This window comes from Sphingomonas sp. GM_Shp_1 (assembly GCF_026540895.1).
Taxonomy (GTDB): Bacteria; Pseudomonadota; Alphaproteobacteria; order Sphingomonadales; family Sphingomonadaceae; genus Sphingomonas.
Genome location: NZ_JALNUR010000026.1, coordinates 1 through 44,768 on the forward strand (window position 1 = coordinate 1; position 44,768 = coordinate 44,768).

Annotated in this window: 35 protein-coding genes and 1 pseudogene; 12 read left to right on the forward strand and 24 right to left on the reverse strand. The window is 66.4% G+C overall.

Going from position 1 to position 44,768, the window contains the following annotated elements; all coding sequences use genetic code 11:
- Window positions 1–306 (reverse strand): CoA-transferase (locus OXQ33_RS12935; RefSeq protein WP_276040159.1); only part of this gene is annotated, 306 nt, incomplete at its 3' end.
- A 148-nt stretch (window positions 307–454) separates the two neighbouring features.
- Between OXQ33_RS12935 and OXQ33_RS12940 the strand changes: the two genes are divergently transcribed.
- A complete protein-coding gene (locus tag OXQ33_RS12940; protein ID WP_267435109.1) occupies window positions 455–1,360 on the forward strand; it encodes a helix-turn-helix domain-containing protein in 906 nt (301 codons plus the stop codon).
- A 265-nt stretch (window positions 1,361–1,625) separates the two neighbouring features.
- Here OXQ33_RS12940 and OXQ33_RS12945 read toward each other — a convergent pair whose 3' ends face one another.
- The 6 genes from OXQ33_RS12945 to OXQ33_RS12970 all read right to left on the reverse strand — a co-directional run bounded on the left by OXQ33_RS12945 (window position 1,626) and on the right by OXQ33_RS12970 (window position 14,490).
- Window positions 1,626–3,074: an amidohydrolase gene (locus OXQ33_RS12945; protein ID WP_267435140.1), complete on the reverse strand. Its 1,449-nt coding sequence runs from the start codon at window positions 3,072–3,074 to the stop codon at window positions 1,626–1,628.
- Between the two features lie 36 nt (window positions 3,075–3,110).
- Window positions 3,111–6,137: a TonB-dependent receptor gene (locus tag OXQ33_RS12950; protein ID WP_267435110.1), complete on the reverse strand. Its 3,027-nt coding sequence runs from the start codon at window positions 6,135–6,137 to the stop codon at window positions 3,111–3,113.
- Window positions 6,138–6,304: 167 nt separating this feature from the next.
- Entirely contained in the window at window positions 6,305–9,094 is a 2,790-nt protein-coding gene (locus tag OXQ33_RS12955) for a M14 metallopeptidase family protein (RefSeq protein ID WP_267435111.1), read from the reverse strand.
- A 92-nt stretch (window positions 9,095–9,186) separates the two neighbouring features.
- Window positions 9,187–10,560: a putative 2OG-Fe(II) oxygenase gene (locus OXQ33_RS17510; protein WP_267435112.1), complete on the reverse strand. Its 1,374-nt coding sequence runs from the start codon at window positions 10,558–10,560 to the stop codon at window positions 9,187–9,189.
- Window positions 10,557–11,885 carry an amidohydrolase gene (locus OXQ33_RS12965; RefSeq protein ID WP_267435113.1) on the reverse strand — a complete coding sequence of 443 codons (1,329 nt, stop codon included), beginning with the start codon at window positions 11,883–11,885 and terminating at the stop codon, window positions 10,557–10,559. Before OXQ33_RS12965 ends, OXQ33_RS17510 begins: the two co-directional genes overlap by 4 nt.
- 94 nt (window positions 11,886–11,979) lie before the next feature.
- Window positions 11,980–14,490: a TonB-dependent receptor gene (locus OXQ33_RS12970; protein ID WP_267435114.1), complete on the reverse strand. Its 2,511-nt coding sequence runs from the start codon at window positions 14,488–14,490 to the stop codon at window positions 11,980–11,982.
- 203 nt (window positions 14,491–14,693) lie between these two features.
- Between OXQ33_RS12970 and OXQ33_RS12975 the strand changes: the two genes are divergently transcribed.
- Both OXQ33_RS12975 and OXQ33_RS12980 read left to right on the forward strand, forming a co-directional pair.
- Entirely contained in the window at window positions 14,694–15,209 is a 516-nt protein-coding gene (locus tag OXQ33_RS12975) for a sigma-70 family RNA polymerase sigma factor (RefSeq protein ID WP_267435115.1), read from the forward strand.
- Window positions 15,209–16,195 carry a FecR domain-containing protein gene (locus OXQ33_RS12980; protein ID WP_267435116.1) on the forward strand — a complete coding sequence of 329 codons (987 nt, stop codon included), beginning with the start codon at window positions 15,209–15,211 and terminating at the stop codon, window positions 16,193–16,195. Before OXQ33_RS12975 ends, OXQ33_RS12980 begins: the two co-directional genes overlap by 1 nt.
- A gap of 195 nt (window positions 16,196–16,390) precedes the next feature.
- Here the strand turns inward: OXQ33_RS12980 and OXQ33_RS12985 are convergent, their stop codons facing one another.
- The 10 genes from OXQ33_RS12985 to OXQ33_RS13030 all read right to left on the reverse strand — a co-directional run bounded on the left by OXQ33_RS12985 (window position 16,391) and on the right by OXQ33_RS13030 (window position 26,015).
- Entirely contained in the window at window positions 16,391–18,097 is a 1,707-nt protein-coding gene (locus tag OXQ33_RS12985) for a hypothetical protein (protein ID WP_267435117.1), read from the reverse strand.
- Between the two features lie 44 nt (window positions 18,098–18,141).
- Window positions 18,142–19,230: a chemotaxis response regulator protein-glutamate methylesterase gene (locus tag OXQ33_RS12990; RefSeq protein ID WP_267435118.1), complete on the reverse strand. Its 1,089-nt coding sequence runs from the start codon at window positions 19,228–19,230 to the stop codon at window positions 18,142–18,144.
- A 1-nt stretch (window position 19,231) separates the two neighbouring features.
- On the reverse strand, window positions 19,232–20,101 hold the full coding sequence (locus OXQ33_RS12995) for a CheR family methyltransferase (protein ID WP_267435119.1): 870 nt from the start codon (window positions 20,099–20,101) through the stop codon (window positions 19,232–19,234).
- Between the two features lie 104 nt (window positions 20,102–20,205).
- A complete protein-coding gene (locus tag OXQ33_RS13000; protein WP_267435120.1) occupies window positions 20,206–20,685 on the reverse strand; it encodes a chemotaxis protein CheW in 480 nt (159 codons plus the stop codon).
- Window positions 20,682–22,499 (reverse strand): methyl-accepting chemotaxis protein, encoded by a 1,818-nt coding sequence (locus OXQ33_RS13005; RefSeq protein WP_267435121.1) that lies wholly within the window; start codon window positions 22,497–22,499, stop codon window positions 20,682–20,684. The genes OXQ33_RS13000 and OXQ33_RS13005 overlap by 4 nt, the downstream gene beginning before the upstream one ends.
- Before the next feature lie 25 nt (window positions 22,500–22,524).
- On the reverse strand, window positions 22,525–23,046 hold the full coding sequence (locus OXQ33_RS13010; RefSeq protein WP_267435122.1) for a chemotaxis protein CheW: 522 nt from the start codon (window positions 23,044–23,046) through the stop codon (window positions 22,525–22,527).
- Window positions 23,033–25,027: a chemotaxis protein CheA gene (locus tag OXQ33_RS13015; RefSeq protein WP_267435123.1), complete on the reverse strand. Its 1,995-nt coding sequence runs from the start codon at window positions 25,025–25,027 to the stop codon at window positions 23,033–23,035. Before OXQ33_RS13015 ends, OXQ33_RS13010 begins: the two co-directional genes overlap by 14 nt.
- Complete coding sequence (locus OXQ33_RS13020; protein ID WP_267435124.1) at window positions 25,024–25,392, reverse strand: response regulator; 369 nt, start codon at window positions 25,390–25,392, stop codon at window positions 25,024–25,026. The genes OXQ33_RS13015 and OXQ33_RS13020 overlap by 4 nt, the downstream gene beginning before the upstream one ends.
- Entirely contained in the window at window positions 25,389–25,703 is a 315-nt protein-coding gene (locus tag OXQ33_RS13025) for an STAS domain-containing protein (RefSeq protein WP_267435125.1), read from the reverse strand. Before OXQ33_RS13025 ends, OXQ33_RS13020 begins: the two co-directional genes overlap by 4 nt.
- A gap of 141 nt (window positions 25,704–25,844) precedes the next feature.
- Window positions 25,845–26,015, reverse strand: a complete 171-nt coding sequence (locus OXQ33_RS13030; RefSeq protein ID WP_267435126.1) for a hypothetical protein — start codon at window positions 26,013–26,015, stop codon at window positions 25,845–25,847.
- 140 nt (window positions 26,016–26,155) lie between these two features.
- On the opposite strand from OXQ33_RS13030, the gene OXQ33_RS13035 reads away from it, so the two are divergent.
- Window positions 26,156–28,096, forward strand: coding sequence for a metallophosphoesterase (locus tag OXQ33_RS13035; protein WP_267435127.1), 1,941 nt, complete (start codon window positions 26,156–26,158; stop codon window positions 28,094–28,096).
- Between the two features lie 482 nt (window positions 28,097–28,578).
- Here the strand turns inward: OXQ33_RS13035 and OXQ33_RS13040 are convergent, their stop codons facing one another.
- On the reverse strand, window positions 28,579–29,634 hold the full coding sequence (locus tag OXQ33_RS13040; RefSeq protein WP_267435128.1) for a GAF domain-containing protein: 1,056 nt from the start codon (window positions 29,632–29,634) through the stop codon (window positions 28,579–28,581).
- A gap of 179 nt (window positions 29,635–29,813) precedes the next feature.
- Here OXQ33_RS13040 and adh point away from each other — a divergent pair, with 179 nt between their 5' ends.
- Both adh and OXQ33_RS13050 read left to right on the forward strand, forming a co-directional pair.
- A complete protein-coding gene (gene adh / locus OXQ33_RS13045; protein WP_267435129.1) occupies window positions 29,814–31,325 on the forward strand; it encodes an aldehyde dehydrogenase in 1,512 nt (503 codons plus the stop codon).
- Window positions 31,326–31,411: 86 nt separating this feature from the next.
- On the forward strand, window positions 31,412–32,446 hold the full coding sequence (locus OXQ33_RS13050; RefSeq protein ID WP_267435130.1) for a zinc-dependent alcohol dehydrogenase: 1,035 nt from the start codon (window positions 31,412–31,414) through the stop codon (window positions 32,444–32,446).
- Here the strand turns inward: OXQ33_RS13050 and OXQ33_RS13055 are convergent.
- Window positions 32,429–33,673: an MFS transporter gene (locus OXQ33_RS13055; protein ID WP_267435131.1), complete on the reverse strand. Its 1,245-nt coding sequence runs from the start codon at window positions 33,671–33,673 to the stop codon at window positions 32,429–32,431. The genes OXQ33_RS13050 and OXQ33_RS13055 overlap by 18 nt on opposite strands.
- Between OXQ33_RS13055 and OXQ33_RS13060 the strand changes: the two genes are divergently transcribed.
- The 3 genes from OXQ33_RS13060 (at window position 33,672) to OXQ33_RS13070 (ending at window position 38,363) form a co-directional block, all read left to right on the forward strand.
- Window positions 33,672–34,379, forward strand: a complete 708-nt coding sequence (locus tag OXQ33_RS13060; RefSeq protein WP_267435132.1) for a TetR/AcrR family transcriptional regulator — start codon at window positions 33,672–33,674, stop codon at window positions 34,377–34,379. The genes OXQ33_RS13055 and OXQ33_RS13060 overlap by 2 nt on opposite strands.
- A 319-nt stretch (window positions 34,380–34,698) precedes the next feature.
- Window positions 34,699–37,098, forward strand: coding sequence for a TonB-dependent receptor (locus OXQ33_RS13065; RefSeq protein WP_267435133.1), 2,400 nt, complete (start codon window positions 34,699–34,701; stop codon window positions 37,096–37,098).
- A complete protein-coding gene (locus OXQ33_RS13070; RefSeq protein ID WP_267435134.1) occupies window positions 37,098–38,363 on the forward strand; it encodes an aminotransferase class V-fold PLP-dependent enzyme in 1,266 nt (421 codons plus the stop codon). The genes OXQ33_RS13065 and OXQ33_RS13070 overlap by 1 nt, the downstream gene beginning before the upstream one ends.
- A gap of 422 nt (window positions 38,364–38,785) precedes the next feature.
- Here OXQ33_RS13070 and OXQ33_RS13075 read toward each other — a convergent pair whose 3' ends face one another.
- The 4 genes and pseudogenes from OXQ33_RS13075 to OXQ33_RS13090 form a co-directional block, all read right to left on the reverse strand.
- Window positions 38,786–38,938 carry a hypothetical protein gene (locus OXQ33_RS13075; protein WP_267435135.1) on the reverse strand — a complete coding sequence of 51 codons (153 nt, stop codon included), beginning with the start codon at window positions 38,936–38,938 and terminating at the stop codon, window positions 38,786–38,788.
- Between the two features lie 110 nt (window positions 38,939–39,048).
- A complete protein-coding gene (locus OXQ33_RS13080) occupies window positions 39,049–40,236 on the reverse strand; it encodes a hypothetical protein (protein WP_267435142.1) in 1,188 nt (395 codons plus the stop codon).
- An 11-nt stretch (window positions 40,237–40,247) separates the two neighbouring features.
- Window positions 40,248–41,054, reverse strand: a complete 807-nt coding sequence (locus OXQ33_RS13085; RefSeq protein WP_267435141.1) for a zinc-binding dehydrogenase — start codon at window positions 41,052–41,054, stop codon at window positions 40,248–40,250.
- 103 nt (window positions 41,055–41,157) lie between these two features.
- Window positions 41,158–42,069 (reverse strand): annotated as a pseudogene (locus tag OXQ33_RS13090) (DUF935 family protein); the annotation flags it as partial.
- A gap of 109 nt (window positions 42,070–42,178) precedes the next feature.
- Here OXQ33_RS13090 and OXQ33_RS13095 point away from each other — a divergent pair.
- The gene (locus OXQ33_RS13095) at window positions 42,179–42,730 is read left to right on the forward strand and encodes a hypothetical protein (protein ID WP_267435136.1); all 552 of its coding nucleotides are present in this window, start codon (window positions 42,179–42,181) and stop codon (window positions 42,728–42,730) included.
- A 6-nt stretch (window positions 42,731–42,736) separates the two neighbouring features.
- Window positions 42,737–43,699 carry a hypothetical protein gene (locus OXQ33_RS13100; protein WP_267435137.1) on the forward strand — a complete coding sequence of 321 codons (963 nt, stop codon included), beginning with the start codon at window positions 42,737–42,739 and terminating at the stop codon, window positions 43,697–43,699.
- Here the strand turns inward: OXQ33_RS13100 and OXQ33_RS13105 are convergent.
- Window positions 43,654–44,172, reverse strand: a complete 519-nt coding sequence (locus OXQ33_RS13105; RefSeq protein WP_267435138.1) for a hypothetical protein — start codon at window positions 44,170–44,172, stop codon at window positions 43,654–43,656. The genes OXQ33_RS13100 and OXQ33_RS13105 overlap by 46 nt on opposite strands.
- Between OXQ33_RS13105 and OXQ33_RS13110 the strand changes: the two genes are divergently transcribed.
- Entirely contained in the window at window positions 44,171–44,650 is a 480-nt protein-coding gene (locus tag OXQ33_RS13110) for a hypothetical protein (protein WP_267435139.1), read from the forward strand. The two genes, OXQ33_RS13105 and OXQ33_RS13110, sit on opposite strands and share 2 nt — an antisense overlap.
- Window positions 44,651–44,768: the final 118 nt, after the last annotated feature.

A 44,768-nucleotide genomic window follows, 5' to 3' on the forward strand; every position in this document is an offset into this window, starting at 1 on the left:
TTGCGGGTTCAGCTCCAGCGCCAGCTCGCCGGACAGATATTGCTGCTCGAACAGCTTGTTCTCGCCGACATAGGAGGAGATCATCTTGGCGACCTGCCGGCTCTCCAGCAGCATCCACAGGCCGAAGCCGTCCGCCCCGGCATTGTTCGAGATGACGGTCAGCCCCGTCACCCCGCTCGCCCGGATTTCGGGGATCAGGCTCTCGGGATTGCCGGACAGGCCGAAGCCGCCCGACATGATCGTCATCCCGTCGAACAACAGCCCCTCCAGCGCCGCCGCCGGCGTGTCGTACAGCTTGCTTCGCATCCTTCTCTCCACGACCCTCGGCTTCTGACGCGGACCCGCGCGAGCCGAGTTTCTGACCCGGAACCTAGCGAGCCATGCCCGCTGGCGGCCATGATCGATCCAACGAGAGATTTGGACTATTCAACGGATCCGCGGCAAGGAGCCGGTCATGGCCACCACCTCCGTTCCGACCTTCTATCTCTATGGCGAGCCGCAGCGGGCGGTCGATCATGGCTTCGTCCATGCCGAATCGCTCGATCATCGCAACCGCCCGAACGAATGGCTGATCCACCCGCACGCCCATGCCGATCTGTCGCAGATCTTCGTGATCGAACAGGGCAGCGGGCGGATGGTGGCGGAGGATCGCCGCTTCGCCTGCGAAGCGCCCGCGCTGGTATTGGTCCCAGCCAAGGCGGTCCACGGCTTCCTGTGGAACCCGGATGTCAGCGGATCGGTGCTGACCTTGTCGAACGACATGCTCGCCGAGCTGTACCGCGCCGACCCTGCCCTGCGACAGGTGTTTCAGTCACCATGCACGCTCGCCCTGAGCGCGGAGGACACGGCGCTGGCGAGCGGCGCCACGCAATGGCTGATCCGCGAACTGTCATGGACCGCGCCCGGACACCGCGCGGCGATACAGGCGCAGTTGCTGTCGATCCTCGTCATCGCCTTGCGCCGGTTGCAGCAACAGGACCACATCGCCGAGCCGCCGACCGCTGCCGACCGGCTCGTGGCGCGGCTGCGCGAACGGATCGAGGCGCGCTTCCGCCTGCGTGAGCCAGCGGCGGACCACGCCGCCGCGCTGGGCGTCAGCCTGACCACCTTGCGCAGCGCCACCGCCCGCGCGGCCGGCCTTCCGCCCATGGCGCTGCTCGACGAACGCGCGCTCTTGGAAGCCAAACGCGCGCTGCTCTATTCGTCGCAGGGGGTGGCGGAGATCGCCTATGCGCTGGGCTTCACCGACCCCGCCTATTTCTCGCGCTTCTTCGCGCGCCGCACCGGCATGAGCCCCCGCATCTTTCGCGAACGCCGCGGAATGGTCCAGGCCACGGAGAGCCGTGTCGAACAGACATAGGCGATGCCGAATGATCCAAACGCAGCCGCAACTGGTCCACGATCCATTCCCTCCGCCGGAGTTCGCGACCGCCTCCGGAACATCAACTCCGTAAGGCCGGACCACGCCATCCGGGCGGCAGCCCCCTCGATTTCCGGTTCATCCACCGTCAGCATCGGTCCCCTGCCCCGCCTGCCATGTTGGTTCGACGGAGCAGGGATCGTCTTTGGACACCGATTGACACTCATGACGGTCGCGAGTTCCGAGAGCCCCCCGATTTCCGGGGTTATTCCGACGCGGTCTTTCTGTAATCCAGCGGCGGCTTGCGATTGCCCAGCATGGCCTCATAGGTGAAGTTCGGCCCCCGACGCTTCTCGAACTCCGCCTTGGCAGCCGCGATTTCGGCCGGGTTTCGGAAGAGTTCGGCCGCCGTCAGCGCGAGTGTCTTGGTGGCGACGATGGCGCCCTTGACGCCGATGCTCGATCCCGCCGCCGCGACGTTCTGCCAGCTATGCCCCGCCGATCCCGGTACGAAGGTCGCGGTCGACAGCCCCACGGTCGGCGTCACCCAGCTGACGTCCGACACGTCCGTGGACCCGCCGATCGCCTTTGTCTCGAGCCGAGCGGGTTCGATCTGGCCGACGCTGGCGAGGGCGGGAGCGCCCGCCGGCATCGATTTCTGCAACTGGGTGGCGAAGGCGATCTCTTCGGGCGTCCAGGTGATCCCGCCCACGGCGTGTAGTCCGCGATCCATCGCCTTCATCAACACCTCGTTCGGCAACAGGCTGTAGACGCCACCGATCTGTTCGAAGTCGACCGTCGTCTCGGTGCCCATCGCGGCGCCCTGCGCGGCCTTCTTGACCCGCTCCATCACCGATTTGACGATCTCCGGATCCTGGTCGCGGACATAATAATAGACTTCGGCCTCGTCGGGCACGACGTTGGGCGCCTTGCCCCCGTTGGTGATGACATAGTGGATCCGCGTATGGTCGGGAACATGCTCGCGCATCATGTTGACCATGGCGTCCATCGCCTCGACGCCGTCCAGCGCCGACCGTCCCTTTTCGGGTGCGCCCGAGGCGTGCGACGACTTGCCGTGGAAGCGGAACTTGCCGGAAATATTGGCGAGCGACGGCGCCTGCGACGCGGAGTTCACATTGCCCGGGTGCCAGTGCAGCACGGTGTCGACGTCGTTGAACAGGCCTTCGCGGACCATATAGACCTTGCCCGACCCACCTTCCTCAGCCGGCGTGCCATAGACGCGGATTTCGCCCTGCACGCCGTTCTTAACCATCCAGTCCTTGACGGCGATCGCGGCATAGGTGGACGCGGTGCCGAACAGATTGTGGCCGCAACCATGACCGGCATCCCCACCCAAGGGGGTCCGTACCGGCAACGCCGCCTGCGATAGCCCGGGAAGCGCGTCATATTCGGCAAGCACGCCGATGACCGGTCCTGCTCCGTTTCGGAAGCTCGCGACGAAGGCGGTCGGCTCGCCAGCCACCCCCGCCTTCACCGTGAACCCCGCAGCCTTCAGCCGGGCTTGCAGCAGCGCCGAGCTTTTCGTCTCCAGATAGCCCATCTCGGCATATTTCCAGATTTGCAGCGCAGTGTCCGAGATCGGCGTGGCATTGGCATCGACCGCGGCGATCAGCGCGGTACGATCGGTGGGCGCCAATTCCTGCGCCGTTACGGGCATGGCGGCGGTCGTCATCAGTGCCGCCCAGAGCATCATGGTCTTCATCGTCTATCTCCCTCAAGTCCGCGCGGATCAGAACTTCTTGGTGATTCCCATGAAGAAGTAGCGACCGATCACGTCGTAATTCTGCGCGTCGTAATTGCCCTGGGTGTCGCCGACCTGCGGCGGCTTCGTGTTGAACAGGTTGGTGACGCCCATCCGGAACTCGGTGGTATCGCCCGCCTCGAACCGCGCGTTCAGGTCGTACACGCTGTATGCGGCGACGCCGCGCGTGCTGCTCGCGGGGTTCACGACCTTCGCCGAGGCGATCATGCCGTCGATATACCGCCACCGCAGCCCGAGGCTGGCCCCGCCCAGCGAGTAGGTGAACGACGTCACCGACTTCCATTCGGGATGGGCGAGACCTGCCGTCGTTTCGACGCCGGTCCCGATACTGCCGGCATAATCATAGCTCGGCGCGCCCGGCAGTGCCTGGATCGTGAACGACGCCAGATAGCTGACCGCGGTATTCAGCGCGACCGTCCCCGCGTCGCTTCCCAGCCCGATGTCCGAAAGATTGACCTTCCAGTCGAACTGGGCGTCGATACCCCGCACCTTGAAGGTGCCGAGGTTGAGCAGCGGTTGCAGCGGGTTCACCGGCACGCCGTTCGACGTATTGCGCGAAATCAGCGAGCAGTAATAATTGCTGGCGGCATATTGCGGGTTGTTGCCGCCCGCGTTGAAGCAGAACTGGAATGCCTGAGCGATCGAAAGCGGGCCGACCGCCTGCTTGATGTCGATGCGATAATAGTCGACCGACAGCGACATGTTGCGGAATAGCGGCGACGAGAAGGGCGACTGGATGACGCCGCCCGCCGAATAGGTGTCGGCGATTTCCTCCTGAAGGTCGGGGTTGCCGCCGGTCAGCGCGAACACCTGCGCCGTACCGAGCTGATAGCTGTCGATGATCGCGGTCGGCACGCCCTGTTGCAGGCACAGCGCACGGACCTGCGCGCCGTTCGCGCCGACGCGGTAGGACGATCGCACGTCGCACGGATCGCCGTTCGCGGTGGTCGCGGCGGGGCTGCCGATCGCGACGCTGCCCGTCGAGATCGGGGCGTAGAGTTCGCCCACGCTCGGCGCGCGGATCGCGCGATTATACCCGCCGCGCAGCCGCAGCGCGTCCAACACCTGCCAGTTCGCATCGGCCTTGTAGGCGTGCACGCCGCCGACCGAATTATAGTTGGAGTAGCGATAGCCGAGATCGAGATCGAACTGCTGGATCAGCGGGATGTCGTGCAGCAACGGCACGAGCAATTCACCGTAGACCTCACCCACCCTGACCGTTCCGCCGGCCGCGCGCAGCACGCTATAGCCCAGGATATCGCTGGTCCCGTCGGGCAGCGAGAGTTGCGCATCCGGCTGGAACGCATAGGAATTGCTGCGATAGTCGGCACCCAGTGCGAAGCGGAGGCTCCCCGCCGGCAACTCGGCCAGGCCGCCTTGGATATTTCCTTCGATCGTCTTTTGCTGGAGTTCGTTGGTGTTGAGTGTGCGCCGTGAGATATAGCTGACGCATTCCTGCGAAGGCGTCACGTTACCGAACGGGTTGAACCCGCCCGCGCACAATTCGGTGCCGCCGGTCGGGCTGTTGAGCAGGCGCGAGATGGCGCCCGCGCTGGCGCCGCCGGTTTGCGCGTTCTGGAACTTCGCCTTGCTGGTGTTCGCGTAGATGTCCCAGGTCCAGTCGCGAATGCCGATCTTGCCCGACAGGCCGGCGGTCAACTGATATACGTCGTACTCATAGGACTGGACGCGCGGCCCCAGGATGTTGAGCGCCTTGTAGAAGGTGACCGCCGAATTGGGGTTTGGCCGCGACGCCAGGATCGAACGGAAGGCCGGGGAGATGAACGGGTTCGTCGTCGGCACCGTCAGGCCATAGACGTTCGAGGCCAGGGTCGGGTTGGTGATGCCGACCGAATTATAGGTGGTGTAGCTGAACTGGCCGAACGCCTTGATGTTGTCGGTGACGTCGTAGTCGACCTTGCCGAACACCGAATAGCGATCGAGATCGGCCTGCAGCGATCCGCCATTATAGCCGAAATTGACCTGCTGGCTGTTGGTGCCGCTATTGACGATATAGGCTTCGTCGGTCTGGGGATCGCGATAATTGAGCACGGGGACGCCCGCCGTGCTGAACAGCGTCTGGTCGGTGTTGAAGCCGATCTGCCCGGTATAGCGCCCGGCGGCATTGCCGGTCAGCGCCGGCGTTCCATATTGTCCCACGAACACCGAATTGACCGCGGCAAGCGTCGGCAGGTTGGCACCGAACAGCGCGGTGCCCTGCGGGATCGTGCTCAGCCCCGGCGTGGTGGTGCGGAAGGTATAATAGTCGCGCTTGATCTGCTGCGCAGGGTCACGGCGGGTATAATCGAACGACAGCACGGCGTTGCCGCGATCATCGGCGAAGGTCGAACCGGCGGTGGCGGTGATGCGATAGGTGTTGCCGTCGCCATAGTCGCTAACGCCGGTCTGGCCGTTCAGGGTGACGCCCTTGAAATTACGGCGCAGCCGGAAATTGACCACGCCGGCGGTCGCGTCCGACCCATAGGTGGTCGATGCCCCGCCGGTGATGACCTCGATATTCTCGATCAGGGCTTCCGGAATGGTGTTCAGATCGACCGAGCCATCGGGATTGGATGGCTGCATCCGGCGACCGTCCAGCAGGATCAGCGTGCGCTTCGCCCCCAGGCCGCGCAGGCTGGCATTGGCCTGGCCGCCGTTCAGACCGGTGCTGGTGCTGCCGGTATTGCCCTGCCCGAACGCGCCGGTGAACTGCGGCATCTGCGACAATGCGCTCTCGACGGTGACCCGACCGGTATTTTCCAGCGTGTCGCTCGACAGGGAGACGATCGGGCTGTTCGCGACATAGTCGGACCGGGCGATGCGCGATCCGGTGACGGTGACTTCCCCAAGCGATTCATTCTCGGACTGTTCAGCCTGTACGCTGGCCGGTGGCGCGGTCGGCACACTGCTCTGCGCATGCGCCGTGCCGGCGGCGAGTGCAATGGAAGCGCAGCTCCCGCCGAGAAACGCTCGCGTGATACCCCGTACAACCATGTCGAACTTCCCCCTTGAATTAACCGCATCGTTGGCGGCCTCAAGGATGATGACGCGGCCCGATCGCCGCACCTCACGTGCAGAACGAAAAAAGTTCCAATGAAAAGGGAGCGATTGTTTCCAACCGCTCCCCAAATGCCATCCTGGCGTACTATTATATCATGAGGTCAACGCATGGCGGTCACCGACGGACCGTATAACAGGCCGTTGAACAACAGCTTGAACGTCGCATAGGGCTGCGCGCGCTGGGTGATTTCGGGGCCCATCGCGAACAGCTTGCCCTTGCCCAGATCGGCATCGACGATCGCAACCGTGCCGTCGAGGCGCTCTTGCCCGACCGCCCAGCCGCTGCGCAACGGGGCCGCCCCCTCGAACCACGCGACCTTCTTCGCCGCGCTGCCGGACAGCGTGAACGGTTGGCTTTCGTCGAAGAAGATGTCGACCGTGGGCGTCATGCCGTACGCCAGCGGCTGGCGGGTATCGACCCGAGCGGACAGCAGTGCGCCGGGAATGTAGAACTGCTTCTTGTCGAGCGCGGCGAGCGACCCATCGGCCTTCTTCGTGACCAGCGCGGGCTGTATCTGCGGATCGAGCAGGGTCGCCAGCCGGTTCGCGCTGCCGACCGTCACCACCGTTCCCCCGGCCTTTGCGAACGCCGCGACTGCCGGCAGCGTCTTTTCGGGCGTCACCTCGCCCAGCCAGCCGCGATACTCGGCCGGGATGCTTTTCGCGGCGGGCATCGTGAACCGATAGCCACCCGGATACGGCCCGCCCTGCGTCGTGGGCACGGTGCCGTCGGCAAACAGCAGCACGTCATATTTGGCGTTCAGGTTTCCGGCGTCGAGTTCTTGCGGATACACCACGCTGAACGGGAACTCATATTGTTCGAGCAGCCAGCGGGTCCAACCGGCGGGAATCACCCCGCCATAGCGATCGACCAGGCCGATACGCACCGGTTTCAACGCCAGCCTGGTAGCAGCGGGCGCACGATCCACGGCATAGGCGTCGATCCCGAGCTGCCTGGTCGACGACGCCATGATCGCCGCAGCGGCCGCCGACGCCGGGACCCAGATCGCACCCTCCGCCAGATCCTTGCCGCCCGCCCTGGTCGCGGCCCCGATCCAGGCCACCGGCACGCCCGCTTTCAACAGGCGATTGGTGAGAATGAAGCTGTTGTTCGCCTCATGCCCGACGATCCAGCCCGCCTTGCCCGATCCGATCAGGCGGCCGGGGTTCACGGTCAACAGGTCTGGCACGGGTTCGAAGCTGCCGGAGAAATTGTCGAGCACGCGATCGAAGCGGATGCCCATCTGATAGGCGAGCGTATAGCCGGTGACGTCATATGGCGCCTTGGGCGGGCCGCCGGGGAATTCGGGGTCGTGCGGATGATCCTGCGGTTCGAACATGTCGATCACGTGCGGGCGGTACGCCTGCGCGGTCTTCACCACATAGGTCCCCGCCGGATAGCGCTTGCCGCCGGCGGTGAACGGTGCGGTGGCACGATCGACATCGACGCCGTTCTTGATCAGTGCATTGAGGAACGCGATCGTGGTCGGCATGTCGCGCTGGTCGGGACCGAGCACATAGCCACGCGGGTCGCGCTTGGCCGGGTCCTGCAACACCGTGGCATAGAGCGAAGGCGCGACCATCCCCTCCTTGGCGCGGCTGTTATAGCCTACATAGCCCTCATCGACCTTGGCACCCTTGCCCGCCTCCTTCAGCGCATCGACGCGTTTCGGCGTGGTGGTCCAGCTATCCGTGCTGCCGCGAACGATCGCCTGATGGCCCATCCGCCAGATGTTCATCAGCAGCCGCTCGCGATTGCGCGACGCGTAGTCCATGACAGCGCGGTTCAGCGACCATTGATATTCCAGGCTGTCCTTCAGGTGCCACTCGCCCGGTGCGATCGGCAACGGCTCATCGCTGCGCGCGAGCTGGGTGTCGGCGATCAGCGGGATCTTTTCCGGCGTCGGACCGCCGATGATCTCGGTCAGCAGCCCGATCGAATTGTGGAAATAGGCGACGGAGCGCTCCATGCCGTTGTGCCAGGTGGAGTAAGGCGCGGCGCTGCGCATCCCCGACCCGCCCTTCTGCTCCGACACCAGCCGGCTGTGCATCGCGGAGCCGACCTCCTGCAATTCGGTCATCACGATCGGATTGTAATTATAGTTGAACGGGTCGCGAAACGGCGGCACGAACACCACCATGCCAGCAGGGCCAGTCTGGTGCTGGTTGAAGATGATCTGCGGAAACCAGGTCCGGAACAGCATCTTGTTGACCGCTTCGGTCTCCGGCATCTGCACCATGAAGCTGTCGCGGTTGTTATCGTGGCCGATGTATTTCTGGTAGAGGCGCGGAATGGTCCGGAACTCGCGGTCCTTGGGGTCGGGATTGCGCATGTACCAGTCCGCGACCAGCTCAAGCCCGTCGGGATTGTCCTGTGCGAACAATATGATCTCGTCGTTCAGCACGCGCATCGTTTCCGCATCCGTCCCGGTCAGCATGCGGTAGAGCACATGGATCTGGCTTTGCGTCGTCACCGTCTCGGTCGCGTGCATGCCGGCATCGATCCACACGATCGCCTTGCCCTCGTTCGCCAGCGCCTGCGCCTCGGCCTCGGTCTTCACCTCCGCCTTGGCGAGTTTGCGTGCGATGTCGCGGTAATGGTCGAGCTTCGCCAGGTTCGCAGGGGAACTGACGATCGCGACCCACATCGTGCGACCCTCCGCCGACTTGCCGATATCGACCAGCTTCATACGGTCCGACTGGCTCGCAAGCTTCTTCAGATAGGCTTCGTAGGCGTCGTAATCGGCGAGGAAATAGTCGCTGCCCGGTTCCTGGGCAAAGGCTTCGAACGGCGCGGTCACGGTGCCGACCTTCGGGGTGATCGGTTCGGCAGAGGCCGCACTTGCCAGCGCGAACGCACCGACGCCCAGAAAAAGCATGACCTTCGACATATGATATCGCCCCTTTGCCGCCGGACGTGACCGTCCCCGTGTTCATCAAGACGTAACTTCGGGTCGGTCCCTCAGTCGGCAGCGACGATAAATCAGCCCGGTATCAGATCGAACGCCACCGTCAGCCGCGGGGCGTCCCCGGAAAACGGCTCGGTGCCGTGCCAGAGATAGGAGGGGAACAGCACCAGCTGTCCGGGTACCGGCCGGACATGACGCGTCGGCGACAGCGCAGGCCGGGTCGGCACGCCGGGCCGTCCGAAGGCCAGCCAGCCCTGCGGTTGCTCCGCCACGGACGCCGGCAGATCGACATAGAAGGCGGACGACAACCAGCCGCGCGGATGCACGTGATCGGTGTGATAGCCACCGGGCCGCAGCAGCACCGACCATGCCCCCGCGAAGCGATATCCGCCGGTCTTGCGCCGCCGCACCGGATCGACCCCCGTCCCCAACTGCGCCAGATGCGCCCGGATCGGTGCGTCGAGCGCCGCGAACAGCGCGCGAAGGACCGGATGATCGACCTTGCTCAAATCCTCCTGCGTCTGGCTGCCCTGGCGAAGCGACTGGCCGAGCGGATGGGTTCGCCATGCGTGGCGCGCGCGCAGCGTCTCGGCGAGATCGTCCAGGAACGCCGCCAACGAGGGCCATCCCGGCGGCGCGTCGATGCGACGTGCGGAGACCAGTGCGGGATCGTCGCACAGCGCGGCATGACGTGGATCGCCGAGCAGTCGCCACGCGGTTGCAAGCAACGCGATCACCCCCTGATCGTCCGGTGCGGCGGTGCTGATCCGCATCGCCAATGTCGCCGCCTCGGACGGACGCCCTTCATGCAGCAAGGCCTCCACCACCGCCTTCGCCGCCTCAGCGGAGGACGGCGCAAGCCGCAAGGCCGCCGTCGCATGGGCAAGCTGGCCCTCGGCCTCCCCCAATGCAGCCCGGGCATTCGCCGCGAGCAGATGCAGCCCGGCATCCGCCGTGCGCGCGATCGCCCGGTCGAGCACCGCCGCCGCACGGGCGGGTTCGCCTGCGCTCATCAGCACGACCGCTTCGACCGACGCGAGTGCGGGTACGCGGTCCGCGTCGACCGCCGCCAGCGCCGCGCCGACATCCGCCGTCCGCATCCAGCGGAGTTGCGCCAGGTCGCGATGCGCCGCCACATAGTCCGCCCGCATCGCAATCGCGGACAGGAACGCCGCCTCCGCCGCATCGAGGTCCCCCGTCCCCTGCAACGCCCGCGCATGGACCAACCACGTCTCGGGCGCGGTCGATCCCTTGGCAAGGGCGCGGGCGGATGCCTCCACCGCCCCGGCGAATTCGCCGAGATCGCCGAGCGTCGAGGCGAGATTATGCTCCGCCACCGCGCTTTGGGGCCGTTCCGCGACGGCGCGGGCATATAGGGTCGCGGCGGTACGCAGATCGCCCGCCACCTTGGCCCGCCGCGCCTGCTCCATCGTCGCGGAAGCGGTCACTTCGGCGTCGTCACCATCAGCACCGCAAGCGTCAGGGTACGGATACCGGTACGGATCGCCTTGTCGTGATCGGGTGCGAAGAAGGGCGAATGGTTGCTCGGTACCGCTTGGCCCTTGGCCTTGAACGCGGCCAGTGTCGCCGCGTCATAGCCGCCGATCGTGAAATAGACCGAGGGCATGCCGGCATCGACGAACGCCGACCAGTCCTCGCTCGCCGACCAACCGGGCGCGGTTGCGGGCACATAGGTGACGCGGTCGCCGCCCGCCGCCTTCAGTTCCGCCGCCGCGCGTTCGGCCAGCGCATGGTCGTTGAACACGGCCGCGGTGCCGTACAACCATTTCACCTCGGGCACGGGCGCCATCGACATCGCCGCCGACGCCTCGGCGGTCCGCTTCACGCCGTCGAGCAGCAATTGCCGCACATCCTTATCGAACGACCGCAGGCTCAGCTTCAGCGTGGCGGTGTCGGGAATGATGTTGCCGACGGTTCCCGCCTGAAATGCGCCGACGGTGACCACGCCGAACGCATTCGCGTCCTTCTGGCGGCTGATCACCGTCTGCACGTCGGTGACGAAATGCGCGCCCATCACGATGGGATCGATCGTAGCACTCGGCATCGATCCATGTCCGCCGCGCCCCTTGAAGGTGATCTGCAAGCTGTCCGAATTGGAGCTGGTGACGCCGTCCTTGACCAGCACCGTCCCAGTCTCGCCCGACCCGACATGCGCGGCGAAACCGTAATCGGGCTTGGCGAACCTGGTGAACAGCCCGTCATCGAGCATCGCCTTGGCGCCTTTCAACTGCTCCTCGGCGGGCTGGGCGATGAACATCAACGTGCCCTTCCACTGCGACTTCATCGCCAGCAGCGCCTGGGCCGTCCCGATCCACGCCGCCATGTGCACGTCATGTCCACAGCTTTGCGCGACGAAGGTCGTCTTGCCTTCATATTCGGTCTGCGCGCGGCTCGCATAGGGAAGACCGGTCTTCTCCTCCATCGGCAGGCCGTCGAGTTCGGTGCGCACCATCACGGTCGGCCCGGGACCATTACGATAGATCGCAACGACCCCCGTCCCGCCCACCTTCTCGGTCACGGTGAAACCCATGGCCTTCATCTTGCTCGCCAAGAGCGCGGCGGTGCGCACCTCCTGCATCCCGATTTCGGGATGGGCATGGATATCACGGTACAGCGCGTCGAGCGCGGGATAGCTCTTCTCGATCTGGGCATCGATCGCCGCCCTGTTGGCGGCGGGGCCGGGCGCGGGCTCGGCGGACGCCGCGCCGACACTCGCCATCATCAGACATCCGGTAAGCAGCATCGTCTTCATGGAAAACACCCATCGTTCGAGACCGGGGCCACGCCCCCTTGCTATGCGAGACGCGATTGCGCCCTTTGTCCTCAACCCCACGACACGGCGCCTCTCATAAATCGCGATCGAGCGACAGCATCACCGTGCGCGGCGCGCTGCTATAGAGTTGGCGCTCGCCGAACGAACTCGACGTCAGCCGGTTCGCGCCGACCGCGTTCAGCACGTTGCGCACGCTGATCGCGGCGCGCCATCGTGCCAGCCGGATATCGGCGTTGGCGTCGATCATGAACCGGGCCGGAGTGACTTCGTAATAGGGACTGCGGTCGTTGAAGGCGGTCGGAACGCGGGTCGCGCCGACCGCGTCGATGCCGAACGTGGCGACCTTGCCGCCCGCCACCGTCATGCTGGTCTGCACCCCTGCCGCATAGCCGAGCCGTGGCACGTTGGGCAGCGGATCGCCGCGCCGTCCGGCGCCGTCCGTGGTACCGACCGGCTGGTCCTCGCCAAGCCGCGCATAGGTATAGTTGGCCGACCCGGTCAGCCTTATGGCACCGATCGCCAGGCTTGCCTTGGCCTCGATCCCATCGATCCGCACCGTGCCGATATTGGTGTTGTATCCGAACGCGCCGTTCGCGCTCCATGCCGCATAGATCACGTCGGACCAGTCGATATGATAGACCGCCCCCTCGATCGCGAGCCGCCCGCCCGCGCCCCTGGTCCTGACGCCCAGTTCGTAATTCCAGACATGGTCGGCGTCGTAGATGCGTTCCTGGTCGGTCAGGTCGGGCGTGATGTTGACCCCGCCGGGCCGGAACCCCTCCGATGCGATCGCATAGATCAGGGTCTCGCCCGGCAGGCGATAGGCGAGTTCCGCCTTCAGGTTGACGCCGTCATCGGCACGGGCATAGCGGCCGTTGCCGATCGCGCCGGTTCCCGTGATGATGTTGGGGATCGGGACCGACCCATCGGCACTGCGCCGATAGTGGAAGTACCGCAGCCCCCATGTCGCCGACAGCCGCGGCGCGATGCCCCAGCGCGTCTCCGCGAACAGCGCCTGCTGGTCGAGCGCGCTGTGCAGCAGCCGCAATCCGGTGATGTCGAGCGGTACGACGCGCTTCCCGGTTACGGCGTCGGCACGAACCGTATAGCTTTCCGCCGAATCGCGTCGCCGCTCGACGAACGCCCCGATGGTCCAGGCGGGCGCCCCGGGCCGGTCGGAGGACAGGCGGACCTCCGCAGTCGTGCTCTCGACGCGAAACGGCTGGTACAGCACGCCCGGCAACCGCGTTTGCAGATAGGCCTGAAACGCACGGCGCCGCTCAGGGGTGCAGCCGGTTTCGCCGACAAGCATCGCATATCGTCGGCAGCTCGCATCGCTGGTCGCCTGCTGCGCCAGTACCGCCGTGAAGTCAGCTTCCTTGACGATCGTCCAGCGATAGTGCGAGCCCGTCGCGACGACCGCAACGGCGTCGGTCGTCCAGTGCGCGGTGACACTGGCCAGGTCGAGCCGCTCGCTATTGGGCGTACGCACCGGCTGATCGTTGCGATAGCGGCCCAGGTCCGGGTACCAGAATCCCGCATCGTCGATCCGCGTATGCTGATGGAGCGCCAGCGCGTCGACGCGCACTGCCTGCGACGGTGTCCACGCCAGTCCCAGCCGGACGCCCTGTCGAAGCACGGCGCCGGTATCCTTCAACCCCAGCCGATCATTGTCCACATAGCCGCCGACCGTCCGACGATGCACGACGAACCGCGCCGCCAGGTTATCGCGGACGATCGGCGCGTTGACGACCGCGGCGACGTTTGCCCCCGTCCCTCCCCCCTGAACCGCCGACACGCCACCCTCGACATGGCCCATCCAGCGCGTCGCGTCGGGTTGGTTGAACAGCACCCGCAGCGTGCCGCCCATCGAACTGGCGCCGTAGAGCGTTCCCTGCGGCCCGCGCAGCAGCTCGATCCGGTCGATATCGACCAGGTCGATATCGGGCGTACTCGCGGCGGGATCGAAAGTGGTCCCCGACGGCCCGCTGATCGGGGTTTCCCCATAATAGACCCCGACCATGGATTCGCCGGTTCCGGTGACACCGCGAATGGCGATCCGCTGCTGCAACGGTGCCGTGGCGATCGGGACCAGCCCGGGCAACAGGGCGGCGGCGCTGCGCAGGTCGTACGCGCCCCGGGTTACCAGCTCGGCACCGCTGACCGCGCCCATGCTGATCTCGGTATCGCCGAGAAAGGTCGGGCGTTTGAGGGCGGTGACGACGATCTCGGCGGACGGCACCGGAACGTCCGGCGTCCGCCCCGCCGGTCCCGCCGCCAAGGTCGCGGCGGCCGATCGCGGCGCGGCTTCGCGAACGATGATGATCACGCCGGCGCGGACACGCTTTGCGACCAACCCGGTATCGGCGAGCAGGATCCGAAGCGCGCGCTCCGGTTCGATCGGCCCGTGCAGCGCCGCGCTGGTACGACCGCCGATCACCGCAGGATCGAACAGGATCTGCTGCCCCGTCTGCGTCGCCAGTCGGCGCAGCGCGACATCCAGCCGCCCGGCGGGGATGGCGAACATGACCCGGTCGTTCGGCGACGATGCCGCCTCGCCATGGGCGACGCAGGCCGCAAACATCGTGATCGTTCGTATAGCAAGGTCACGGGCATGCATCAGGACGCGCGGTTCGACCCCCCCGAAATACGCTGTTGCCCCTCCCATCCGCTCTGATGACGGTTTTGCGACACTGTACGCTTGACGGCCTGCTGGCAACATGATCGATTGCAGCGAATATATAAAGGGGGATGCCGGAGGCTCGGGCGGACAAGACGGGGCCGATCATGCGGAATTCCTATGCGCGCATATCCGGCGGTGACGGGGATGCGATCGACCTATCGGGCCATCTCAACGCGGTCCGCCGGTTCCTGACGAAACGTGCGCCGATCGGCGAGGTCGACGATCTGGTCCAGGAGGTTGCGCTGCGCATGCAGACCCGCCGCGCGACCGACGCGATCGACAATATCGACGGGTATCTGTTCCAGGTCGCGCAAAGCGTGCTCGCCGATCGCGGCCGCCGCGACACCGTGCGCCACCGTTCCGCGCACGACAGCCTCGAAGAAATTCATCATCCCGTTGAGGACCGCTCGCCCGAGCGCGTCCTACAAGGCAAGGAGCATCTCGCGCAGCTCATCGCCGCGATGAATGACATGCCTGAGCGCATGCGCCAGGCGTTCGTCCTTCATCGCTTCGAGGAAATGAGCTACGCTGCGATCGCCCGACACATGGGATTATCGGTGAGCGCGGTCGAAAAGCATATCATGAAAGCCATCAAGCACCTCGCAGGCTCGCTACGCTGATGGGTTCCGTATCGAGGGATCCGGACGCCGCCGCCGCGTCCTGGTATGCGCGACTGCATGCCGATGACGCGACACCGGCGGACCGGGTCGCGTTCGGGCAATGGTTATCGGCCGACGATGAGCATGATCGCGCCTGGCACGAACTGGTGTCCACCACCCGCATCCTGGACGACGCGCGGAGCGATCCGGCGCTGCTCGCGATGGTCGCGGCGGCCCGCGACGAAGCACGCCCCGCCCCCGCGCGTCGCTGGTGGCCGATGGCGGCGGCCGCGGCCGTGCTGCTGTCCATCGGTGGCACCGCCGCGCTGGTCGTCGACCGATATGCGGCGGGGCCGGCGACCCAGGTCGCGGATACACGCTATGCGACGCCCACCGGACGAGTGCGCCATATCACGCTGCCGGACGGAACGCTGATGACGCTCGATGCCGAGTCCGCAGTGCGCGTCGCGGCGCCGGGTGCGACGCGCCGAGTGGCGATCGATCGCGGCCAGGCATTTTTCAAAGTCGCCCATGATGCGCGCCATCCGTTCATCGTGTCGGCGGGCGGCAACAGCGTCACCGCGCTCGGCACCCAATTCGCGGTACGCACGGCGGCGGACCGGGTCGTCGTCAGTCTGGTCGAGGGATCGGTTCGCGTCGACAGCCGCACAATGGGCCGCGCGATGACGCTGGTGCCGGGCAATAGGCTGACGATCGACCGATCGGGTCTGCAACTGACCAGCGCGGGTGCCGATACCGCGACCGGATGGCGCAAGGGGGAACTGACGTTCGAGGCTACGCCCCTGAAAGAGGTCGTGGCCGAACTCAACCGCTATTCCACGCAACGCATCGAACTGACCGACAATCACCTCGCGAACCGCGTCTTCAGCGGCGTCCTGAAGACCGACGGCGGCGGTAATGCGCTTGCCGACGCGCTATCGGCTTACGGGATCGCTCGCGTCCTATATGCCGACAAGACACGATTGGCGCTCGCTCCCCAATCGTAAGAAGCAAACTGCGCGAACCAGCTTGTCAGGGCAACGCGACATCGATTGCTGCCGAAGACAGCCGAGCCAAACGACGATTTTGGACAAGGCGCGGTCGAAAGGCGGAAGTAGGCTCCAACCTCACGGCCGCTATTCGGCGCATCCGACACACAAGATCGAAAATTCATCCGGCACGCGGAGCCGTTTGGCGACGGATCAGAACAATCCGTCGTCGTCATCGTCCACGACTGCCAGGACGGGTACGGGCATTGCGGCAGCGAAGGCGGCGGGGACATGCGCGGCATGGACGTCGCGTTCCTGCGCCATCGTGTAGAGCGCCGCGATGCGGGGCAGCAGGTCGGACAGCACCGCGCTCGCCGCCGCGCTCTGGACCTCCGCCCCGGGCCGTGCGCCGAGCAGCGACGCCGCATCGCGCATCTTATCGCCCAATGCCACTTCCGCGCCGATCTCGTCGGCGACGGCGGACAGCAGCTCGATCAGTTCGCGCGCATCGTCACCGCCGACGCGAACGGCATGATCGGTACGCTGGCAACCGCTGCGGATGACCGTCAGCGCGTCGGCGAGCTTGTTGCCCAGGTCGCGCGCATTCGCCGCGGCCCGTTTCGCTCCCAGGGCGGCGTTGACTTCGGCCAGTTCCTCCAGCGGCGCGCGGATACCGCCCATCGCCTCGCCGAGCGACTGGGCATGCACGTCCACCTCGCGCGCGACGACCGACACCACCCGGCCAAGGTCGCCGTGGCGACGGCAGAGCAGCCGGGTATTGGTCGCGATATCCTGCACGTCCAACTGCACACGCTGGAGCAGCGCGAGGCGCCCGGTCAGCTCGTCCACCGTGTCGGTGATCATGTTGAGCATCGCCGTCGACTGGCGATCGGCGTCCTGCAACTGCGTGGTGATCGTCGCGACCTCGCTCACCGCCTTTTCGATCTGGATCAGGAAGGGGCGGCCGTTGCTGCCACGGTCCTTCTCGATCAGGTCGAGCAACGCGCCCGTATCGGGACGTAACGCCTTCAGCGCGTCCACCAACACCCGCGTGTCACGCTCGAAATCCTCGGCGCTCGCTTCCAGTTGCGCGGCCAGCATCGTCTGGACGACGGCCACCACTTCGTCCCGCTCGACGGGATCGAGCGCGTGGCCGCTGCCTTCGAGCATCTGCAGCGCGGAAACGACATGCTCCAGCCGCTGGTGGGTGCTGTCGCCTACCTGCAACGCGCCGAGCATGGTCGCCACCCGCCCCTGCACGGTGCGCGCGATGCCCGCGACCTGCCTTGCCATGTCGGCGACCGAGATCAGGTGGCGGTGCAGCGCGGAGGCATCCTCCATCAGCTGCCGTGGCACCTGCGGCACGACCTGGCGCGCCTCCTTGGTGACCAGGCGTCCGGCCTGCTGCACCGCGCCGACGCTGTCCTTCAGATCCTTCAACTTGGCGAGGAAGCCTTCCAGATGCTCCTCGCCCACCGCCAGGCGATGGCCCATGCTGTCGACGAAGCCGACGAACGCCGCCTCGCCCGACGCGGCGATCTTGATGTTGAGACCATAGATGTGCAGCACGCGCAGGGCCTGGCGCATTTCCATGACATGGTCGCGCAGCGTGCCCGACGCGCCGCTGACCCGCACCATATCGGTGTCGCGATCCTGCTGGACCCGCGGCAGGTCGTGCAATTCGGTCGCGACGTCCTTGAGGTTGGTCACCGCGATGCCCGCGACGCTTTCGTCGAGCGCGCCCGTGACGCTGTCGATCGCGGTGATGATCCGGTCGATCGTGTCGATCGCGGTGACGAGCGTCGTCCCGGCGCGCACGAAATGCGAGTCCATGCCCGCCGCCATATGCGCCAGCGTACGCTGAAGATCGGCGACGGTTTCGTCGAGGCCATCGGCGGCCGTGATGGAGGTATGCAGCATGGCCTGTCCTTGATCGAGAGAAAGGGTGGAGTGGGCTCGCACGTTCATCGCGCGGTCGCCTGCAACAATTCGCGCGCGATGGCGCCCAGCGGCACGGTCTTGTCGGCGGCGCCCCGAGCGATGGCTTCCTTCGGCATGCCGAACACGACCGAGGTCGCCTCGTCCTGTGCCAGGGTTCGCGCGCCCGCCTGCTTCATTTCGAGCAGCCCGCGTGCGCCGTCGTCGCCCATGCCGGTCATGATGATGCCGACCGCGTTCGATCCCGCATTGCGCGCGGCCGAGCGGAACAGCACGTCGACCGAGGGGCGATGCCGGGACACGAGCGGCCCGTCCTTGACCGACACGACATAGCGCGCGCCCTGCCGCTCCAGCATCGTGTGGCGAAGGCCGCCGGGCGCGATCAGGACATGGCCGCGCATCACGGTGTCGCCGTCCTCGGCCTCCTTGACGTCGACCTGGCACAGGCCGTTCAGCCGCTTGGCGAAGGCGCGCGTGAAGCTTTCGGGCATGTGCTGGACGATGACGATGCCGGGCGAATTGGGCGGCAGCGCCTCCAGCACTTCGCGCAGCGCCTCGGTCCCGCCGGTCGAGGCGCCGATGCACACCACCATTTCGGTCGTGCGGCTCATCGCGCGACCCGTCGGCGGCGGCAGCACGGCGTCGGCGGTCAGCTTGCGCGCAGGTGCGCTTGCCCGTTCGCTCGCCCGTTCACTGGCGCTGCGCGGACGCAGCCGCGCGCGCGCCGCGCCCTTTACCGTTTCGCGGATCATCAGCCTGGCTTCCGCCAGGTGATCGGCAACGCCCATGCGCGGTTTCAGGATCACGTCGACCGCCCCCGCCTCCAGCGCCTGGAGCAGCGTTTCCGACCCTTCCTCGACCAGCGACGAACACATCACGACCGGCACCGGCCGCTGGCTCATCAGCTTGCGCAGGAAAGTGACGCCGTCCATCCGCGGCATCTCGACGTCCAACGTGATGACGTCGGGCACCTCGTCCTGGATATAGCGTGCGGCGGCAAAGGGATCGGCGGCGGCGGCGATCACCTGAATGTCCGGATCCTCGCTGAGGATCGCGGTCATCGCCTGGCGAACGCTGGCACTGTCGTCGATGACGAGGACGCGGATCGGCTTCATGTCAGCAGCGCTCGAAGACGGTGTAGGAGACGGTCTTCACCGGCAGGTCCATGCCCGCGATCGTCTCCGAATGACCCAGGAACAGATAGCCGCCGGGCCGAAGGCAATCGCACAAGCGGCGCACCACCTTTTCCTGCGTCGGCTTGTCGAAATAGATCAGCACGTTGCGGCAGAAGATGATGTCCATCGGCTCCCCCACCGGATAGCGCGCGTCCATCAGGTTGAGGCGTGCGAAGCCGATGGCGGCGCGCAGGTCGGGCGTGATCCGCACCTTGCCCGCCCTGCGATCGCGCGAGGCCGCGACGTAGCGCTGGCGCAGCATCGACGGCACCGGATCGACCAGTGCTGCGTCGTAGATGCCCCGGCGCGCGGCCTCCAGCACCTCGGTATCGATATCGGTGGCCAGGATGCCGTACTCGCCGCCCCGCGCCTGGACGAACCGGTCGATGACCATCGCCATCGTATAGGGTTCGGCGCCGGTCGAACAGGCCGCGCTCCACGCACGGATGCGGCGTTGGCCGGTCGCGGCGATCGTGGGCAGCGCGACCTTTTCCAGGAACTCGAAATGGCCGGGTTCGCGGAAAAAGTCCGTCTTGTTCGTCGTCACCGCATTGACCAGATGATCGATCTCGTCGTTCGCGTTGGCATCGGCGAACAACAGGTCGCAATAGGCATTGAGCGTCGTCGTGCCCGTGTCGCGCAGCCGGCGGCGCAAGCGCCCTTCCAGCATCGTGGCCTTGGTGCGTGGCATCTTGATGCCGGTTTCGTCGTAGATCAGCGCGGCGAGGCGCGCGAATCGATCGGCGCTGAGGTGGTCGAGATCACCCGGGCCATGCGTTATGGCGACGGGGGCTTTTGCGACGGCAGCCATGAGGTGCGTTCCATCGACGGGGGCGAGAAGGCCGGGCCGTCGTCAACGAGGATAGAGGGGCGCAGCGGCGACAGAGTCGGCTGCGCCCGAAGGGAAGCGGGGCGTCAGGCCGCCGTCGCGAAGGTCGCGGCGTCGATATCCTCGCGCGAGAAGATCTCGGCCACGTTGATGACGACGACGAAGCCATCGGGTTCGCGCACCACGCCCTCGATATAATCGGAGCGCCAGCGCATTCCGATATCGGGCGCAGGCTCCAGCCGTTCCGCCGCGAAGGTCGTGACCGCGAGCACGCGGTCGACCACCAGTCCGAGCGACACGATGCGATCGGCGAGCGGCACGTCGACGATCAGCACCCGGGTCGACAGCGTCGGTTCGGCCGAGGCGAGGCCGAGGCGCGCGCGCAGGTCGACCGTCGGCACCCCCTGCCCGCGCACGTCGGTCAGGCCGAGCAGCCAGCCGGGTCCGTTCGGGACCCGGAAGGCGGGGGCGTAATCGAGGATTTCGCGGACCAGCGTCACCGATACCGCGAACACCTCGTCGCCCAGGCCGAATGTGACGGCCTGCACGCTCGCCCCCTCGCTCACGCGGCCTGTCCGAAGTCGGCGTCCTCGCCGTCGGGACCGCCCTGCGTCAGGTCGAGCGCAAAGCCACGGGCGCGGGCCTGCTGGTCGGCGACCGAATTGGCCTTGGGACGGTATGCGGGCGCCGCCTTCCGGGCCGGGGCGGCCTTGGTGGACGGTGCCGCCGCCTTGCGCTGCGCGTTAGCGGCGCGAGCGACAGGCGAGCCACGGTCCTCGACGCGGAAGAATGCGATGCTCTGTTGCAGTTCCTCGGCCTGGGCGGCGAGTTCTTCCGAGGTGGAGGAAATCTGCTCGGACGCGCCGGCATTCTGCTGCGTCACCTGATCGAGCTGCTGGATCGCCTGGTTGATCTGGCTCGCCCCGATGTCCTGCTCGCGGCAGGCGGCGCTGATTTCCGACACCAGTTCCGCGGTGCGGCGGATATCCGGGACCAGCTTGCCCAGCATCTCGCCCGCGTCGGCGGCCGCCTTCACCGTCTCCGACGAGACCGAGCTGATCTCGGCAGCGGCAGTCTGGCTGCGCTCGGCGAGCTTTCGCACTTCCGAGGCGACGACCGCGAAACCCTTGCCATGTTCGCCGGCGCGGGCGGCCTCGACCGCGGCGTTGAGCGCCAGCAGGTCCGTCTGGCGGGCGATTTCCTGGACGATGCCGATCTTCTCGGCGATCGTACGCATCGCGCCCACCGCCTTGTCGACCGCCACGCCGCTGGCTTCCGCGTCCTTCGACGACTGACGCGCGATCTTTTCGGTCTGCGCCGCATTATCGGCGTTCTGCTTGATGTTGGCGGCCATCTGTTCCATCGAAGCCGAGGCTTCCTCGGCCGCCGCGGCCTGTTCGGTCGCACCCTGCGACACCTGCTCGGACGATGCCGACAGTTGCTGGCTGCCCGCCGCGACATTGTCCGCCGCCGCCGAGGCATCGCCGACGACGTTGCGCAGGCGTTCGGCCATCGTCACCAGCGCCAGGCCCAGCGTGTCCTTGTCCGACAGCGGCTGGTGCTGCACCATCAGGTTACCGCCGGCGATCTCGGTGGCGAGGTTCGCGCTCTTGCGCAGGTTCGCGGTCATCCCATTGACGGTGTTGACCAGATCCTTGATCTCATCGTTGCTGTTGACGGTGACTTCACGATCGAGGTCGCCGATCGCCACCGCATCCAGCGCGACGCCGATCCGCTTCAGGCCGTTCGAGACCAGCAGTGAAATCCAGACGGCACCCGCAACGGCAATCAGCATCGCCACCACCGCAACGGTGATCAGCAGCGTGCGCGCCTGCTCGTAGAGATCGTTCGTGTCCTTGTCCGCCTGGATCATTGCGTCCTGGCTGATCTTGACCAGCTTGCCCAACGAGTCAGCCATCTTCATCGTCTTCTCGCGACCGTTCGTCATGGAGATGGTCGCAGCGTCCTTGTTGTTGTTGGCGAGCGCGAGCTGACGGATTTGATCGTTGATGGGCTTGTACGCCTCCCACTGATCATTGGCATCCTGCCAGAGCGGCCGCCCCTCCTCCGTCGCCAGTTTCAGGCCATCGGCGAACAATTTGTCGACCGTAGCCCGTTGGCCCATCAACCGGTCATTAAAGTCCTTCGTCTTCTCCAGATCGTCGGTCATCGCCATATTCTTTTCGTTGCGGACGACCCGACCAGTCTCGGCATCGATCGATAGCGCGATTTCCATGCGCTTCGAGGGGCCGGCAATGACGTCGCTGATGGCGGTGTTCAGGCTCGACATCCGCGTGACCCCGACGGTCACCACGGCGAGCAGGGCACAGATCAGGATGGCGAACGTCGCCCCCAATTTCATTTTGATGGTTGCACGCATGTCTTAAAATCCCCCCGTTCTGGGATCAGTGGATGGAGCGCGCTGCGGCATCGCCGTGCGCAAGGTTCAGGAAAATCGTTTCGAGATCGGGCAGCACGACGATATCGTCGTCGCCGTGGCGGATCAGCGCCCGCACCAGATCCCGGCGCCAGCGCAGGCCCACGACGGGCGCCTCTTCGCTGGTATCGGCGTGGAAGGTCGCGACCTCGTGCACCTTGTCGGTGCGCAGGCCGATCAGCGTCGCCTCGCCGTCGAGATCGAGTTCGATCACGACGATCCGGCTGTCGACGGTCCCCTCCACCACCGGCATGCCGAAGGCGAGGCGCAGGTCCGCGATCGGGATAATCCGGCCGCGGAAGTTGACGACATGCCGGACGAGCGCGGGCGCGCCCGGCACGACGGTTTCCGGCATCATATCCAGGATCTCGCGGACCAGCACCGCCTCGAGCGCGAAGCTCTGGCCGCCGAGGTCGAAGACCAGCACTTCGAGCTGGCCGTCATCGGTCCACGGAATGGCGGCGGAGCGGCGGGTTTCATCCGGCTGCACGCAGGCTCTCCTCTGTCGGTTGGGCCGAGGCGACGAGCTGCGCGATGTCGAGGATCAGCGCGACCTCGCCGTCGCCCATGATCGTCGCACCGGCGAAGGTCGACGCACTGCGATGCAGCGGCGACATCGGTTTGATGACGGTCTGGTGGTTGCCGATGATCTGGTCGACGACCAGGCCGACGCGGCCCTGGGTGGTCGCGACGACGACGATCTTCTGGTACGGATCGGGCCGGGTGCCGGTCGCGAACAATTCCCGCAGGCGCAGGAACGGCACCAGCTTCTCACGCAAGGTGATGAGGCTGCGGCCACGGTGGCGCATATCGTCCTCGAGGCTCAGCTCCAGGCATTCCTCGACCGCGGTCAGCGGAATGACGTAGCGGCTGTTCCCGACCCGCACGAGCAGGCCGTCGATGATCGCGAGCGTCAGCGGGATGCGCAGACTGATGGTCGATCCCTGACCGTCGACCGAGGCGATGTCGATCGTGCCGCGCAAACCTTCGATCGTCCGCTTGACGACGTCCATGCCGACGCCGCGCCCCGACAAATTGGTGATCTGCGCCGCGGTCGAGAAACCGGGGGCGAAGATCAACTGGAGCAGTTCCTGGTCGGACAGAAGCTGATCGGGCTGGATCAGGCCATTGGCCTCCGCCTTGGCGCGGACACGGGCACGGTCGATGCCACGACCGTCGTCGCGGATGGTGATGACCACCTCGCCGCCGCTCTGGTGCGCGCCCAGGCGGACGGTGCCCGCTTCGGGCTTGCCTGCCGCGATACGTTGTTCGGCCGACTCCAGGCCATGGTCGCAGCTATTGCGGACCAGATGGACCATGGGGTCGAACAGGCGCTCGATCACGGTCTTGTCGACCTCGGTCGCCTCGCCTTCGGTGACGAGCGCGATATTCTTGCCCGTGTCGCGGGCGAGGTCGTGGATCAGGCGGCGGAAGCGGCCGAACAGGCTCGCCACCGGCACCATGCGCAGCACCATCATCGTGTCGCGGAGTTCGCCCGCGAGCCGCTCGATCTCCTCGGAGACGGAACGCAGGGTGAGGTCGTGGCCGTGGTGCGCGAGCTGCGACAGGCGGCTTTGCGCGATGACCAGTTCGCCGACGCGGTCCATCAGCGCATCGAGCCGACCGGCGGGAACGCGGACGCTCTCCTCCGCCTTGGCCGGGGTACGCGCGGCGTCGTTCGCGGCCTGCGGAACCGGCGCGGCGACCTCCACGACCGGTGCTTCGATCGCTTCGACGATAGCCTCGACGGCACCATCGGCGACGAGCGGCTCTATACTGAGCTCCATGTCGTCCATGACGAAGATGAAGACGTCTTCGATATCGTCGCGGCGGATGTCGCCCTTCAAGGTGACGTCCCAGCCGATATAACAATGCGTCGGCACCAGATCGGACAGCGGCGGCACGCCATCGGTGTGCGCGACGATGGTGCAGTCGCCCAGCTCGCGCAGTTCGTCGAGCAGCATCAAAGGGTTGGTGCCGTTCGCCATCGCATCGGGCGGCAGGCGGAAACGCACATGCCAGCCGCTCGCGCTTGCGGCGCTCGCCTGCGTGGCAGCCGTGGTGGTTGGCGTCGCGACCGACGCGGTCACGCTGCCGCCGGATGCGGCGTCGACCGCCTGTTGCAGTTCGGCGAGGATCGCATCGCCGTCGCTCTGCCGCGCGGTGCCCTCGACCAGACCGCGCATATGATCCTGCGCGGACAGGATGACCCCGACCAGCGCGGGCGTCGCGGGCACCTGGCCCTTGCGCACCCGGTCGAAGGCGGTTTCGCAATGATGGGTGAAGCCGGCAAGCGCATCGAAACCGAACATCGCGCCCGAACCCTTGAGCGTGTGCAGCCCCCGGAACACGGCGTTGACGAGGTCGATATCGTCCAGGCGGTGGGTCAGGTCGAGCAGCCCCTGCTCGACCTGGTCGAGCAGCTCGCCCGCCTCGACGCGGAAGGCAGCGATCGGATCGTCGCCGCTCACCTGCCCAGGACCTTGCGGGCGACCTTCACCAACTGATCCGGCACGAACGGCTTGACCAGCCAGCCGGTGGCGCCCGCCGCCTTGGCCTGGTTCTTCATCTCGGGATCGGATTCGGTGGAGAGGAAGATGATCGGCACGCCGGCCTGGGCGGGGCTCTTGCGCAGTTCGCGAATCATCGACAGCCCGTCCATATTGGGCATGTTGAGATCGGTGACGATCATGTCGAACTTCGCCGCACCCGCCTTGGCGAGGCCATCGACGCCGTCGACGGCTTCGGTGACGGTATAGCCCGCGCCGGTCAGCGCGATGCGGATCGCCATACGCAGGCTGGCGGAATCGTCGACGGCAAGGATGGACGCACTCATTGTGGCAGGACTCCGTGGAACCAGAAATCAATGTCTTCGGGCGTCATCGCGCCCATGAAACCGGCGCGCTCGAGCAGCGCGGCCAGGGCGTCGGCCGCCGGTGCCGACAGTTGCACGCTGCCGCCACCCACGCGGGCCTGGGCACGCGCGCTCTCGACGAGTTGCAGCACGCTGAGATCCGGCGCGGCGACGGCGGTCAGGTCGAGCGTCAGTGTACCCTCGCCACCCCGTTGGGCGGCGGCCAGCACATCGGCAAAGTCATGGATCGACGCCATCGTCAGCGACGACGGCGCAGCAGTGTTCGATATCATTTCGCAAGCCCCCTCTGGCCTACGGTCAGATACGGACGGACCGGTTAAAATCGATTTAAGGATGTACCGACTTGGACCTAAATCGAATTTTATTTTCAGAGTGAAGATAATTGGCAGTCACCTATCGCTGGTGACGACCAGTCACGCGAAATTTTCGGGAAGGACGTTTTTACCAGAAGCGGGCAGCCCCTGGGCGAGCGCGGCTTGCGAAATAACGAGGGCTTTCGGAGTCCATTTCGCTTCGGCATTCGCCGTCTGGCGGGCGATCAGTTCGCCAGCGTCCGGCCAAAGTAACTGCACCGAACCGGCCACCAAATCTGATCGTACCCTGATGGGCGCGAGGCGTACCGAGGCGGAGCACGCCCGAAGGTAACAATCTCGCCATCCAGATGTTAAGCAGCCGTCATATTCACCCGATACCCCCCTATCGACACATCGGATGGGGACACGGGATGGATCGGCGCACGTTCACAAAGCGCAGCGGCCTGTTGCTGGCGGCGGCGACCAGCGGGCTGCTGGTCGGTTGCGGCGAGGACGATGACGCGCCTGCGCCGCTGCCTACCCCCACGCCGACCCCAACTGCTACACCGCTGCCCAGCGCGACGTTCGCATCGGAGCCGCTGGTGCTGAGCGAACCCTTCCTCCAGTTGCCGACCGCCGATTCGGTGCGGGTGGTGTGGTTCACCGAGTTCCGCGGCAGGGATCACGCCGTCCGCTACGGCGCCGACTTCGCGAAACAGGTGATGGCGACCTCGACCCAATTGTCGCGCATGTACGAAGATGCGAGCTCCACCGTCGCCGGCCGCAGCTATAGCGGCCTCACCCAGCGCGATATCTGGCGCCACGAGGCGGTCGTCACCGGCCTGTCCGCCGGTCGCCAGCCCTATGTCGCGATCAGCAGCGATGGCAACAAGACGATGCGCAGCAGCGAGGGCAGCCTGCAACCCCTGCCCGCCACCGGCCAGGCGACCCGCTTCCTGCTGACCTCCGACCTGCAACTGAAGAAGATGGCCTCGGCCAATTACGAACGGGTCGCCGAGACGCTGGCGCCGATCGACGTGGTGCTGTTCGCGGGCGATCTGGTCAACGTCCCCAACCGCGCGTCGGAATGGTTCGACAACAGCGTCCTGAACCTGCCGCCCTTCTTCGGCGCCTTGCAGGGCACAATGCGCAAGTGGCAACCCACATCCACCTATACCGGCGGGCCGCTGCTCCAGAGCGGGGTGATCTACCCGATCCTGGGCAACCACGAATATTCGGGGCGGTGGAACCCGGCGAACAATCTGAACACCATGTTCAACGATCCTCAGCCGCGCTGGTATGCCGAGCTGCGCTATGCGAAGGTCGCGGCGACGGTAAACCCGTCCGGCGATGCAGCGATCCGCGAGCGCTGGATCCGCGACAATTCGTTCGAGACCATCTCCTATGAGGAGATCTTCACCCTGCCGCAGGGGCCCGAGGGCGGGCGCTATTATGCGCAGCGGATCGGCGACACCTTCCTGATCGCGATGGACGGCAACCGCATCTGGCGCAGCTGGTCGGCCAACACCCGCAGCAAGCTGACCGAGGCGACCGCGTCGATCAACGATCCGTCCGCCTGGGGCTTTGGCGACTTCCAGTTCCACCCCTTCGCGAAAGGATCGCGCCAGTATCAATGGTTGCAGGAGGTGCTGGCCAGCGAGGCCTTCCGCACCGCCAAGTACAAGATCGTGCTGGTCCACCAGTCGGTGTTCGGACTGGGCGACAATGCCACCCCGGTGATGGCGCAGACCGAGGCGACGTTCGAATATGCCGACGAGGCGGGCACGATCCGCACCATGGGTCCGTTCGCCTTCCCGATCGATGCGGCGACCTGGAACGGCCGGATCCAGCCGGTGCTGGACGCGGGGCGGATGCGGTATGTGAAATACGACTATCCCTTGTCGAAGGATCTGTGGCGCACCGATATCGAGCCGCTGCTGGTCGCCGCAGGGGTACAACTGGTGCAGGTCGGCCATTCGCATCTGTGGTGCCGGAGCAAGGTCGGCACGATGAATTATATCGAAACGTCGAACGTCGGGAACAGCTACGGCGCCTATGTCGCCAACCTGTCGCCGCGCCGCTCCGCCCCGCCGACCGAAGCACAGGTCGCGGCGCTGACCTCGCTGCGCTGGAACGTCGACGACTATCCGCGTGAGGACGATCCGCACGACCGGCCGATGGCGCTGCCGACGCTGCGCAACCCGCAGGTCGAGCTGGCCGGCGCGGGCCAGCCGGTGCCCTTCCTGACCAGCAACGACATTACCGCCTATACGGTGTTCGACACGTCGACCGGAATGGTCACGTCCTATGCCTTCGACACGCGTTATCCGGCGCGTGATCCGATCAAGTTCGACGAGTTCAAGCTGGCCTGATCCGAGCGCGACCGCCTGTCGGGATGCGCTGGGCGACGTAGACGTCACGTCATGACGAGCCAGTCCCTGTCGGAAGGACCACGCCCCGCCGATCGTGACGGTGCGCGGGTGCAGGGGCGTGCCCTGCCGGCGTTGCGACACGGCCAGCGGATTGCCCATGGCAAAGCGATCCCCGGTGGCATCGAACAGTTCGACATGTCGTATATCGCCGGCTGTCGTCCCCCCTTTTCTTGGCTAGGCCGAACCGACATTCAGATATGCTCTTCTTTCCCCTCGCCACTCATAGAGGGAAGAGGAAGAGTCACTTTAATGTCGATCAGCCCCAGTCTGAGTGAGCGTTTCGGGTCTTCTCGAACTTCGAGCAAGCAACTGGGGCGTGGGGAAGTCTACTACCGCAAAGCTGCGAGTCCCGTTTCTCGCCCACGTCGGTTACGAAGACGCGCACCCTGCATCCACGACCGTCACAGCGCCAGGGGCAGCGTTCAACGCTGTCGCGCAAGATGCCGATGGATGGTGCTGCGATGGACGCCCAGTTGTCGCGCCGCTGCCGAGACATTGCCGCCATGCGCTGCCAGTGCCGCGTCGATCGCCTCGGCCCGGTCGTCGGCCAGCGGGCGGGCGGACATGGGCAGTTCGACGCCGCCCCGCCCTTCGGCATCCCAGCCGCCGATCAGGGTCGCACCGTTGGTCAGGCGCAATCGGCCCCGCGCCGCCTGTTCCATGTCCACCAGTTCGCCGAGTGCCGCATCGTCCAGCGCCTCCCAACTGCGCCCGACCAGCGAAAGCCCGCGCCGGTTCGCAGCGACCAGCCGGTCGTCGCGGAACACCAATATCCCCTCGCGCGCGGTGCCCAGCATCGCGGCATCGTCGTGCATCCGCAGCACACGGCAATCGGCGAAACCGCTGCGGAACAGCCGATGCTCGATCTGGTCGACCGCCAACCGGATCAGCCCCAGCGCATGCCCATGGCCGCTGGCCGATGGACCGGAAATGTCGAGCGCCCCGACGATCGCGCCACGCGGGTCGAGGATCGGCGTCGCCGCGCAGCTCAAGACCGCATGTTCGGCGAAGAAATGCTCGGGGCCATGGACGGCGATCGGGCGACGCTCGGCAATGGCGGTGCCGATCGCGTTGGTGCCGGTGCTCGCCTCGGTCCAGGAGACGCCGGGCCGCAGCGCCACCTGCGCCGCCCGGGACAGGAAGCCGGTGTCGCCGATCGAATCGAGGATCATGCCGTCCGCGTCCGCCAGGATCACGACGCTGCCCGTCTCACGCGCCTCGCCCGCCAGCATCTCCAGTTCCGGGCGACACAGGCGGCGCAGCGACTCGCGACGCTGGCGCAGGATATTGAGCTCGCTCTCGGCGAGCGGCCCGCCGCCCTGACGCCGTCCCTGCGTCAGCCCCATGTCGGTGCATCGCACCCAGGACCGAAGCACCGGCTGGCGCACGGTTTCGAGGGGCAGTTGCCCTTCGTCGAAATAGGCTCGACGCCCCTGCTCTATACCGGCGCCGTCCATCGCCGCATCCTTCTCCGCCACATCCTTCTTCGAGTGTCGCAAGTTGCGACACCGGCACGTCTTTCGCGTCGCGCCCTGCGACACATGCTACGCCTCGGCGGCGGAAAGTCCACCGCCCGGCAATACTTCGTCGCGGATCGCCTTGTCTTAGCGCCGACACGGGCGGACCCTCGGGTCATAACAGACCGAGGAGAGAGCCCGTGACGATTCAGGACGCCATCAAGGCCCGCACCGCGCCGTTCAAGCAGCGCTACGCCAATTTCATCGGCGGGCGCTGGGTCGATCCGGTCGACGGACGCTGGTTCGACAACCGATCCCCCATCGACGGACAGGTGATCTGCCAGGTCGCGCGCAGCCAGGCCGCCGATGTCGAGCTGGCTCTGGACGCCGCGCACAAGGCCAAGGATGACTGGGGTCGCACCAGCGTCGCCGAGCGCGCGCTGATCCTCCACCGCATCGCCGACCGGATGGAGGAGAACCTATCGCTGCTCGCCACTGCCGAGACCTGGGACAATGGCAAGCCGATCCGCGAGACGACCGCCGCCGACCTGCCGCTCGCCATCGACCATTTCCGCTATTTCGCCGGATGCATCCGCGCACAGGAAGGCGGCATTTCCGAGATCGACCACGACACCGTCGCCTATCATTTCCACGAGCCGCTGGGCGTGGTGGGGCAGATCATCCCGTGGAATTTCCCGCTGCTGATGGCCTGCTGGAAGCTCGCGCCCGCACTGGCGGCGGGCAATTGCGTGGTGCTGAAACCCGCCGAGCAGACCCCCGCCTCGATCATGGTGCTGGCCGAACTGATCGCCGACCTGTTGCCCGAGGGCGTGCTCAACATCGTCAACGGCTATGGCATCGAAGCGGGCAAGCCGCTCGCCCAGAACCCGCGCATCGCCAAGATCGCCTTTACCGGAGAGACGACGACCGGCCAGCTCATCATGTCCTATGCCTCCGAAAACCTGATCCCGGTGACGCTGGAGCTGGGCGGCAAGAGCCCCAACATCTTCTTCGCCGATGTCGCTGCCGAGGATGACGATTATCTCGACAAGGCGATCGAGGGGTTCGCGATGTTCGCGCTCAACCAGGGCGAGGTCTGTACCTGCCCCAGCCGCGCACTGGTCCACGAATCCATCTATGACCGCTTCATGGAAAAGGCGGTCGCCCGCGTCGAGGCGATGATCCAGGGCGATCCACTCGATCCCGCCACCATGGTCGGCGCGCAGGCCTCGCAGGAGCAGATGGACAAGATCCTCGGCTATCTCGACATCGGTCGCGACGAGGGCGCCAAGGTGCTGACCGGCGGCACGCGGAACCGGCCCGAGGGGCTGGAGGGCTATTATGTCAAGCCGACCGTGCTCAGCGGCCACAACAAGATGCGCGTCTTCCAAGAGGAGATTTTCGGTCCCGTCGTCTCGGTCGCGACCTTCAAGGACGATGAGGAAGCGCTGCGCATCGCCAATGACACGCTCTACGGCCTGGGGGCGGGCGTCTGGACCCGCGACGGCACCCGCGCCTATCGCATGGGTCGCGCGATCCAGGCGGGGCGGGTGTGGACCAACTGCTACCATGCCTATCCGGCGCACGCGGCGTTCGGCGGCTACAAGCGCTCCGGCATCGGGCGCGAGACGCACCGAATGATGCTCTACCATTATCAGCAGACCAAGAATCTGCTGGTCAGCTACTCGGCCAAGAAGCTCGGCTTCTTTTGACCCCAGGCTTCATTTGACCCCGGTCAAGGCGGGGATCGGCCGCCGCGCCCATCCCCACCTCATCATCATCCGATAGGAGAAACACCATGGCGAAGACGATGAAAGCCGCCGTCGTGCGCGCGTTCGGCCAACCCCTTACCATCGACGAAGTCCCCGTGCCCGAAGTGACGGACGGCATGATCCAGGTCGCGATCCAGGCGTCGGGCGTCTGCCATACCGACCTGCATGCCGCCGAGGGCGATTGGCCGGTCAAGCCCAATCCGCCCTTCATTCCGGGGCATGAGGGCGTCGGCTATGTCTCGGCGGTCGGCAAGGGCGTGAAGCATATCAAGGAAGGCGACCGGGTCGGCGTGCCGTGGCTCTACACCGCCTGCGGTCACTGCGTGCACTGCCTGGGCGGGTGGGAGACGCTGTGCGAGAGCCAGCTCAACACCGGCTATTCGGTCAATGGCGGCTTTGCCGATTATGTCATCGCCGATCCGAACTTCGTCGGCCATCTGCCCGGCAATATCGGCTTTACCGAGATCGCGCCGGTGCTTTGCGCCGGGGTCACGGTCTATAAGGGGCTGAAGATGACCGATACCAAGCCGGGCGACACCGTCGTCATCTCCGGCATCGGCGGGCTCGGCCATATGGCGGTGCAATATGCGGTCGCCATGGGCCTGAACGTCGCGGCGGTCGATGTCGACGACGCCAAGCTGGACCTTGCCCGGCGGCTGGGGGCGAAGGTCACGGTCAATGCCCGAACCGAGGCCGATCCGGCGGCGGCGATCAAGCGCGAGACCGGCGGCGGGGCGCAGGGCGCGCTCGTGACCGCCGTCAGCGAAAAGGCGTTCGCCCAGGCCGTCGGCATGATGGCGCGCGGCGGCACCGTCGCGCTCAACGGCCTGCCGCCGGGCGACTTTCCGCTCAACATTTTCGGGCTGGTGCTGAACGGCATCACCGTGCGCGGGTCGATCGTCGGCACCCGGCTCGACCTTCAGGAGTCGCTCGACTTCGCCGACGACGGCAAGGTGAAGGCGACGGTCGCGAGCGCCCCGCTGGCCGAGGTCAACCAGGTGTTCGACCGGATGCGCCGAGGTCAGATCGAGGGGCGCATCGTCCTAGACCTGGCGGCCTGAAATCGCGGCGGGCGGTGGCGTGCGGGGACCGGGCGGAAAGGCGAAACGCCGTGCGGCCAGCGCAATGAGGAAGGCGATCAGCGCCAACGCGGCGACTGCGGGCGGCAGCAGCGACGTCCTGCCGGTCGTGAGCAACGTGCCGCCCAACGCCCCGCCCGCCGCGATCGCCAGGTTCCACGCCGTGGTCACCATCGCTTGCGCCAAATCGACGCCATCGCCCGCCGCGTCCGCCGCGTCCGCCGACGCCGTCTGCATCATCGCCCCGGCACCGCCGAAGCCCAGTCCCCAGATGGCGGCAGCAACATAGACGGCGACGCCTTGTTCGCCGGCGATCGTCAGGAGAAAGGCGACCGCCGCGAACGATCCGATCGCGAGCAGCACCAGCACGCGCAGCATCCGATCGACCAGTCGCCCGACGACCCAGATGCCGGCAAGCGAACTGACGCCGAAGGTCAGCAGAACCAGATCGGTCCGCGCCCCCGCGGCCATCGCGAACGGTGCGATATAGGTATAGAGGATATTGTGCGCCGTCATCCATGTCAGGATGACGAGCAGGATCGGCGCGACGCCCGGCGTAGCGATGACCTGGCGCAGCGAGGAGCGAGCGTCTGCCGCCCGACCGGGCGCGTCGGGCACCTTGGCGATGATCCAGCCGATCAGGGCGATGCTGAGCGCGGATAGGATCAGGAACGATCCGCGCCACCCGACCAGCCCCCCGAGAAAGGTGCCCAGGGGGACACCCAGCGAGAGCGCCAGCGGCACGCCGACCATCGCAAGGGCCATCGCCGGGCCGGTCTGGTCCGGTCGCACGATGCTGCGCGCATAGCCTGCGAGGATCCCCCAGGCGAGCCCCGCCGCGCATCCGGCGACGAACCGCGCGACCAAGATGACGGCGACGGATCCGGCCCATGCCGTCAGGGTGTTGCCGACGACAAAGCAGACGATCGTCGCCAGCAGAACGCTGCGTCTCGGAAGGCCTTGGGTCAGGCTTGTGAGCGGGATCGCCGCCAGCAAGGACCCAAGCGCATAGACCGCGACGAGCTGTCCCGCCATCGCCTCGGATATCCGCAGTCCAGCGGCGATTTGCGGCAGCAAGCCAGCGGGAAGCGTCTCGGTCACGATGCACAGGAAACCGCTGGCGGCGAGGCCCGACAGCGCTGCCCTGGGGAGATGGGCGCGCGGTGCCGACTCGGCTTCGACGCGGCTTGGCGAGGAGGAAGGCGGCATGATGGTCCTTGTCCGTCGGTTCGATGCCTGCCCGCGCCGGGGCGATCCGGGGCATGGCGATTTCTATGAATGGTCGCTATACAAATGCCATGACGCGATGCAAATGGATTCTGTAATGGCCGTTAACGAAAATAAGCGACTGCGGGGACGACCACGCGCATTCGCGCTCGACGCGGCGGTCGAGGTCGGGCAGCACCTGTTCCATGAGCATGGTTATGAGAAGGTCAGCGTGGCGGCGCTGACGGAGGCGATCGGGATCACCCCGCCGAGCTTCTACGCGGCCTTCGGCAGCAAGACCGCCTTCTTCAATGACGCATTGCAACGTTATGCGGCCACCGTCGTGCCGTTGGATCGCTTCCTGATCGCAGGCAACGCGCCCCTGCCTGCCCTCGCCGACATGCTACGCGCTGCGGCCCATGCTTATGCCGTCCATCCGCAGCGGCGCGGTTGCCTGATCCTCGAACATGCCAAGACCGTGACGACCGATTGGGGCATCGCGGCTGCGCAGATCGCGGGGGAGAACCGCGAGAAAGTGCAGGCGTTTCTAACGGAGTCCGGTGTCGAGACGCCCGGACGTATCGCCGATTACGTCGCGACCACGATGCTCGGCCTATCCGCTGCGGCCCGAGAGGGATGGGACGAGGCAAGACTCCTCGCCGTCGCGGAAACGGCGAAGATAGCGTTAGACAATTCTCGGCTTCACTAAGGTTGAGCGAGGAGTATAGGGATCCCGCGAGCGCACTCCCCTCACCCCGTTCCGACTCAGCCTTTGCCGCGCAAAGACCAAGTCTGCGCAACCCTCCCCCCTCTACGAGGGGCGAGGGAAAAGAAGGGCGTGTCCGAACGTCTATCGGCCCAAGACCACCGCGCTCTGCGCCGGACCTGTCGGACCCGCACGATGTGACGCGGAACGGTCATGGTTCTGACCCACCCGTGAAGCCGAAGCTCCATGGCGCTGCAACAAAACTTCCCTAGCGCCCGGCCCACAGACGCCGAAAGAGCCGTCTTCCAGGGAAAGCTTCTTCATGACATTCGCTACCGCCAGCGCCGTCGTCGCGCTGCACATTCTGTCGATGCCCCCCGTTTCGGCGCAAGCCGTTGCACCCCAGGCGGATCCGCGGGTCGACCAGGCGACGCCGGATGCCGTCGAACGAGACGACGTCGTCGTGACCGGCACGCGCGAACGCGGCCGCACGCAGTTCGATACGCTGGCCCCGGTCGATGTGCTGCCGGAGACGCTGTTGCGCTCCGCCGTATCGGGCGATCTCAACAACGCGCTCGCCCAGTTGCTGCCGTCGTTCAATGTCCAGCGGCTGCCCGCCGCCGACGGACAGGCCTTCGTTCGCCCGGCGACGCTTCGCGGCCTGTCGGCCGACCAGACGCTCGTGCTCGTCAACGGCAAGCGCTACCATCGCTCGGCGCTGCTCGGCACGCGCGGTGCGCAGGCGCCCGATCTCGCCAGCATTCCCAGCCTCGCGATCAAGCGCATCGAGGTACTGCGCGACGGCGCGTCGGCGCAATATGGCTCGGACGCGATCGCGGGCGTCATCAATATCATCCTCGACGATCAGCCGGGGATGGAGGCCTATGGCCAGTTCAGCCAATATTATGCCGGGGACGGCAACAACTACCAGTCCGGCGCACGCGGCGGCATCGCGCTCGACGACAAGGGCGCGATCGTCTTCACCGGCCAGTTCGAACATGGCGAGGCGACATCTCGCACCCGTCAGCGCCCCGACGCCCTCGCCTTCCAGGCGGCGAACCCGACCATCGCCGTGCCCAACCCGGTGCAGCGCTGGGGCCAACCCGACGAAGAGCGGGTGCGCGGCGCGGTCGACATGCATTACGACCTTGCCGAGGCCGCCACGGTCTACGCCTTCGGCACCGTGCAACAGGGCGAAGGACTGACCGACTTCAACTGGCGCAACCCCAGCAACACCGGCAGCGTCTACAATAGCAGCAGCGCCTTTCCGGGATTCAATTTCCGCAGCCTCTATCCGGCGGGCTTCACCCCGCGCTTCGGCACGCAATTCGCCGATCTGCAACTCGTCAGCGGCCTGCGCGGCAATCTGTCGGACGCGCTGAGCTACGATCTCAGCGCGTCGTCGGGACGCAGCCGCATCGACTATACGATCGCCGAAACGCTCAACGCCTCGCTCGGGCCCGCCAGCCCGACCAGTTTCTACCTGGGCCGCCTGACCCAGCGTGAGACCAACCTCAACGCCGATTTCGTCTATCGCCTGCCCGTCGGCGGCGTCGAGCCGCTGAACATCGCCTTTGGCGGCGAACGGCGGATCGAGCGCTACGCGGTCGGCGTCGGCGATCCCGCCTCCTATGCGATCGGTGCGGGCGCCGCGACCGGCCTTGCTCCCAATTCGAACGGCTTCCCCGGCTTCGGTCCGCAGCAGGCCGGCCATTTCCAGCAGACGAGCAACGCCGGTTATGTCGATCTCGGATGGCATCCGGTGACGATGCTCACGCTCGGCGCGGCGGGCCGCTACGAGGATTTCTCCAGCTTCGGGGACAAGTTCACCTATAAATTCTCAGGTAGGGTCGAGCCGGTCGAATGGCTGGCGCTGCGCGGCACCTATTCCACCGGTTTCCGCGCGCCGACCCCGGCCCAGCTCAATACGCGGGTAGTGAGCCAAGGCCTCGACACCCGCACGTTGCAGGTCTTCAACCAGGGCCGCCTCGCCCCCACCGACCCGCTCGCGGTCGCGCTGGGTGCCAAGCCGCTGCGTCCCGAAACCTCGCGCAACATCAGCGCCGGTCTCGTTGCGCAGACCCATATCGGGCTGGCTGCGACGGTCGACCTCTACCAGATCGACGTCGATGACCGGTTCAGCCAGTCGGCGACGATCGCCATTCCGTCGGGCTTCGCCAATCCCAACCGCTTCACCTCGATCAGCTATTTCACCAACGACTTCAACACCCGCACGCGCGGCGTCGATGTCGTGGTCAGCTATGCGCGTACCCTGGGCGGCGGCCGGGCCAGCGCGACGCTGGCCTATAATTACAACCGCACCACGGTGCGCAGCGGAACGAGCGCGGCGATCGCCAACGATACGCAGCGCCGCATTTTCCAGGAACGCCTGCCCCAACACAATGCGACCGGTACGCTCGGCTATGACATCGGGCCGGTCGGCGTGATGCTGCGCGGCCGCTATTATGGGCCCTGGACCGACGTGACGGGCAATTCGACCGGCGAGCTGTTCCAGCGCTTCGGCGGGCTGGCGCTGCTCGACGCCTCGCTGACCTATCGCATGACGTCGAACATCTCGATCCGGGGCGGCGCCGAGAACGTCTTCGGCACCTATCCGGCGGAGGCGACGAACCAGGCCAATCGCGGCCTGATCTATTCGCGCAACGCGCCCTACGATACCGATGGTGGTCGCTATTATGTCCGGCTGGGGTTGAGCTTCTGATGATCGACCGGCGCGCGCTGCTGGCCGGCGGGATGGCCGCCACCCTCCCGCTGCCCGCGCGCGCCGGTGGTCCGGCACGCCCCGCTCCGGACGACGAGGCGTTCTGGGCGAGCGTCGCTGCGGACTATGACGTGCCGCAAGACGTCATCCAGCTCGAAAACGGCAATTGGGGCGCCATGCCCCGCCCCGTCCGCGCCGCCTATGAGCAGGCGGTCGCGCGGGTGAACCGCGACACCAGCTATTATACCCGCCGCGGCATGCTGGCCGACCTTTTCGCCGCCCGCGCCGCCATCGCAGCCGAACTCGGCGTGCCTGCCGACGAGATCGCTTTTACACGCAACGCCACCGAGGCGCTCAAGGCACTGATCCTCGGTTACAATCGCCTGTCGCCAGGCGATGCGATTCTCTATGCCGACCTCGACTATGACAGCATGCAGTCTTGCATGGAGAGCCTCGCGCACCGTTGCGGCGTTCGCGTCCGCCGCATCGCGCTGCCCGAACCGGCGACCCGCGCCAGCCTGATCGACGCCTATGCGCAGGTCATGGCGGACGAGCCCCGGCTGAAGCTGATCCTTCTCACCCATATGAGCCATCGCACCGGCCTGGTGATTCCGGTCAGGGAGATCGCCGCGATGGCGCGCGCACGTGGCATCGACGTCATCGTCGACGCTGCCCATAGCTGGCAACAGCTCGACTTCGCCCTGCCCGATCTGGATTGCGACTTCGTCGGGCTGAACGGCCACAAATGGCTCGGCGCCCCGCTCGGCGTCGGCATCCTCCATATCCGCAAAAGCGCGCTCGCCCGGATCGACCGCGATCCCGCCGAAGACGCGGCCGGTCCCGACACCATCATGGCGCGCATCCACACCGGCACGCTCGATTACGCCTCCTGGCTCACCGTTCCCGCCGCGCTCGCCTTCCAGCACCGGATCGATCGCACCGCCCGGGCCGCACGCCTGCGCGCGCTTCGCGACCGCTGGGTCCGGCGGGCACGAGCCACCCCCAACCTCGAAATCCTCACGCCGGATGATCCGGCCTTGCACGGCGCGATCACGTCGTTTCGCTTCCACGGTGGCGACAGCCCGCAGGCCAACGCAGCGATCGCACAGCGCCTGCTCGACCGGCATGGCATCTTTACCGTTCATCGGACAGGGTTGGCCAAAGGCGCCTGTGTCCGCGTGACACCTTCCCTGTTCACCCCGATGACCGACATGGACCGCCTGGTCGATGCCCTATGGGATCTGTCCGGGACCACCTCATCCTGAGCGTCTGAACCTTACCGATCAAAATGGGATGCGCGTCGGCCCGCAGAAACAGATTCGGATCCCGCGACGCCAAAATCTGCTGGTATGACCCGAGAAGCCAGCAAATGGGTTGGGCTGCAACGATCAGTCGTGGAGCCTCCCAGGATGCAAATCCGCTCCAAGTTACTATACAACCGGTAGTTCTTTTTGATGCGCTGGGATGTCTTGGGACATGCTGGCAAACGGGCCGGCCCGGGGCGGCAATTCCTCACTTAAGGACTTCCCGCTTCCTCCAACTGGCAACATACACCGTTGGCGATCGCGTGGTGCTTCGCGCCGCTCGCGGCACCTTCCGCCTATCGCCATGTTGGCCTTTCAACCGCCACGTCGGCTTGCAACCGTGCTACGAGGTTCGCCGCGTCAGCGGCTGGGCAGTGACGAAACTATCGCGCGACCACTGCGAAGTCGCCGGGCGTCAGCCCCTCGACGGTGGCGACGCACGCCGGGGCGGGCCTACCGGAAAAGCGCTGGAAAGCGACGGCGGCGCGCTCGGCCCCGAGCGGCTTCAGCCGCAGTTTGAAGACGAACCGCCGCAATGTCGCGGGATCCGGTGCGGCCCGTGGCGACCACCGACAGCGGATGCAGATCGAGCCATGTCAGCAACTCATTGACTTGTCCGACTTTCCAACTGGTCCGCGCGAAGCCATCACGCCGTCGCGGACCGGCGGTCGATCTCGACTGGGGTATAGCCCATGGCCGGCGCGACACGGAACGTCAGTGCGTCGCATAGCTGCCGCCGACCGACGTAATCGTCTGCCCCATCATGTTGCACGGCGATGCCAGCCTTCTCCAGCATCTGGACCGCCGCCAAGAAGGCCCGCCGCGTGACCCGGATATCCATCGGCGCGTCCTGTCGAGGCGTGGGAAAATGCGCGTCGAGCGTCTCGAGCAGCAGCGTCGTGCCACGGCGAAGCGAGGCGACCGGCGCGGAGTCGATCAGGGACGCATAGCGGTCATGGTCGAGCGCGGTGTCGATCAGCGTGACGAGATCGAGCAGGACGAAGCCGAAGCGCGACACCGCATAGCGCGGATCGTGGAAGCGGAAGTAGAAGAGCAGCGGGTAGAAATGATGCGCTTCCTTGGTGGCGGCGAGCGAGGGGACGAGGTTGCCGAGTTCGCTAGCCGCATTGCCCGCTTCCCCGCCGGGCATCAGTCGCGCCAGCATCACCGCCGCGTCGCCCGTGCCCTCGGTCATCAGGTCGATGGTCAGCGCCAGCGCGTTGCGTTCGCGCAGCGCTGAATAGACCTGGACAAGGTAGCTCAGCACCAGCGACAGGACCGACGCGCCGATCAGCGAGTTGACGAGGAACAGCAGGCGCGTGCGCGCCAGTCCACGCGACGCCTGCGCCCCTTTCGGCAGGCCCGACCGGTCGGAATAGTCGCGGTCGGTGCCCGGTTCGCGCCGGTGCGTTGCCTTCACCCCCTTGAATGCGGCAATGTCGAGCAGCGTGATCCCGGCGACCAGCGCGGTCGCGATCGCGGCATTACGCCACTTGGGATTGTCACGGTGCAGTGCCCCGGCGAGCGTGGCGAGGTCGAGCGCATCACCCCCGATCCGCGCAGCCAGCCCGACCGGCTTGTCGATCGACAGCGTCGGCACCGCGCTGGCCAGTTCGCGGGCGCCATAGGCGCGGATCAGCCCTTCCTTGTCGTCGAGCCCCAGCGCGTGGGCGAGGCGGCCGGGCGCAATCAGTTCGGTCAGGCCTAGCCCGACCGAGAACCAGCCGAGCGCGCGTGCCAGCCGGTCGGGACCCGTCAGCGAACTCGGCCCCTTGCGTACGACCTTCGGGTCGCCCTCCGAACGGGCGATGCCGGTGATGGTGGTGAGTGACATGGCGGCTTCCTTTACGGTTGGAGCATGACCTTGACGCAGCCGTCCGCCTTGTCGCGGAAGGTCGCGTACATCTCGGGTCCCTTGGACAGGTCGACCTTGTGCGTGATGACGAAGGAGGGATCGATCTGCCCGTCCTCGATCCGGCGGAGCAGGTCGCCGGTCCAGCGCGGGACATGCGCCTGCGCCATGCGGAAGGTCAGCCCCTTGTTCATCGCCTGCCCCATCGGGATCTTGTCGACCAGGCCCAGATAGACGCCGATGATCGAGATGACGCCGCCCGGGCGGCAGACATAGATCATCTCGCGTAGCACATGCGGTCGGTCGTTCTCGGCCATCAGCATCTGCTTGGCGCGGTCGAGCACGGTGTCGGGCTGGCCGAAACTGACATGGGCCTCGGTGCCGACCGCATCGATGCACCGGTCCGGCCCCTTGCCCTTGGTAAGTTCGTTCAGCCGCTCGACGACGCCCTCCTCGGTGAAGTCGATCGTGATCGCGCCGGCGGCGGCCGCCATCGACAGGCGTTCGGGCAGGTGATCGATCGCCACCACCTGCCCGGCCCCGAGCAGGATCGCCGAGCGGATCGTCATCTGCCCCACCGGGCCGCAGCCCCAGACCGCGACCGTGTCGCCGGGCTGGATGTCGGCCTGCACCGCCGCCTGCCAGCCGGTCGGCAGGATGTCGGACAGGAACAGCAGTTTCTCGTCGTCGATGCCGCCCGGTACCTTGATATGCGTGGTGTCGGCGAAGGGTACGCGCAGATACTCGGCCTGCCCACCGGGATAGCCGCCGGTCAGATGCGTATACGGGATGCGTCCCACCCCGGTCGACCGGCGCGGTCTCCGCCTTGCGGACATAGCCGTCGCCATAGCGGTCCTTGAACGACTCGTCGGTACGGACCCAGCCCAGCTCGGCCAGCGTCTTGTCGGTGTCCGCCGCCGCCTTCAGGTCGTCTTCCTCGGCGACGATGCGGACCAGCATCGGGCTGGCGACGTCGGGCCCGTAATTCAGGTCGGTCCACCAGCGCGCAGGGCCCGCGTTGAAGCTGTCCGACAGCATGTCCGCGTCGGCCTTCACCACCTCCAGCTTGACGTCGGCATGGACCTCGCCCTGGGCGCGGCTCGATCCGTTGTCGGTGGTCATCGTCTGGGACAGGATGATCTTGGCGATGCAGCCGTCCATGTACCGGCAGACGGCGGCGAAATCCGCGCCCGACTGGGCGAGCGTCAGCAGCTCGACGTCCATCCCCGCCGGGATCGCGAAGCCGCTGTCGTTGGCGATCGCCTGGATCGCGGCCAGCAGCTTGTCGATGTCCTTGGCGGTCGACCCGCGCGGATACGTGCCCTTGGCGGTCGGCACCGAGAATTTGTCGAGGAAGATATTCCAGAAGCGGACGCCGTTCCGCTTGAACAGCGTCGGCCAGTAGAGCCATTCCGCCAGCCCCTCGCCATAAACCTGATCGTCGTCGGTTCCGCCCGCGCGGACGACCCAGAATTTGCGGTCGGGCACCGGCTCGCCCTGCGGCGCGGCGCGGGTCAGCAGGCGCAACCGGTCGTTCCTGTCGAACCGGAACCGACGGGCATGGCGGACATGCACCGGGCGGCATTTTTCCCCCGGCACCCAGTCGAGCAGCCCGTCCAGCGCACCCCAGTTCAGCTCGGCGACCGAGATGCCGTAGAAGCTGGCCCACAGCATCTTTTCGGTGACGAGGTCCCAGCCGACCCGCTCCAGCGTCTCCTTGAACGCCTGGGCGGCCTCGACCGAGCGCGCATCCTCCTCGTCGCCGGGCAGCACGTCCCATTCCCGGCTGACCACGGCACGGATGCGCTGTTCCATGCAGGACTTGACCTGATCGTCCTTGCGGATGCGCTCGTACACGCCCCAGTCGGTCGCACCCTACAGCTTGGGGTCGCGCGGCTGTTGCAGTTCCTGGACGAAAGGCCGCGTGATATCGCGCCCGTCGCCGGTCGAGGCGATTTCCATCGACAGCTCCGCCGGAAGGGCGACCGCCTTCGCGCCAGGCGCGGACCTCGGCGCGCAGATTGTCGCCGATCGGCGCATCGGCGCTGTCGGCGGCGATCAGCAGCCCGCCCGCCGTGTCCCATTCCTTGCCCAGGGTCAGGCGCACGACATGGTGGTCCGGCGACATACACGCGTCGATTGTGGCGGCGGGCAAGTAGACGCCCGATCCCTTGGAGGGGATGACGTCCAGTTCCTCCTCGGCTGCGTCGCCATAGGTCTTGCGCAGCTTGGCTTCCCAGGCTGCCTCGGCCTCGGGGGACCACTCCTTGCCGTTGACGAGGCAAATGCGCTGGTAGAGCCCCTGCGCGAGGGCATCCTTGAGCGTCAGGCGATAGACATAGCCCTCGCGCTTGCCCGCCCGAATGTCCTGGATGAGCTGGTTGAACGCATTGTCCTCGCCGTTATGGGTCGAGATGACGACGACACGCCCGCCCCACATGAGCATGGCGAGCGCCGCCTTCAGCAGCTCGTCTAGGTCGTCGTGGAACGCGGCCTCGTCGATGATGATGAGACCCTGTCGACCACGGATCGAGCGGGGGCGGGACGACAGGGCGACGACCGAATAGCCGGACGGCAGGTCGATGCGCAGAGCCTTGATGCCCTTCTCGGACCCGTCGTCGTAAAGGAACTCGTTGCCGCCGGGCGATGCGAGGTGGAACGCCTTGGTGAAGTCGCCGCACGACGTGATGAACTCGCGCGCCATGTCCACGGGCTCGTCGCCTATTACGAGCTGACCGACGTCACCGACCAGGGCTATGCCGATGCCAAGGTTTCCGACGAAGCCGCCGCCCGCGCGGCGCAGGACAGCGCGCTGGCCAGTCGCATCTCGACGACCGAGAGCACGCTCAACGGCCAATCGGCGCGCATCACGGAACAGGCGACGACGATCGCCGATCACACCGGCAAGCTCGGGGCCTATTGGCGCGTCGGGGCCGATGCGGGCGACAACCGCGTCAACCTGACGGTCTGGGCGGATGCGAACCGTGGCGGGGGCGTCAATATCGGGGGCGACCTGCGCGTCGACGGCTCGATCATCCTGACCGGGACGATCTACACCAACGCGCTGGTCAGCAACGCGGTCACCGCCTCGACGGTCGCGCAATATGCCGATCGCTACATGACCGAGACCCAGTGGGACACCGAGCGACTGTCGCTCTGGTCGACGGGCGGGCGGCTGCGGGTCGACATGCAGTTCGACGCCTATGCCTCGGTCTCCGGCGGCGGCCAGCTCCAGGCGCAGCTCTTCCGCGTCGTCGACGGCAATGTGTCGCCCGCCGGTCGCCTGATCCAGGCCGGGCAGACCCAGCAGCCTTACGGCCTTTGGGTGGTCGAGGATCAGCGCGCCGGGCTGGTCAGCTATTTCGTCCGGTTCAACCGCACCTCGAACAGCGGCGGGCATCAGATCAACTCCCCCCAGATTTCCATCCAGGAGTTCAAACGGTGATCGAATATTGGGTCGTCTATCACGAGGAGACGGGCGAGGCGCGCTGGCGCGGCTCCGGCCCGCCGGGCTCGCACGGTTTCCAGACCCTGCCCGACGGCGCGCGACTGGCCGTGGTTCCGCAGGCGGTGGTGGCGGGGGAAGAGCTCGACCTGGACGCGCTGCGCGTCGCCGTGTGCGAGCATATCGACGCGGAGGCGGAGGCGCAGCGCGCCCGGGTGCTGACCCTCTCGCCCGGCCAGGCCCTGACCTACCAGGCCAAGGAAGCCGAGGCCCGGGCGGTCGTCGCGGGCGGCGCGGCGGGGCCGTATCGTGAAGGCTTGCGACCCGTCGTCACCGGGGCGTCCTATGCCGAAGTCCGTGACCAGCTCAGCGCGCTGTCGACCGGCGTGCCCGCCGACCACAATCTGTCGTTCCACGTCGCCTCGATCCTCGCCGCGATGGACCGGCTGGACCACCGGCCTGCGCCTCGCCATGGGCTATCCGCAATATGCGCCCATCGGCAATCCGATCGCCTATGCCTCGGGCGGGCGCAAGAACTTCGCCGAGGCGCTCGAGATCGCCGCCATCGTCGAGCAGACCAACCGCGACTTCGTGCTGGTCCAGTTCGACCTGCCCATCGCCGACGGGCCGGTCGGCATCTCGCTCGCCACCCGCGGCAACATCCTTGTCGACTGGCACGCGGACGTGCAGCCCTACCTCGCCAGCGATGACGGGGTCATCGAACTGCTCAGCGACACGCATCGTTGGTCGGTCGGGCCGCGCGCCATCCTGACCGCGTCGCCGCTGCCGTCCCGCAGCCGCATCAAACGCGGCATCGAACGCGCGCATCGGCGCTGGCGGGAAGCCGCGGATCAGATGCGCGGCATCGAATTGCACGGCTCCCTCTTCATCCCCGCCGGGGGCAGCTACTCCGACGCGATACCGACGGAGGTGGTGCGGGCGGCAGCGTGAGGCGTCGTCAGCCTCGTTGGCGCTTAAAGTGTGCGTACCGTCAACGCTGACAGGACTGTCACATCGTTGGTGGTCGATTGGACGACAGCGTTCAATCGACCACCAGCCCGTCCACTTT

Bases quoted from the DNA above. Each gene is read 5' to 3' on its own strand.
- OXQ33_RS12940 (WP_267435109.1), top strand. From the start codon at position 455: ATGGCCACCACCTCCGTTCCGACCTTCTATCTCTATGGCGAGCCGCAG.
- OXQ33_RS12945 (WP_267435140.1), bottom strand. From the start codon at position 3,074: ATGATGCTCTGGGCGGCACTGATGACGACCGCCGCCATGCCCGTAACG.
- OXQ33_RS12950 (WP_267435110.1), bottom strand. From the start codon at position 6,137: ATGGTTGTACGGGGTATCACGCGAGCGTTTCTCGGCGGGAGCTGCGCT.
- OXQ33_RS12955 (WP_267435111.1), bottom strand. From the start codon at position 9,094: ATGTCGAAGGTCATGCTTTTTCTGGGCGTCGGTGCGTTCGCGCTGGCA.
- OXQ33_RS12965 (WP_267435113.1), bottom strand. From the start codon at position 11,885: ATGAAGACGATGCTGCTTACCGGATGTCTGATGATGGCGAGTGTCGGC.
- OXQ33_RS12970 (WP_267435114.1), bottom strand. From the start codon at position 14,490: ATGTTTGCGGCCTGCGTCGCCCATGGCGAGGCGGCATCGTCGCCGAAC.
- OXQ33_RS12975 (WP_267435115.1), top strand. From the start codon at position 14,694: ATGCGGAATTCCTATGCGCGCATATCCGGCGGTGACGGGGATGCGATC.
- OXQ33_RS12980 (WP_267435116.1), top strand. From the start codon at position 15,209: ATGGGTTCCGTATCGAGGGATCCGGACGCCGCCGCCGCGTCCTGGTAT.
- OXQ33_RS12985 (WP_267435117.1), bottom strand. From the start codon at position 18,097: ATGCTGCATACCTCCATCACGGCCGCCGATGGCCTCGACGAAACCGTC.
- OXQ33_RS12990 (WP_267435118.1), bottom strand. From the start codon at position 19,230: ATGAAGCCGATCCGCGTCCTCGTCATCGACGACAGTGCCAGCGTTCGC.
- OXQ33_RS12995 (WP_267435119.1), bottom strand. From the start codon at position 20,101: ATGGCTGCCGTCGCAAAAGCCCCCGTCGCCATAACGCATGGCCCGGGT.
- OXQ33_RS13005 (WP_267435121.1), bottom strand. From the start codon at position 22,499: ATGCGTGCAACCATCAAAATGAAATTGGGGGCGACGTTCGCCATCCTG.
- OXQ33_RS13020 (WP_267435124.1), bottom strand. From the start codon at position 25,392: ATGAGTGCGTCCATCCTTGCCGTCGACGATTCCGCCAGCCTGCGTATG.
- OXQ33_RS13025 (WP_267435125.1), bottom strand. From the start codon at position 25,703: ATGATATCGAACACTGCTGCGCCGTCGTCGCTGACGATGGCGTCGATC.
- OXQ33_RS13035 (WP_267435127.1), top strand. From the start codon at position 26,156: ATGGATCGGCGCACGTTCACAAAGCGCAGCGGCCTGTTGCTGGCGGCG.
- OXQ33_RS13050 (WP_267435130.1), top strand. From the start codon at position 31,412: ATGGCGAAGACGATGAAAGCCGCCGTCGTGCGCGCGTTCGGCCAACCC.
- OXQ33_RS13060 (WP_267435132.1), top strand. From the start codon at position 33,672: ATGATGGTCCTTGTCCGTCGGTTCGATGCCTGCCCGCGCCGGGGCGAT.
- OXQ33_RS13055 (WP_267435131.1), bottom strand. From the start codon at position 33,673: ATGCCGCCTTCCTCCTCGCCAAGCCGCGTCGAAGCCGAGTCGGCACCG.
- OXQ33_RS13065 (WP_267435133.1), top strand. From the start codon at position 34,699: ATGACATTCGCTACCGCCAGCGCCGTCGTCGCGCTGCACATTCTGTCG.
- OXQ33_RS13070 (WP_267435134.1), top strand. From the start codon at position 37,098: ATGATCGACCGGCGCGCGCTGCTGGCCGGCGGGATGGCCGCCACCCTC.
- OXQ33_RS13080 (WP_267435142.1), bottom strand. From the start codon at position 40,236: ATGTCACTCACCACCATCACCGGCATCGCCCGTTCGGAGGGCGACCCG.
- OXQ33_RS13110 (WP_267435139.1), top strand. From the start codon at position 44,171: ATGGGCTATCCGCAATATGCGCCCATCGGCAATCCGATCGCCTATGCC.
- OXQ33_RS13105 (WP_267435138.1), bottom strand. From the start codon at position 44,172: ATGGCGAGGCGCAGGCCGGTGGTCCAGCCGGTCCATCGCGGCGAGGAT.